The sequence below is a fragment of the Paenibacillus polysaccharolyticus genome, assembly GCF_023714295.1.
GTDB lineage: Bacteria > Bacillota > Bacilli > Paenibacillales > Paenibacillaceae > Paenibacillus > Paenibacillus polysaccharolyticus_A.
This window is the reverse complement of the sequence record NZ_JAMAUN010000008.1, coordinates 173014-230684: the sequence shown is the minus strand read 5'-3', so window position 1 is coordinate 230684 and position 57671 is coordinate 173014. Positions and strand designations below refer to the sequence as shown.

General features: G+C 45.7%; 45 protein-coding genes and 1 pseudogene (1 of these 46 running past the window's edge). 4 read left to right on the top strand and 42 right to left on the bottom strand.

Features of this window, described 5'->3' with window-relative positions; genetic code table 11:
* The 3 genes from M3629_RS19410 to M3629_RS19400 form a co-directional block, all read left to right on the top strand.
* A protein-coding gene (locus M3629_RS19410) for a fumarylacetoacetate hydrolase family protein (protein WP_251509640.1) crosses the window boundary here: on the top strand, positions 1–680 show its 3' portion. It extends 193 nt beyond the left edge of the window; the window shows 680 of its 873 coding nt (coding positions 194–873); its start codon lies off the left edge, out of view; the stop codon is at positions 678–680.
* A 309-nt stretch (positions 681–989) separates the two neighbouring features.
* Positions 990–2384, top strand: a complete 1395-nt coding sequence (locus M3629_RS19405) for an NCS1 family transporter (protein ID WP_251509639.1) — start codon at positions 990–992, stop codon at positions 2382–2384.
* A gap of 64 nt (positions 2385–2448) precedes the next feature.
* On the top strand, positions 2449–3804 hold the full coding sequence (locus M3629_RS19400; RefSeq protein ID WP_251509638.1) for an allantoinase: 1356 nt from the start codon (positions 2449–2451) through the stop codon (positions 3802–3804).
* A 180-nt stretch (positions 3805–3984) separates the two neighbouring features.
* Here M3629_RS19400 and argH read toward each other — a convergent pair whose 3' ends face one another.
* The 7 genes from argH to argC all read right to left on the bottom strand — a co-directional run bounded on the left by argH (position 3985) and on the right by argC (position 13384).
* Positions 3985–5388 carry an argininosuccinate lyase gene (argH, locus tag M3629_RS19395; protein ID WP_184184885.1) on the bottom strand — a complete coding sequence of 468 codons (1404 nt, stop codon included), beginning with the start codon at positions 5386–5388 and terminating at the stop codon, positions 3985–3987.
* A 106-nt stretch (positions 5389–5494) separates the two neighbouring features.
* Positions 5495–6730 (bottom strand): argininosuccinate synthase, encoded by a 1236-nt coding sequence (locus tag M3629_RS19390; RefSeq protein ID WP_090922968.1) that lies wholly within the window; start codon positions 6728–6730, stop codon positions 5495–5497.
* A 90-nt stretch (positions 6731–6820) separates the two neighbouring features.
* Positions 6821–7786, bottom strand: coding sequence for an ornithine carbamoyltransferase (gene argF / locus M3629_RS19385; RefSeq protein ID WP_251509637.1), 966 nt, complete (start codon positions 7784–7786; stop codon positions 6821–6823).
* 266 nt (positions 7787–8052) lie between these two features.
* Positions 8053–9306 (bottom strand): aspartate aminotransferase family protein, encoded by a 1254-nt coding sequence (locus M3629_RS19380; RefSeq protein ID WP_251509636.1) that lies wholly within the window; start codon positions 9304–9306, stop codon positions 8053–8055.
* Between the two features lie 380 nt (positions 9307–9686).
* Complete coding sequence (gene argB, locus M3629_RS19375; RefSeq protein ID WP_251509678.1) at positions 9687–10514, bottom strand: acetylglutamate kinase; 828 nt, start codon at positions 10512–10514, stop codon at positions 9687–9689.
* Between the two features lie 435 nt (positions 10515–10949).
* A complete protein-coding gene (gene argJ / locus M3629_RS19370) occupies positions 10950–12188 on the bottom strand; it encodes a bifunctional glutamate N-acetyltransferase/amino-acid acetyltransferase ArgJ (RefSeq protein WP_251509635.1) in 1239 nt (412 codons plus the stop codon).
* 146 nt (positions 12189–12334) lie between these two features.
* Positions 12335–13384, bottom strand: coding sequence for an N-acetyl-gamma-glutamyl-phosphate reductase (argC, locus tag M3629_RS19365; protein WP_251509634.1), 1050 nt, complete (start codon positions 13382–13384; stop codon positions 12335–12337).
* Between the two features lie 450 nt (positions 13385–13834).
* Here argC and cls point away from each other — a divergent pair, with 450 nt between their 5' ends.
* The gene (gene cls, locus M3629_RS19360) at positions 13835–15283 is read left to right on the top strand and encodes a cardiolipin synthase (RefSeq protein ID WP_251509633.1); all 1449 of its coding nucleotides are present in this window, start codon (positions 13835–13837) and stop codon (positions 15281–15283) included.
* A gap of 160 nt (positions 15284–15443) precedes the next feature.
* Here cls and M3629_RS19355 read toward each other — a convergent pair whose 3' ends face one another.
* The 35 genes and pseudogenes from M3629_RS19355 to M3629_RS19190 all read right to left on the bottom strand — a co-directional run bounded on the left by M3629_RS19355 (position 15444) and on the right by M3629_RS19190 (position 57424).
* Positions 15444–16352 carry a YitT family protein gene (locus M3629_RS19355; RefSeq protein ID WP_251509632.1) on the bottom strand — a complete coding sequence of 303 codons (909 nt, stop codon included), beginning with the start codon at positions 16350–16352 and terminating at the stop codon, positions 15444–15446.
* A 126-nt stretch (positions 16353–16478) separates the two neighbouring features.
* Positions 16479–17592, bottom strand: a protein-coding gene (gene prfB, locus M3629_RS19350) for a peptide chain release factor 2 (RefSeq protein WP_251509597.1) whose coding sequence is annotated in 2 segments (ribosomal slippage) — positions 16479–17519 and positions 17521–17592 — 1113 coding nt in all. Because the reading frame shifts where the segments join, the coding sequence is not laid out codon by codon here.
* Positions 17593–17874: 282 nt separating this feature from the next.
* Positions 17875–20379 carry a preprotein translocase subunit SecA gene (gene secA / locus M3629_RS19345; protein ID WP_251509549.1) on the bottom strand — a complete coding sequence of 835 codons (2505 nt, stop codon included), beginning with the start codon at positions 20377–20379 and terminating at the stop codon, positions 17875–17877.
* 747 nt (positions 20380–21126) lie between these two features.
* Positions 21127–21687: a ribosome hibernation-promoting factor, HPF/YfiA family gene (gene hpf, locus M3629_RS19340; RefSeq protein WP_251509546.1), complete on the bottom strand. Its 561-nt coding sequence runs from the start codon at positions 21685–21687 to the stop codon at positions 21127–21129.
* Between the two features lie 418 nt (positions 21688–22105).
* Positions 22106–22303: a cold shock domain-containing protein gene (locus tag M3629_RS19335; RefSeq protein WP_024631599.1), complete on the bottom strand. Its 198-nt coding sequence runs from the start codon at positions 22301–22303 to the stop codon at positions 22106–22108.
* A 292-nt stretch (positions 22304–22595) separates the two neighbouring features.
* Positions 22596–22949: a flagellar protein FliT gene (locus tag M3629_RS19330; protein ID WP_251509544.1), complete on the bottom strand. Its 354-nt coding sequence runs from the start codon at positions 22947–22949 to the stop codon at positions 22596–22598.
* 1 nt (position 22950) lies between these two features.
* Entirely contained in the window at positions 22951–23328 is a 378-nt protein-coding gene (gene fliS / locus M3629_RS19325) for a flagellar export chaperone FliS (RefSeq protein ID WP_090922951.1), read from the bottom strand.
* Positions 23329–23348: 20 nt separating this feature from the next.
* A complete protein-coding gene (fliD, locus tag M3629_RS19320; protein ID WP_251509542.1) occupies positions 23349–24854 on the bottom strand; it encodes a flagellar filament capping protein FliD in 1506 nt (501 codons plus the stop codon).
* A gap of 13 nt (positions 24855–24867) precedes the next feature.
* Positions 24868–25257: a flagellar protein FlaG gene (locus M3629_RS19315; protein ID WP_251509677.1), complete on the bottom strand. Its 390-nt coding sequence runs from the start codon at positions 25255–25257 to the stop codon at positions 24868–24870.
* An 84-nt stretch (positions 25258–25341) separates the two neighbouring features.
* Positions 25342–27252, bottom strand: coding sequence for a glycosyltransferase (locus M3629_RS19310; RefSeq protein ID WP_251509540.1), 1911 nt, complete (start codon positions 27250–27252; stop codon positions 25342–25344).
* A 342-nt stretch (positions 27253–27594) separates the two neighbouring features.
* Positions 27595–28488: a flagellin Hag gene (hag, locus tag M3629_RS19305; protein WP_251509537.1), complete on the bottom strand. Its 894-nt coding sequence runs from the start codon at positions 28486–28488 to the stop codon at positions 27595–27597.
* A 144-nt stretch (positions 28489–28632) separates the two neighbouring features.
* Positions 28633–28878 carry a carbon storage regulator CsrA gene (csrA, locus tag M3629_RS19300; RefSeq protein ID WP_251509535.1) on the bottom strand — a complete coding sequence of 82 codons (246 nt, stop codon included), beginning with the start codon at positions 28876–28878 and terminating at the stop codon, positions 28633–28635.
* A gap of 1 nt (position 28879) precedes the next feature.
* Positions 28880–29293, bottom strand: coding sequence for a flagellar assembly protein FliW (gene fliW / locus M3629_RS19295; protein WP_353056761.1), 414 nt, complete (start codon positions 29291–29293; stop codon positions 28880–28882).
* A 115-nt stretch (positions 29294–29408) separates the two neighbouring features.
* Positions 29409–29978, bottom strand: a complete 570-nt coding sequence (locus M3629_RS19290; protein ID WP_251509533.1) for a DUF6470 family protein — start codon at positions 29976–29978, stop codon at positions 29409–29411.
* Positions 29979–29991: 13 nt separating this feature from the next.
* Entirely contained in the window at positions 29992–30912 is a 921-nt protein-coding gene (gene flgL, locus M3629_RS19285) for a flagellar hook-associated protein FlgL (RefSeq protein WP_251509531.1), read from the bottom strand.
* A 24-nt stretch (positions 30913–30936) separates the two neighbouring features.
* Positions 30937–32490 carry a flagellar hook-associated protein FlgK gene (gene flgK / locus M3629_RS19280; protein ID WP_251509529.1) on the bottom strand — a complete coding sequence of 518 codons (1554 nt, stop codon included), beginning with the start codon at positions 32488–32490 and terminating at the stop codon, positions 30937–30939.
* A gap of 19 nt (positions 32491–32509) precedes the next feature.
* Positions 32510–33013, bottom strand: coding sequence for a flagellar protein FlgN (locus M3629_RS19275; RefSeq protein ID WP_251509526.1), 504 nt, complete (start codon positions 33011–33013; stop codon positions 32510–32512).
* Between the two features lie 11 nt (positions 33014–33024).
* The gene (gene flgM, locus M3629_RS19270) at positions 33025–33309 is read right to left on the bottom strand and encodes a flagellar biosynthesis anti-sigma factor FlgM (protein ID WP_090923072.1); all 285 of its coding nucleotides are present in this window, start codon (positions 33307–33309) and stop codon (positions 33025–33027) included.
* 172 nt (positions 33310–33481) lie between these two features.
* Positions 33482–33886: a TIGR03826 family flagellar region protein gene (locus tag M3629_RS19265; protein ID WP_251509524.1), complete on the bottom strand. Its 405-nt coding sequence runs from the start codon at positions 33884–33886 to the stop codon at positions 33482–33484.
* 697 nt (positions 33887–34583) lie between these two features.
* Positions 34584–35405 carry a ComF family protein gene (locus M3629_RS19260; protein WP_251509522.1) on the bottom strand — a complete coding sequence of 274 codons (822 nt, stop codon included), beginning with the start codon at positions 35403–35405 and terminating at the stop codon, positions 34584–34586.
* Positions 35406–35472: 67 nt separating this feature from the next.
* A pseudogene (locus M3629_RS19255) lies at positions 35473–36960 on the bottom strand (helicase-related protein); the annotation flags it as partial.
* Between the two features lie 343 nt (positions 36961–37303).
* Entirely contained in the window at positions 37304–37669 is a 366-nt protein-coding gene (locus M3629_RS19250; RefSeq protein ID WP_251509683.1) for a hypothetical protein, read from the bottom strand.
* Positions 37670–38126: 457 nt separating this feature from the next.
* Positions 38127–38519, bottom strand: coding sequence for a hypothetical protein (locus M3629_RS19245; protein ID WP_251509520.1), 393 nt, complete (start codon positions 38517–38519; stop codon positions 38127–38129).
* Between the two features lie 234 nt (positions 38520–38753).
* The gene (locus tag M3629_RS19240; RefSeq protein WP_063567747.1) at positions 38754–39476 is read right to left on the bottom strand and encodes a response regulator transcription factor; all 723 of its coding nucleotides are present in this window, start codon (positions 39474–39476) and stop codon (positions 38754–38756) included.
* A 4-nt stretch (positions 39477–39480) separates the two neighbouring features.
* On the bottom strand, positions 39481–40641 hold the full coding sequence (locus M3629_RS19235; protein WP_090922925.1) for a sensor histidine kinase: 1161 nt from the start codon (positions 40639–40641) through the stop codon (positions 39481–39483).
* Positions 40642–40688: 47 nt separating this feature from the next.
* On the bottom strand, positions 40689–43412 hold the full coding sequence (locus M3629_RS19230; protein WP_251509517.1) for a stalk domain-containing protein: 2724 nt from the start codon (positions 43410–43412) through the stop codon (positions 40689–40691).
* Positions 43413–43685: 273 nt separating this feature from the next.
* On the bottom strand, positions 43686–47405 hold the full coding sequence (locus M3629_RS19225; protein ID WP_251509515.1) for a SwmB domain-containing protein: 3720 nt from the start codon (positions 47403–47405) through the stop codon (positions 43686–43688).
* Positions 47406–47695: 290 nt separating this feature from the next.
* On the bottom strand, positions 47696–47902 hold the full coding sequence (locus M3629_RS19220) for a hypothetical protein (RefSeq protein ID WP_251509513.1): 207 nt from the start codon (positions 47900–47902) through the stop codon (positions 47696–47698).
* 18 nt (positions 47903–47920) lie between these two features.
* Entirely contained in the window at positions 47921–48007 is an 87-nt protein-coding gene (locus M3629_RS28710; RefSeq protein WP_353056760.1) for a hypothetical protein, read from the bottom strand.
* Positions 47992–48498 (bottom strand): hypothetical protein, encoded by a 507-nt coding sequence (locus M3629_RS19215; RefSeq protein WP_251509511.1) that lies wholly within the window; start codon positions 48496–48498, stop codon positions 47992–47994. The genes M3629_RS28710 and M3629_RS19215 overlap by 16 nt, the downstream gene beginning before the upstream one ends.
* 331 nt (positions 48499–48829) lie before the next feature.
* Positions 48830–50032 (bottom strand): methionine adenosyltransferase, encoded by a 1203-nt coding sequence (gene metK, locus M3629_RS19210; RefSeq protein WP_154959354.1) that lies wholly within the window; start codon positions 50030–50032, stop codon positions 48830–48832.
* A gap of 254 nt (positions 50033–50286) precedes the next feature.
* Positions 50287–50562, bottom strand: a complete 276-nt coding sequence (locus M3629_RS19205; protein WP_251509509.1) for an alpha/beta-type small acid-soluble spore protein — start codon at positions 50560–50562, stop codon at positions 50287–50289.
* A gap of 148 nt (positions 50563–50710) precedes the next feature.
* Complete coding sequence (locus tag M3629_RS19200) at positions 50711–51274, bottom strand: hypothetical protein (protein ID WP_251509508.1); 564 nt, start codon at positions 51272–51274, stop codon at positions 50711–50713.
* Between the two features lie 167 nt (positions 51275–51441).
* Complete coding sequence (locus M3629_RS19195) at positions 51442–54039, bottom strand: hypothetical protein (RefSeq protein WP_251509506.1); 2598 nt, start codon at positions 54037–54039, stop codon at positions 51442–51444.
* A 163-nt stretch (positions 54040–54202) separates the two neighbouring features.
* Positions 54203–57424, bottom strand: a complete 3222-nt coding sequence (locus M3629_RS19190) for an S-layer homology domain-containing protein (protein ID WP_251509504.1) — start codon at positions 57422–57424, stop codon at positions 54203–54205.
* Positions 57425–57671 lie beyond the last annotated feature (247 nt).

Sequence of the window (57671 nt, the reverse complement as noted above, 5' to 3'; positions counted from 1 at the left end):
CACTGGCTTCTCTACCCGCCAGTGACGTATCCTATCGTGCGCTATATCGCCGTCCAGGGAAAATCATTGGTGTAGGCATGAACTATTGGGACAAAGCCATCGAACTATCTGGACGCCCACCCGAAGATGAACCTGTTATTTTTCTCAAACCTGATTCATCCCTGATCGGCTCCGGGGAAATGATTCGTCTGCCTGTTGGAGCGGGACAGATCACCGCTGAGGCAGAACTCGCGATTGTCATCGGACAAACATGCAAAGGCATTGGTGAGGAGCAGGCAATGGACGTTATAGCAGGTTACACGACCTCACTTGATATGACTGCCAAGGATATTCATGCCCGCAACCCCCGGTTTATGCAGCGTGCCAAAAGTTTTGACACATTCCTAAGCCTTGGCTCTTCTCTCTCAACGCCCGATGAATACGAAAATCTGAATAAACTTGAAATTCAAACGTTACACAATAGCCATGTTGCTCGTCGTAATACCGTTGATCGTATGATCTTCTCACCTACGTACCTGATTTCTTTCCTATCGAAGGTGATGACTCTTCATCCGGGAGATGTCATTTTGACGGGCACCCCGGGATCAGTCACCATTCAACCAGGCGACATGGTTAGCTGTCAGATTGATGGACTTCGGAAACTAGATAATAGGGTAGAGAGCGAAACCCGAACATTGTAAGGTTTTCTGAACACAAAAATGCATTTTTCACACCATCCCCTCTCAAAATAACATGTCACGTCATATTTTTTCATACAAATTCAACAGAAATTACGAGAACAATCTACGTTTTTGTCAATGAATTGTACAAACAAGATGATAAAATAAGAGATACAAAGAACAAGTAAGGATACATAACATTATTAAGTTATTTTATCTTACATGTTTTATATCATCTGTGGTGTGCAGACAGGAATGGATGGAATGACTCGTTAATTCAGAGATCGACCAGTCTTGCGGCACCCCATATCAAAGAGGAGTGGGGCAGATATGTCAACGAATTTGGCAGGACAAGTACTGGAACAGACGCAACTACACGAAGAAATCAGTATCGACGACTCCTTAAAACCGAAACAGGAGAGCGAGAGAACAATGGGATCAGTACCCTACATGTTCATGTGGATCGGGGATGGCGTGAACCTCGGTAACATGACCCTCGGAGCGAGCCTCATTGTTGCCGGTGTTGCTACGCTCAATGTCTTCCAGACGTTTGTCGCTGCGATGATTGCCATTGCGATCATTTCCGTAATCTTTGCCATAAATGACCGTTTCGGATATCGAACAGGTATCCCCTATGTCGTTCAACTACGTATGTCGTTTGGCATCAAGGGATCGATCATCTCCTCATTTTTACGCGGTGTGCCTGCCATCGTATGGTATGGCTTTCAGAGTTGGGTCGGAGCAACAGCCTTGAATGAAATTGTTAAAGTATTAAGCGGTGGCAGCTTAGACAGCATTCCTGTTTGTTTTATCTTGCTACAGGCCGTTCAGATTGTCCTGTCACTTTATGGCTTTCACGCAATCAAGTGGGTTGAAACCCTCGCTTCCGTCGTTATTATGCTTGCACTCGTCTATGTATTCACCTTATTACTTAACTCCCACAGCACAGCTATTACTGAAAATTGGGTGAATGCCAAAGGGACATGGGGACTTCCATTCTTTGCTTTCATCATGGTATTCCTCGGCAACTATGCAGCCATCTTCCTAAGTGCAGGTGACTATTCTCGTGAGCTGAAGAGCGGCATGAGTGACAAAAAGCGTAGTATGCTTTACTTCTTCCCGATCGTTATTGCTTATGGATTCGTTCTGACCATCGGGGCAATGATGGCTGCAGCAACAGGCATATCTAATCCAGTCAAAGCCTTTGCTGTTATTGTGGACAATCCATACATCACCGTATTCGTCTCAGCCTTCATCGTTATTGGTGCAGTTGCCGTTAACATGGTCGCTAACATCGTACCACCCGCTTACGTCATCTCGCTTGTTACCAAGCTTAAATACAAAGCATCTGTTGTCATCACTGGCTTGCTCGCCCTCTGTTCGTTCCCATGGGTACTCGTACAGGATTCCTCGGCTCAAGGTTTGAATACATTTATTCTGATCTATTCCGCATTCCTGGGTCCCATTGTAGCGATCATGTTGGTCGAATATTACATCTTGCGAAAACAAAAGGTCGATACAGCAGAGTTATATCTGGATAACGGCGATTTTAAAGGTTACAACCCGAGTGCCTTGCTAGCCATGCTGATCGGAGCCGGAGCTGCCTTCTTGCTCGTTGACATCGGCTGGATCATCGGATTCATCACAGCAGGCCTATCCTATCTGCTACTTAGCAAATTCGCTTTTAAGGGTTCCTCATTCAAGAAAGGCACCATCTACGAGTAAACTACAGGCCTGACTTAACCATCAGCGCCATATAATGCAAACACCCAAAGAAAGAGGGATGGATATGGAACATTATGATCTGATCATACGTGGCGGAAGCGTGGTGTTGCCAGACGGCGTCGCACAAGTCGATATGGGCGTAAAGGATGGTAAGATTGCGGCAATTGCCGCCACACTTGAGGGAGAAGCTACACATGAGTGGAATGCCACCGGACAGCATATTCTTCCAGGCATGATTGATGTACACGTGCATTTCAGCGAACCAGGAAGGGAGCACTGGGAAGGATTCACTACCGGATCAGCGATGATGGCCGCAGGTGGCTGCACGACCTTTTTCGATATGCCGCTAAACGGAATCCCCTCGACAGTTACGGAAGAAGCACTGCTGGAGAAAGCACGCATCGGCAATGAAAAATCACTCGTCGATTTCAGCCTCTGGGGCGGACTCGTTCCTGGCAACGAAGATGACTTGCAGCCATTAGCCGAATCTGGTGTCATTGGGTTTAAAGCCTTCTTGTCGACCACCGGTAATAAAGAATTCGAAGCGGTAGACGACATGACACTGCTGACGGGCATGAAAAAGATTGCAGCTCTCGGCAAAATTCTGGCTCTGCACTCGGAAAGCGCGGCAATAACGAACTGGCTGAAAGCTGAAAAGGAAGCGGCAGGACTCGTCAGCGCCGATGATTATCTGGAGACAAGGCCCATCCTCGCAGAAGTCGAGGCGGTTGAACGCGCACTCTACTACTCCGAAATTACAGGCTGCGCCCTGCATTTTGTTCATATCAGTTCCGCAGCAGCCGTGGCTAAAATTGAGGCGGCAAAAGCCCGTGGTATGAATGTCACGGTAGAAACTTGCGCACATTACCTGCTCTTCAACCACGATAGCCTGCGTGAAAAAGGGACTATCGCCAAATGTGCACCTCCACTCCGGGAAGCAGATGAACAGCAGAGGCTGATTTCCCTCCTGGCAGAAGGTAAATTCGATATGCTATCTTCCGATCATTCACCATGCCCTTACGAGATGAAAGATCCGAAAGATTATAATCTCTTTCAGGCATGGGGCGGAATCAGTGGTGGACAATTCACACTACTCTCTGCTCTGGAACTTGCATTAGCCCACAACATTCCATTAGAGCACGTCGCTGCTTGGACAGCTTCGAATCCGGCAACACGTTTTGAACTTGCAGATCGTAAGGGCAGTATCGCCATCGGAATGGATGCAGACCTTGCCATCGTAAACCTGAATGAAGCATTCACCGTGACGGAAGAAAACTATTATGCCAAGCATAAACAGAGCCTCTATATCGGTCACACCTTCCCATCTAGCGTAGCAGGTACTATCGTCCGCGGACATGTCGTTGTGCAGGATGGCAAGGTGCTACCTACCGTAAAAGAAGGTAGCTGGCAGAAGCCATAACGTAAGGCAATAGGAGCACAAAACAAAAGAAGCATGTCAGAGATTCATCTCTAGAACATGCTTCTTTTTTAGTCTTTTTCTTTTTCATTCATACCACGATACTAATAGCTGCATCCCACTCCAACTAGAACGCTAGTTAGAGCTTAAATGAGTCCTAACCCTGGGGTGTAACCAAGAGCCTTAACCCCGATTTTCAATCCACTGCTCCGTTGCTCCGAGCATCTTCTCACTGCGAGCAATAGCCTCTGCCACTTGTCCCGATGCTGTGCCGCCATAAACGTTACGCGCATTGACTACCGCTTCCGGTTGCAGCACATCGTAGATGCGGTCATCAAACAGTGGTGAGAACTGCTTGAATTCATCAATCGTCAGATCAAGCAAATATTTGCCGTTCTGGATGCAGTACAATACCGTTTTACCAATCACCTCATGCGCTTGACGGAAAGGCAGACCCTCACCGACGAGGAAATCCGCAATATCCGTTGCATTGGAGAAGTCCTGGTTTACCGCTTGACGCATACGATCCTTGTTTACTTTCATCGTAGCAATCATTGGAGCAAATAACTGAAGCGCCCCTTCAAGCGTTGCTACCGTATCAAACATGCCTTCTTTGTCTTCCTGCATGTCTTTGTTGTAAGCCAGCGGAAGAGATTTCAGCACGGTCAACAACCCGATCAGATTACCGTATACACGTCCCGTTTTACCACGAACAAGCTCGGGCACGTCGGGATTTTTCTTTTGCGGCATAATGCTACTACCTGTACAGAACGCATCATCCAGCTCTACGAAACCAAACTCCGTGCTGCTCCACAGTACCAGTTCTTCGCTCAAACGGGACAAGTGTGTCATGATTAGGGAAGCAGCGGCCAGAAATTCCACAATGAAGTCACGGTCACTTACCGCATCCAGACTATTCTCATACACTCCATCAAAGCCAAGCTGTTCTGCTACAAAATGACGATCAATTGGGAACGTTGTTCCTGCAAGCGCTCCTGCACCAAGTGGCAGTACATTAATCCGTTTGTAGCTGTCCATCAGACGCTCCGCATCACGCTGGAACATGGATACATAGGCCATCAAGTGGTGTGCAAACAAAATCGGCTGAGCACGTTGTAAATGGGTATAACCCGGTACAATCGTATCCAGATTGTCTTTAGCCTGTCCGATTAGCGCTTCCTGCAAAGCATGTAACATGCCAACAAAACCTACAACACGTTCACGCAGATACAAGTGCATATCGGTTGCCACCTGGTCATTCCGGCTACGACCTGTATGCAGTTTACCGCCGACAGGGCCAATCGTTTCAATCAGATTTTTCTCAATATTCATGTGGATGTCTTCATCTGATACGGAGAATTCCACTTCACCTGCACGGATTTTATGCAAAACGGTGATCAGGCCTTCCTTGATCGTTTCCACATCTTCAGCCGGCAAAATACCGCATTTGCCCAGCATCGTCACATGGGCCAAACTGCCTTGAATATCTTCTTCCGCCAATGCTTTGTCAAAATTAATGGATGCGGTATATTCTTCAACCAGATGGTTGGTTTGCTTCGTAAAACGTCCTCCCCACAGCTTGCTCACAGTGAGTATCCCCTTTCGCTCATGGACAAAGCCGCCCCTGCCAGAATGTGCAAGAACGGCCCGCCTTGTCAGTAATTATGATGTAGCGTGACACACACGCCGTGAATTATTTTTTGTTTTGCTCCACACCGGAATGTACTTTCAAACGCAGTGCGTTCAGGCGGATAAAGCCTGTTGCATCACCTTGGTCATAAGCTTCAGATGGATCAGCTTCCATGGTAGCAATGTCCGGATTGTACAGGCTGACAGGGCTTTTCACGCCTGCGCCAATAACATTTCCTTTGTACAGTTTCACACGAACCGTACCGGTTACGTTCTTCTGGCTCTCCGTTACCAGAGCTTGCAGTGCCAGACGTTCCGGTGCAAACCAGAACCCGTTATATACGAGTGTGCTGTAACGTGTAATCAAGCTGTCACGCAGGTTCATCACTTCACGATCCATCGTGATGGATTCCATTTTGCGATGTGCCGTGAACAGGATCGTTCCACCCGGTGTTTCGTATACGCCGCGGCTCTTCATGCCGACAAAACGATTCTCTACCATGTCCACACGGCCGATACCGTGTTTGCCGCCCAGTTCATTCAGTTGCTCCATCACTTGCAGTGGGCTCAGACGCTCGCCGTTCAGGGCAACACAGTCACCTTGTTCAAACTCCAGTTCGAGGTACTCCGGTTGGTCCGGTGCATCCTCAGGTGCGCTGCTCAGCAGGAACATATCTTTGTTTTCATCCGCGCTTGGATCAAACCAAGGATCTTCAAGCACACCGCTCTCATAGCTGATATGTAGCAGATTGCGGTCTGTGGAGTAAGGTTTCGCCGCAGAAGCAGTAACCGGAATGCCATGTTTCTCAGCATAAGCAATCATTTCAGCACGTCCCGGGAACTGATTGCGGAACTCTTCCAGACGCCAAGGCGCGATCACTTGAATGTCCGGTGTCAGTGCAGCTGCGTTCAACTCAAAACGAACCTGATCATTCCCTTTACCCGTAGCGCCGTGAGCGATCGCTGTGGCACCTTCTGCACGCGCGATATCCACCATACGTTTAGCAATAAGCGGACGCGCGATACTTGTACCGAGCAGGTATTGACCTTCATAAAGGGCACCTGCCTGGAACATGGGATAGATGAAATCTTTCGCGAATTCGTCGCGCAGATCATCGATGTATACTTTGGAAGCGCCCGTAGCGAGTGCTTTTTCTTCGAGTCCGTCGAGTTCGTCCTTCTGACCGATATCCGCGGTAAACGCGATAATCTCTGCATCATACGTTTCTTTCAACCATTTCAAAATTACAGATGTGTCTAGTCCGCCGGAATAGGCGAGTACGATTTTTTCCTTAGCCATGTGATATGGTCCTCCCCAAGATCAATTACAATATTCTATCTATCATCGCCAAATTGGCGTGTAAAATCAACCCATTGCCGCAAATCGCGACTATTCGCTCATCAAAGCGGCCATCAGTGCTTTTTGTGCATGCAGACGGTTTTCTGCCTGATCAAAGATCAGCGAGTTCGGGCCATCGATGACACCTGCGCTCACTTCTTCACCGCGGTGTGCTGGCAAGCAGTGCAGGAACATGTAGTCCGGCTTCGCACCTTTCATCAATTCCTCATCGACCTGATACGCCGCAAACGCCTGCTCACGAATCTTTTGCTCCTCTTCAAAGCCCATGCTCGCCCATACATCCGTATACACAATATCAGCATCTTTCACGGCTTCCTGTGCACTGTAGGTTACGACTACTTCGGAGCCACTCTCCTGTGCAATCGCACGAGCTTGCTCGACCACGGTGCTGTCCGGCTCATATCCTTCCGGAGTGGCTACCGCAACATGCATCCCCATTTTCGCTGCACCCAGCATCAGAGAGTGTGCCATGTTGTTGCCATCGCCGACATAAGCCATTTTCAGACCCGCCAGTTTGCCTTTATGCTCCAGCACCGTTTGGAAATCCGCCAGTACCTGACATGGGTGTGCTGCATCGCTCAGGCCGTTAATCACCGGAACATCCGCGTGTTCTGCCAGTTCAATCACATTATGGTGTCCAAACGTACGGATCATAATGCCGTCAAGATAACGAGACAGTACCTTAGCCGTATCATGCGTCGTTTCGCCGCGTCCCAGCTGAATGTCGTTTTTGCTCAGGAAAAGCGCATGTCCACCCAACTGGAACATACCCACTTCAAAGGATACACGCGTACGTGTCGATGATTTTTCAAAAATAAGTCCGATCGTTTTGCCCTTCAGGGGCTGGAACGGTACACCGCTTTTTTGCTTACCTTTAATCTCAATCGCGAGATCAAGCAGGTAACGGATTTCCTCTGCCGTATGGTCCGTGAATTCGATGAAATCCCGGCCTCTCAAATCAATTTTCTGAACCTTGTCTGTGTGCTGTACTGCCATTATTGGTTCCTCCTCATTTCCGGTTCCCTGCACCCGCACGGGCAGAAGTTTTACATTCTTTGCTGACTTGGCCCGGCTGAATTAACCCTCTGCATATCAGCCCAGGTAGAGCGAATTTTTTGTTCCATCCACACTGCGGGGTGAATAATCGTCAGCCTCTACTACTTCTGCGCTTGATTACCACGCGGCTACAGGGATTCTTTCACTTTAATCTGCGCCGGGGCCGTGAGGGCCCCGGTCCAGTACTTTATTTTATCAGCATAGGTTTACGCTTTCGCCGCTACATGCTCCACAATCAATGTCGCCACCAGAGACACAGCTTCGTCGATCTCTTCTTTGCTTACATACAGGTTAGGAAGCAAACGAATCACACTCGGTCCAGCCGAAACAAACAAGATGCCACGTTTCTGTCCTGCCAATACGATATCACCGATCGGCTCTGCACACTCAATGCCGACCAGCAAGCCCATGCCGCGCACTTCTTTCACAAACGAGTTGCCCGCCAGACGATTGCGCAAGGACGTCATCAGATAGTCGCCCATCTCGGCTGCACGCTCCGGCAAACGATCCTCCAGCATCGTTTCGATCGTCGCAATAACAACAGAGGATGCAAGCGGTGTGCCACCAAACGTCGTTGCATGGCTACCCGGTGTAAATGCATCACGCAGGAAGCCTTTCCCCAACATTGCGCCAACAGGGAATCCACTACCAATGCCCTTTGCAACGGTGAATACGTCCGGTTCAACACCATAATGCTCGTGAGCAAACAACTTGCCTGTACGTCCCATACCTGTTTGCACTTCGTCCACGATCATGAGCAAGCCGTGCTCGTCACACAGTTTACGCACATGTTTCACAAATTCCGGCTCCACCGGATATACTCCACCCTCGGCCTGAACCATCTCCAGCATAATCGCTGCGGTCTTCGGTCCAATCGCCGCTTCAAGTGCAGGAATATCATGCAAAGGCACAGTTACAAATCCGGCTGGCAGTGGCAAAAATCCTTCTTTCACCTTATCCTGCCCGGTTGCCGTCAGTGTTGCCAATGTCCGTCCATGGAACGATTGAGCAAAGGTAATCACTTCGTACCGATCTTCACCCTTCACCTTCTGCTGATAACGACGTGCCACTTTGATCGCCGCTTCGTTCGCTTCAGCGCCGCTGTTGCAGAAAAAGACCGCGTCAGCGCAGGTGTTGGCTGTCAGCAAAGCTGCTGCCTTTTCCTGTCCTGGAATCTGGAACAAGTTAGATACGTGCCACAGCTCATCGATCTGAGCTTTCAACTTCGCTCCGACTTTCTCCGGTGCATGGCCCAGGCTTGTTACAGCAAGTCCACACATGAAATCGAGATAGCGGTTCCCCTGATCGTCCCATAACCAGCTGCCTTTACCTTTGACCAAGCTAATTGGATACCGTGCATACGTTTGAAAAAGTGAGCTTTCCGTCGGTGACGCTGCACCTGTTGCTGCTGCCCCTGCTACGGCTGTGCCAGAACCTGGCTGTTCGTTGCCTTTTGCCATGACCATATCACTCCTTGTCGATTCGTACACTGCGATCCATTATGAGAAAACCTTTATTTACACGGGGGTTACTCCGATGACAGAACAACCTTTCAATCGCTGTTATCCCCAGATTTTTCGGATTCCCTTTCCTAAAGGGAAAATCCGGTGATAAAGGCGACCGCTCCGCTTTTTCAGGTTTTTTCTGTCCTCTCCGTTTTTGTGTAAACAAATAGTTCAACAATGATATAAAGAAAAAATCCGACTATACACGAGCGCTTCGCTATTCAGGTTTTTTCTACCCTCTGCGTTAACGTGTAAATTCAACTTCTCATAAAAACACCGTGTACAAATTCTTTTTTATATAAATAAAAGCCTAAAGTCTGAATTTCGTATTACATCTACTGCATTCGGATAATTCGTGTACCGATCGTCTCGCCGCCAAGCACACGGCTCAGGATCTGCGGCTCGCTTCCGTCCACGATAATAACCTCGCGTACCTCGCCGTGAATGCAAGCAATCGCTGCGCGAACCTTCGGGATCATGCCGCCATAGATCTCGCCGGTTTGAATCATATCCTCGATCTCCTGAACGGATACGGATGGCAGCACTTTTTTCTCGCCGCCGATCGTCTTCATAATGCCCGGTACATCTGTCACAACGATCATTCGACTTACGCCGAGATGTGAAGCCACCGCTCCGGCAGCGGTATCTGCATTAATATTGTAGCGCTGTCCGCTCGCATCAACACCTACGGGTGCAATAACGGGCATATAGCCCATGTTTACGATCCCCTGGATAATCTCAGCTTTGACGCTTGTTACATCACCAACCCAGCCGATTTCGGCATGGTTTGCTACCGGTTTCGCTTGAATGAGACCGCCGTCGACACCAGATACTCCCAAAGCCTGACCGCCCACACGCTGGATCAAACGTACAATCTGTTTGTTAATGCTACCTGCCAGCACCATTTCCACAACGTCCAATACAGGCTCGGTGGTCTTACGCAAACCATTTACAAATTCGGTTTCGATCCCAAGCTTTGCCAAGTTATCAGAAATTGCCGGGCCGCCGCCATGAACGATGACCGGGCCGTTTCCCGAGGACTGCAAATCACGCAGATCCGCAAAGAAAGACTCTGGCAACGCAGCCAGTGTACTGCCTCCACATTTCATCACAAACATCTGTTTTTCCGTACCTGCTTCCGTTACAGTACTGCCGTTCGGCATGGTTGAATTCACGGGGCAAGACTCCTTTCTAATGGGGTTATAAAGGATTAACACCAATATAAAAGATATTGATAAACGCTGGCCGTTCCAGATTCGGATCGTTCTTTCGATCGCCGTTGTCTCCAGGTTTTTCTGATCCCCTTTTTCCAAAGGGAAAACCCGGAGACAAATGCGAACGCTACGCTTCTACAGAATCGATTCCGCCTCTTCCACTATATTCGTTTATTGTTTATATTTAAAAGTTTAATCCTTATAAACATTTTTTACATCTATGATGGTACGCAGCTTTCTAAGAGATGAAGCTGCAAGTTCAGTACCTTTAATAACGTTCGGGTACTTTAACAAATGTTCAGGTAAATATGATTTCATGATGAGACTCACATCAATGAGTTCGAGCATGAATTAAAACAATCATATCTATAACAAAACTTCTAATTACGTACGATACGCTGCATTAATTCGCACATAGTCATACGTCAGGTCGCATCCCCAGGCTACAGCGTTGCCTTCACCGTGATGCAGGTCAACTACAATACGTACTGTATCGGTCTGCAAGTATGCCAGCGCCGCTTCTTCATCAAACACAACAGGACGAGACTGTGCGAGCACAGAGATGTCACCGAGACGGATATCTACCGCATCCGGGTTTACGGGTTGGCCTGCACGGCCTACAGCAGCAATAATCCGGCCCCAGTTTGCATCAGCCCCAAACATCGCGGATTTCACCAAGCTTGAGCCGATTACCGTTTTGGCAATGGCTTGTGCAGATTCATCACTAACCGCACCCGTCACTTCCACTTCCACCAGCTTGGTTGCTCCTTCACCATCACGCGCAATCGCTTTGGCAAGCACTTGGCATACATATGTGAACCCGGCAGCAAATGCCTCCCAATCCGGGTGATCCATCGTCAGCTCTTCATTACCTGCATAACCGCTGGACATCGCTACGAGCATATCGTTCGTGCTCGTATCACCGTCTACAGTAATCATGTTGAATGTATGGTTGGTCGCCTGGCGCAGCAGGCGCTGCAATGCTTCTGCGCCGATGACCGCGTCCGAGGTCATAAATGCCAGCATCGTGGCCATATTCGGATGAATCATCCCCGAGCCTTTGGCCGCTCCCGCAATTGTTACCGTCTTGCCGCCAACTACGACGGAGACGCAAGCTTCCTTTTTCACCAAATCGGTAGTCAGAATCGCTTGTGAAAATTGTTCTGCTTCGTTCGTTTCCTTGCCCAGCTGCTCTGAAAGCGCCTTGATGCCCGAATGTACCGCATCCATCTTCAGTAGTTCACCGATGACCCCCGTGGAAGCCACAGCTACGTCCTCTTCAGCCACGCCCAGTTCACGAGCCGCTGCCGCTCGCATCGCATATGCATCTTCTTCACCCTGCTGTCCTGTGCAAGCATTGGCATTACCGCTATTTACAATCACAGCCTGTAACCGTCCGTTTCTCAGGCTTTCCCGAGTGACTTTGAGCGGAGCAGCCTGAAACACGTTTGTCGTATAAACCGCTGCAGCGGTCGCAGGAATATCACAACGAATCGCTCCGATGTCGTTGCGTGATGTTTTTTTCAAACCACAGTGCAGTCCTCCTGCCGAGAATCCGCCTGGCGTAACGATGGTTCCATTTTCAACTACGGTAAAAGCTTGATGCTCCACTTTTGTTCCCATATCATATCCCCCGTATGCGTTCAGCCATATGCTGATGAACCGCCTGCTTCAACTGAAACTCCCCCAACTGATACCCATGCCTTATGACTTTTAGATGAAACACCGCTTCTTCGCGCGCTCCCCCTGCGATGTTCAAAAGCCACATGTTATGGATATACTGGTGTCATGTTCAGCCCGAGGTTTTCCTCCCATCCCATCATCAGGTTCATATTTTGAATCGCTTGCCCGGATGCACCCTTCACCAGGTTGTCGATCACCGAAATGATCGTCAAACGCCCGGTGCGCGGGTCTACCGAAAATCCGATATCACAATAGTTAGATCCAGACACTTCTTTTGTCGAAGGCCAAATACCCGGTTCACGTACACGTACAAAAGGTCTGTTTTCATAGTATTTACGATATAAGTCCACAATCTCCTGATCACTATGCTCACCCGTCAGCTTTGCATACATCGTACTCATAATGCCGCGTGTCATCGGCACAAGCTGTGTTGTAAAAGTTACCGTCACCGGGCTTCCGGTGATATTGCCGAGCACTTGCTCGATCTCAGGGATATGCTGATGTTTATTCAATTTGTACGCTTTAAAGTTTTCGTTCATTTCTGCATAATGGTTGGTCAGACTCGTTCCGCGCCCTGCACCGGATACGCCTGATTTTGCATCAATAATGATGGTCGATGGATCAATCCAACCCGCTTCCACCGCAGGAATCAGACCCAGCAACGTAGCTGTTGGATAACAGCCAGGATTGGATATAAAATCCTTACCTTTCACTTCATCCCCATACACCTCAGCCATACCGTATACGGCCTTCTCCAGCAATTCTGCTGACGGTGCAGGGTGTTTATACCATTGCTCATACACCGATCCGTCTTTCAAACGGAAATCACCCGACAGGTCGATCACTTTCAGTCCTGCTTCCAGCAGACTAGGTACGAGCTTCGCGCTTACGCCAGACGGGGTCGCGGTGAATACGAGATCTGCACGACTTGCGATCTCTGCCGGATCGACACCGTCGAGTGGCCTGCGAATCACGTCCGTCAAATGCGGAAACCCATCGGCGATGGACTCCCCGCTGCTGGATGAAGAGATTACCGATGTAATATCAACTTGCGGATGATTCTGAAAAAAACGAATCAGTTCCACCCCGCCGTAGCCGGTGGAACCGACGATTGCCACTCTTAATTTGTTATTCACTCTCGCTCCCCCAATCCTGTTGTATGCGCTACTTGTGCCTTGCTCAAGGCTCTCTGAATGATGACGAGAAATTTGCACTAGCACTTCAATGACAGAACAACCTTTCATTCGCTTTCCAGGTTTGTTTCTGTCCTCTCCGTTTTTTGTGCAAACATCTCGTTCATACGTATCATCAAAGCTTGAGCAGACAATTCCGTCGCTTCTATGCATATTTGTGTATTATTATACGACTCTAGTTATATAAATACAACCATCTATCATGAATTTTACACGGATTCCCAACAAATCCGAACGATATCTTTTTACCTTGCGGACGAACAAGGTTTCTTCTGTTAAAATACATAGTAGAAGGAAACATTACATAAAGAGTCTTGTTCATACACACACCTTCTCTTGAAAGGTTATATTGAGCCGGACTCCGAAGGTCATTATGAGACATGGGGGACTAAAGTGCATATCGAATCCATATTACTTATTGTGCTCCTGGGACTGAATATTATCTTCGCTGCCGCAGTCGTTTTCTTTGAACGCAAGGATGCCAGTGCTTCCTGGGCTTGGCTGCTGGTATTGAACTTTATTCCGGTCTTCGGGTTCATCCTTTATCTATTGACGGGTCAGAATCTGACCCGGTATCGCCTCTTCCAATGGAAAGAGCGCAAGAAGCTTGGCTTGGAGGAACGAATCGAGGCGCAGCTTGCCCAGCTGCAGGATAATCGCACGCCTTTCTCCAACAAGGCAACGGAAAACAGTCAGGACATGATTTATATGAACCTCAAACAAAACGGTGCGCTCCTGACAGAGCACAACGCCGTTGAGATCATCACCGATGGAACAGATAAGTTCCAGCGACTTCTGGATGACATCGAGGCGGCACAGGATCATGTGCATGTGCAATATTACATCTATCGGGGAGACAGTCTGGGCAAAAGAATCCGGGATGCGTTGATCCACAAAGCACGTGAAGGCGTGAAAGTCCGCCTGCTCTATGATGCGCTTGGCTCGCGGCGGGTAAGAAATCGCTTTTTCAAAGAACTGCGCGAAGCGGGTGGACTTGTTGAAGTCTTTTTCCCATCCAAATTCAGTCTGATTAACCTGCGGATGAATTACCGCAACCACCGTAAGATCGTTATCATTGATGGTAATCTCGGTTATACTGGCGGCTTCAACGTTGGGGATGAATATCTCGGGCTCAATTCCAAATTTGGCTACTGGCGCGATACCCACCTGCGTATACGAGGGAATGCCGTGCATGCATTGCAAACCCGTTTCCTGCTCGACTGGAACGAAGCTTCCAAACAGCATGACACACCATACGTTCCCGCTCACTTCCCTCATATCGAGGCAATAGGCCATACCGCTATGCAGATCGTATCTAGTGGACCTGACGCCGAGACTGAGCATATCAAAAACAGTTATCTTAAAATGATCAATGACGCCAAACAGTCCATTATGATTCAAACCCCGTATTTTATCCCGGATGCCAGCGTATTCGAAGCCATTCGCCTCGCCTGCCTGTCAGGGATCGATGTTCGAATTATGATTCCGAATAAACCGGATCATGCCTTTGTCTATTGGGCCACGTTGTCTTATATCGGGGAGTTGTTAAAAGTAGGGGCCAAAGCGTTTATCTACGATAATGGCTTTATCCACGCCAAGACACTGATTATTGACAGTCTCGTCGCTTCTGTCGGCACGGCTAATATTGATTACCGTAGTTTCAGGTTAAACTTCGAGGTCAATGCCTTTATGTATGATGAGACGATTGCAACGGCGCTTGTACAAACGTTCGAGCACGACCTGCATGTATCAAGAGAGTTAACGCTGGAGGAGTATCAAAATCGCAGTTTAATGATTCGTTTCAAAGAAGCGATTTCTCGTCTGCTGTCTCCGATCTTGTAAACTCGGCAGGAACCTATATAAATAACAGAACATGATTTACACAGACACTACGATGACAGAATAATCTCTCTCCTTAAAAACAAAAGCAGAACCTTCCTTTCCCGTAATCCGGGTAAAAGGAGGATCTGCTTTTTTTATATCTACCTCATGCTTTTAAACCTTAAATATGTTCACCGCGCTTAAAGCCTTCACCAAGCACCTCATGCGCATTACTAATGATGACAAACGCACCCGGGTCCACAGACCGGATCAGCGCTTTCAGTCTCGGTACTTCATTTTGCCCCACGACAACCATAAGCACGGTTCGCTGGTCGTCTGTATATCCACCTTTTGCTTCCAGCTTGGTTAGTCCACGATCCAGATCAGCCAGAATGACTTTGGTAATCGGTTCTGTCTGGTTAGAGATAATATACGCTACCTTCGAGTATCCCAGTCCCATCTCCACGGCATCAATGACTTTCCCCGTAACGTATAGCCCGATTAACGCATACAGCGACTGTTCCAGCGACAGCACAAAAGCAGCCAAAATAATGACCGTTGCATCCATGATGACAACACATAGCGAATAACTGAACCCACTGTATTTTTGCACAATACGAGCCAAGATACTCATGCCCCCGGTTGATCCCCTACCCCGGTACACGATCCCAATCCCTAGCCCCACACCAATGCCCCCATACAGAGAGCCGAGCAACGGATTCGCCGTCGGAATCTCCCAATGACTCGTCAAATATACAAAGAGCGGCAACACAATGCTGCCAAGGATGGACCGCACACCATATTGTTTACCAATCAACAGGAAACCTGCAATTAATAACGGGATGTTAATCGCCCATTGGGTATATGCCGGTTCCCAGCCGAACCACTCGTCTCCGAGGATGGATAAACCCGATACACCACCTGAAGCGATTTGATTGGGCAATAAAAATAAATTAAAGGCTACGGCAATCAAAAACGAACCCACAATAATAAACAGGGTATCGATGACGTTCCGCCATGGTCCATTCAGGGGAATAAATGTGGTTAACCTTTTTTTACGATGAGGATATGAATGTTGTTGCTCTTGCATGTTGTCGCGCTCTCCTTTTATATAACAGTTCCGTAATCTTCTTTACACCTCTTATAAATGTTCAAAAAAAAGCCCCTGTACACACCAGCATACGCTTGCGCGCACGGGTCTATACAGGAACTTGTATTAATCGGATTCTACTTTAATTTGGCTACGCAAATAACCGTCGATGAATGCATCGAGGTCGCCGTCCATCACTGCTCCTGTATTACCTGTCTCTACGCTTGTACGGTGATCCTTTACCATACTATAGGGATGGAATACATAGGAGCGAATCTGGCTTCCCCACGAAATATCCGACTGATCCCCTCGGATTTCGTCCAGTTCTTTTTTCTGCTCTTCAATTTTGCGCTCATACAACTTGGAACGAAGCATCGTCATCGCACGCTCACGGTTTTTGATCTGTGAACGTTCGTTCTGACAGGTCACAACCACTCCGGTCGGTATATGTGTAATCCGTACAGCGGAATCGGTAGTGTTAATATGCTGTCCACCCGCACCGCTTGCACGATACGTATCGATCTTGAGGTCTTCGGTACGAATGTCGATCTCGATGGTATCGTCGATCTCCGGCACCACATCACAAGATACGAAGGAAGTATGTCTACGGCCTGATGAGTCAAAAGGAGAGATCCGCACCAGACGGTGAACCCCCTTCTCTGCTTTCAGATAACCGTATGCGTTATGCCCTTTGATGGACAACGTCACACTCTTGATCCCCGCTTCATCACCCGGAAGATAATCCAGCACCTCAACCTTGAAGCCCCGTTTCTCCGCCCAGCGCGTGTACATACGGAGCAGCATCTGACCCCAGTCCTGCGACTCTGTACCACCAGCACCTGGATGAAGCTCCAGAATCGCATTCATCTTGTCATACGGCTGGTTCAGGAGAAGTTGTAATTCAAACTCTTCCAGTTTGCCTACAATTGCAGCGACACTGTTGCCAATCTCCGTAGCGAGCTCTTCGTCGCCTTCTTCATCAGCCAGCTCAGCCATCATCAATGCATCATCATAATCCTGTTGCAACTTCGCGTACTGATCTACCGAACCTTTCACTGCGTTCATCTCTGCAATGACGGCTTGCGCTTTCTCATTGTCATCCCAGAAGTCCGGAGCTGACATCTTCTCTTCAAAGTTCTCAATCATCTCTTGCTTGAGATCTAAGTCAAAGAGACCCCCTAAGGTTTGTTAATTTCTTGCCTATTTCACGCAGGTCCTGCTTCACGCTTGGATCGATCATGTGCAATTCCTCTTTTCATTAAGATAAGCTCCCCGCATCCGGGAAGTTCAACGATCAAGATCAAGTCTCGGAACCATTATACCGTAAGCCTTGCACATACTGTTACCAGCACGCGCATCAGACTTCACTCAGCGTCATATGACTATTCATATGCACCGATTACCGATTATGCATCCTTCACTTTATCTTATTGAACCCCCGGCTGCAAGGAGCCGTATAAGTCAAACGATATAGATTAAACTAACCTATCTACCATTTGGCACTTCCATAAAAGAAATGAAACTACTCTTGACCATGACAATGTTTAAACTTTTTGCCACTGCCACAAGGACAAGGGTCATTACGGCCGATTTGGTCAGAAACTTTCACCGGACGTTTCTCTGCAGGTTCACCGCTTGTCGAGATCTGACTCTCATCCACAACGGCCTGACGCTCCTGGTTGCTTTCGATCTGTGCTTTCATCACATACGTCGCCACTTCTTCCTGAATCGAAGCAATCATCTGATGGAACATTTCGAAACCTTCGAATTGGTACTCACGAAGTGGGTCTGTACCGCCGTATGCACGGAGGTGGATACCTTGGCGCAATTGATCCATCGCATCAATGTGATCCATCCACTTGCTGTCTACTGCACGAAGCACAACAACCTTCTCGAATTCACGAACCATATCTTCACCGATACGTTCTTCACGGGCATTGTACTTGTTCTGTACTTTCTCGAACAGATACTCAATGATCTCTTCAGCTTCTTTGCCCCAGAGGTCATCTTTGGTAATCGAGCCTTCATCCAGCAATTTGCTATTCATGAAGTCCGCAACCTCTTGCAGCTCCCAGTTCTCCGGAATCTCGTCACTGCAGTGTGCTTCAACGATACGCTCAATGGAAGGTTTGATCATATCCATAACGATTTGTTTAATATTTTCAGACTCCAATACCTCACGACGCTGTTTGTAGATAATCTCACGTTGCTGGTTCATGACATCATCATACTGGAGTACCACTTTACGTACGTCAAAGTTATTCCCTTCAACCCGCTTCTGCGCAGATTCAACAGCACGCGTAATCATGCGGCTCTCGATCGGCTGATCTTCTTCAAAACCAAGACGCTCCATCATGTTGAGCACGTTGTCGGCACCGAAACGTTTCATCAATTCATCGCCCAGCGACAGGTAAAACTGTGTGGAACCCGGGTCACCCTGACGTCCCGCACGACCACGCAACTGGTTATCAATCCGGCGTGATTCGTGGCGCTCTGTACCGATGATATGAAGGCCGCCAACTTCAGCAACACCTTGACCCAAAATAATATCTGTACCCCGACCGGCCATGTTCGTTGCAATCGTTACTGCACCCGCTTGACCCGCACCAGAGATAATTTCAGCTTCTTCCGCATGGAACTTCGCGTTCAAGACTTGGTGTCTGATGCCGCGACGTTTCAGCATGTCCGACAAGCGCTCCGAGTTCTCGATGGATACGGTACCCACAAGAACCGGTTGATTTTTGCTGTGTCGTTCCACGATCTCTTCTACAACAGCTTTGAACTTACCATCAATGCTCTTGTAAACCACATCCGCCATATCGTTCCGTTTGTTAGGACGGTTCGTTGGAATCTGTAGCACTTCAAGTCCATAGATCTTCTTGAACTCTTCTTCTTCCGTTTTCGCTGTACCTGTCATACCCGCAAGTTTGCGGTACATCCGGAAGTAGTTCTGGAATGTGATTGTTGCCAGCGTCATGCTCTCGTTCTGAACCTCAATGCCTTCTTTGGCTTCAATCGCTTGGTGCAATCCATCACTGTACCGACGGCCAGCCATCAGACGGCCAGTGAATTCATCAACGATCATGACTTCTTCATCCGAAACAACATAATCCACATCACGGCGCATAATGACGTTAGCTTTCAGAGCCTGTACAATGTGGTGGTTCAGCGTCACGTTAGCATGATCATACAAGTTCTCAATACCAAAAGCTTTCTCCGCTTTGGCTACGCCACCCTCAGTCAGCGCTACGGACTTCACTTTGATATCCACCGTAAAATCTTCTTCTGGCACAAGACGTTTCACAAAACGGTCCGCTGCATAATACAGGTCGGTCGATTTCTGAGCTTGTCCCGAAATGATCAATGGTGTACGTGCCTCATCGACGAGGATCGAGTCTACTTCGTCAATGATACAGAAGAACAATGGGCGTTGTACCATTTGTTCTTTGTACAGCACCATATTGTCACGAAGGTAATCAAACCCGAATTCATTGTTTGTACCATACGTAATGTCACATGCATACGCATGCTGTTTCAATGCATGGTCCATGCCGCTGAGGTTAACCCCAACTGTCATGCCCAGGAATTCATAGATTTGTCCCATCTCCTGGCTATCCCGTTGCGCCAAATAGTCATTGACTGTGACTACGTGTACACCTTTGGACATCAATGCATTCAAATATACCGGCAGTGTTCCTACCAGCGTTTTACCTTCACCCGTTTTCATCTCAGAAATACGGCCTTCGTGCAGCGCAATCCCGCCCAGCATTTGTACATCATAATGACGTTTGCCCAGTACGCGGCGTGATGCCTCACGTACGGTTGCAAATGCTTCAGGAAGAAGTTCATCCGTCGTTTCTCCCTTTTCAATCCGGGCACGGAATTCCTCCGTTTTGCCTTTTAACTGCTCATCAGACAATGCCTGAAATTGTGGTTCCAGTTTATTGATCACATCGACCGTCTTCATCAGACGTTTCACATCACGCTCGTTCATGTCTCCGAAGATCTTTTTGACAAGTCCTAACATGGTATACCCCTTTCGTGCAAAACAGAATAGACCCCCTGCTGCCGCCATGCGACACCATCGGATGGATTGTTCATCCATTTCCCCCTGGGGGTAACAAACAAAAAAACATATGAGATGAATCAACTCCAGGCTTGCCACAGTTACTCATGAAGCTGATCGTATTCACCCGGCTCTGGTTGATGGAAAACATGCCAGAATTCGAGCTATTGAATCATGTTCATGGTGCTGTGTCTGTCATTGATTATGATTAGCGATCATTCGTTGACAATTCCTCATCAGGACAATGATTCTCTTTGCATAAATTGTAACAGTTTGTAAGGGTCGCCGCAACACGCCATAGAAGACTTCTTTGAACCTCAACCCCCATATAAACCGAGTTTTAGTGCAAAAAATCATAGTCGTTATCGGAAGTGACACATTGGTTGATTTATTTCCCGAGATGTTGCAAGGATCAATCTATCATTTGTGGGAAATATGGAATTAAATTTCATAATTTCATAATAGATTTTATAATTCTATCTTTGTTTTGATTTTCCTGCTAACTTCTATTCTATTAGACGCAATAATACGGCGAATAGTTTCATCATTTTATTTCCATCTTTCAGTAAAGTCGCTATGCACAAAAGAGCCCCATCCCTAGAAGGATGGAAGCTCTCGTTAAGTTTAATTCAGGAAGCATAGGCTCCTGCTTATATTCAATTATAGGGTTAGGTTAGCTATTCAATTGAAGCGATGCTGTAAGTATACTTAACCTTGCTCAATCAAGCCATACTTGCCATCGTTCCGTTTGTAAACCACGCTTACTTCCTCATTCTCAATGTTGGAAAATACGAAGAAGTTATGGCCAACCATGTTCATCTGGAGGATCGCCTCTTCCACATCCATTGGTTTTAACATAAAACGTTTCGTACGTACAACTTCCAAATCATCATCCGTATCCGTCTCCAGTTCGGCTGTAGCTACTGTGCCTGTTGGATCTTCTACGAAGAGTGTCTTCAGGCTACCTTCTTGACGGAATTTACGGTTAATTTTCGTTTTGTGTTTGCGAATTTGACGTTCCAACTTGTCCACAACGGCGTCAATGGATGCGTACATATCATCGCTCTCATCTTCAGCACGGAGCACAAAGCCCTTCAAAGGAATCGTCACCTCAACTGTATGCAAGCCTCTAGTTGTGCTAAGTGTAACGGCACCGTCAGAGGTAAGGGGTGCATCGAAATACTTCTCGAGTCTACTCAACTTTTTGTCGACATAATCTTTCAAAGCTTCGGTAACCTCGATTTGTTGACCTCGAATACTTAAATTCATAGGGCACTCCTCCTTTATCTTTGCCACTTCATTATAACACGAATGTAAGCGCCATGTAAAAACTCCCGGTGACCGAATAATGACATCTGCTCCAGTCACATCAACCAACGTAAGTTTAACGCCGTATTTCGTGATTTTTCGCCATTTTCGAGCAAAATCACGGATTAAACTAAATTGTACATCGGGCGCTTGATCATCTATTTAACCGTTTTTGAGGTTACTCAATCTGTTATGTAAAACTAGCTTATCCTGACCCTTAATCTGTCCACGTTTTGTCCTGTAATGGGGAGATGAACTTTCCTATATTTCAAAACTCTACCAACACAAAAAAAGACCCCGGATCACCGGAGTCTGATGCTAGCGATAATTCAATTTGGTAACCATCTAACCATATATGTAGGTCGGATTGTCCGGATGATTATAATTTGATTACGTTAGCTGCTTGCGGTCCACGTGCGCCTTCGACGATGTCGAATTCTACGGATTGACCTTCTTCCAACGTTTTGAAGCCTTCGGATTGAATTGCGGAGAAGTGTACGAATACGTCGCCGCCGTCTTCAGTCTCAATGAAACCGTAACCTTTTTCTGCGTTGAACCATTTTACTTTACCTTGCATGCACTAACATTCCCTTCGTCATCAAATGAAGTGAAGCTCTGGCCAAGACCCTAGCCCACAATTCAGATGATATCACCTAATCTTATCCATTGTCAATTGGTAAAGAAAATGTTTTATTGGTATTTTTTGTAGATTTATAGGGAGAAATGTTGAAAGTTCCATGTTGGACCTTTCCAGCTAAATATAAATCACCAGTGAATATACTATTTTTTTATTGCAGTTTATTTACTTTTAACAACAACAAAAAAAGAGACCAAGAGTTCATCTTAACTCTTGGTCTTATTATAAAAGATTATTTTCTTTTATCCATAAGGTAACTATCTGCTGTATACTTCGCTTCATAGAGGTTACGTTGACTTCGTGCTGCATTCCGCTGCATTAACCACTGCTGAGCCTCATCTTTTAACGCTAGCATATGGGACTCAATCAACGCATCATGAGCAAGAATATGATTCAGCTTCGTATGTTGTTCCTGATTTGCCTTATCAGGCCCGCCCAACTTTATTAGACGTTCTACGATCGACTGTCGTTCATTCACAAAAGCTTCAGTCTCATCGGATGATTTTGCGTTAATTTCTTTTACGAAAGCATCTGTTAATATCGCGAGTTCCTCTAACAGCTGGTTTATCTGATCTTTGCTCTCCATACTACATTGTTCCCGCAGTTTGTTTATTAATCACTACCCAGGTCTCTCTTAGCTCTTGTAAATACCCTAATGCTTCCTCACCCAGACTCGAATTCTTTTTAATATTCGCCTGAATAAGCAAATGATTCGTATACTCGTATAAAGCAAACAAATCTTTAGCTACCGGGTAGGACTGATTCAAGGTTGACATTAGTTCACTAACAATTGTCTGAGCTTTACCTAAGTTCACATTTGCTTTGTAGTAATCTTTCGTTTGTATGCCATCCAATCCTGCCTTAACAAAGCGAATGGCTCCGTCATATAACATGATCACCAGCTGACCTGGTGTTGAAGTTTGTACTGAATTCTGTTTATATTTCTCATAAGGAGATTTAATCATTTCAAATCCTTCCTCCTCTTTTACTTAAAGTAGCCTGCCAAACTGGAAGATTGGGATTGGAACTGACTCATTGCTTTCTCCATCGCCGTGAATTGTTTATAATATCGCGTTTCCCAATCCGTCATTTTCCGCTCCAAGTTTGAGATACGATTGTTATAATCTTTTAATTGGTCCCCCATGATACTTTGTGTTTTCAAAGCCATGGAAGCATTCGTATCATATTTGGATGTACCCACTTTTTTCGTTAACATATCCAATGTATCACTTAACTTTTCCCTTATTTCACCAAAAATAGGCTTGCTATTCAGATCCGCGGTAGAACCGCGGAAAATATTTAACACCTTCTCTGGGTTAGCCGCTAAAGCTTCTGTTAATTTTGCTTCATCAATTTTTAGCTGGCCCTTCTCATAGTACTGCCCTGTTGTTATTCCCGCTTCGCTTAGACCTTTAAGATTGTTCGAAAGAATCAATCTCATGGAAGTTATAGCATCACTGAGAATACTATCATTTTTCAGAACACCACTTTTGGCCTTCTCTTCCCACTTCTTAATATCATCTTCCTTCATAGACTCACGCTGTTCATCTGTCAAAGGTTTAAAGCTGCGATACGTTTGTTCTGATATTTTGGAATTCATCAGTCCTAGTAATTCATTATATGAGTCCACAAAAGATTTAATGGTCTCAACAGCCTTGGTTGGGTCAGACTGGGTTGTAACTTTCGAGTTATTGCTTCCGCTTAACTCCAAGAAAGTTAATTTCACTCCATTAACCGTAAGATTATCTGTAGATGGGTTATATGTTTGAGAGCCACCTAAACTACCTGTAATGGTAACTTCTCCTTTGGTATAATCCACCTTTTTACCCGTGCCAAAATCGGCAGGCACATCAAGCTTGAGCACATCTGTCAATGAACTCGCCTTGGACTGTTTATTTACGTCCGTATCTGATATCTCTTTCCCGTATTCTTTATGTGTAATCGTAAACTTACCACTAATTTCATCGAAAGCCGCATTCACTGTTGGCATCTGTGAGTTTATTCTCGCAACCACAACCGCCATGGTATCTGTGCTAGCAAAGACAATGGTTTTATCGTTAATGTTCAGATCATATGTTGGCTGGGCACTACTTCCTGCGATATCTGCAAGAGTTGTGGCACGAGTTGCTTTCACGCCTCCAGCCTGAAGTTCTGTTGAACTTTTCATGGTAGCTTTCTCAGCAAGCTTGGTCACTTTCACTTCCATAGATGTGCTGCCTGCATCCGCATTTGCCTCCGCTTTAACAGCAGTCGAATTCCCGCTCACTGTTGCTTTTTGTGTATTTAACATCTCCGATTTACTGCCCATATCAAAGAGTTTATTACTCATTTGTACAATTTTACTGTTTAGCTCTCTATAGCTGTCTCGAGTCCAGTCAAATATTTGCTTCTGTTGTTTCAATTTATCCAAAGGAGCACGTTTAACCGTCATCAACGACTTGACCATACTGTCAATATCCATACCCGAAAATCCATTAATCCTTGATACCATTTATCTCACCCTCCTATACCTTTTCATCAATCACAATCCCTGCAATTTCCATCATCTTGGCTACCAGATCAAGTGTTTTCTCAGGCGGAATCTCTCGAAGGACTTCTCCGGTTTCCTTATTAAGCACCTTAACCATAATCTGATGCGTTTTCTCATGTACGCTCATCTCTAATGTCGTTGTAGGGCCTTGTAGCGCTTTAACCGCTCTGTCAATCGCCCTGATGAGTTGTTCATCACCAGGTGGAATGTTCAAACCTTGCCGTTCCAATTTGGATAAATCTGTTCCGTTTCTAACCGATTGCAATAACATGCTGTCCTGATTACTACGAGGCTCAACTGGTTTATTATTTGTAGCCGAAGAAGTTCCAGTCACATTGGTAGAAAGTGAAAACTGTAGATTCATCATTCATCCCCCGATGGAATTATTTATTATATTTATCGGTAAGCGTAAAGTGAGAATGAAGAGAATTATAGTAAAATTAAGATTTCATCTTAGCGATCGACTCAGTTGAGCGTCAGATCCGGATTGAACCCAAGCAGCTGAAGGGAACCTCTCCCTCATAGCTTTTTCAACTTTCATCATAGATTCTTTATCACTATTACTCTCGTAAAGTCTAAAGTTGCGCTCATACGCCTCATAACTGGAATCCACGTTCAATAATTTGGTATAGAACATTTCCGCATCTTCAAGATAGTTATTTCGGAGACACAAATCCCCTAAGAGCCTTATAATCTCCGGATGATTTGGTGATTCCTTATACATTACAACCAACATATCAATCGCTAACTCGTCAAATCTATATTCACTGAGAATTTTACATATATTCAAAATGTGTTTAGAGTCATGATCTATCAGTTTTTGAGCCAGTTCCTGAAAAAGTTCAAACTCCTCGATCATGATCAGTTGTTTACATAGTGTGAATAGAACATTTTGCAACGATGTGTTAATAGAGCCTGTCATCTTCTCATCTTCAAAGAGTTGTTTGATTATTTTCATCTCTTTAATTCCCAAATTCATTGCAAATTGAATCTTATCCATTACACTCTTGTCCTTAAATACATATGCCAACAGTAGTACATCTTGTATATTTTCTCTATTCCCCAAGTTATTAATATCTTCCAAAGCTGTTCTCATGAGATTCTTGTCTTTACTATATATCTTGGCAATCGTATGAATATGAGACTCCGTGGTGATGTTGAATTTGCTCAAATAGTGGTTCAACAACGAATGACGCAAACTGTACAAAATATTCATTAAATTCTGGAGATCCTCTATGGTGTTTAGACTATAGTACTCCTCTATAATATGTTTGCATTCGTCTAAAGGTTGATTAATTTTAAGGCTGAACTGTAAGTAATCCTGTAGTACATTTGCGGCGTTCCCTTTTACCTTCATGGCGTTAATTCTCTCCGAGTAACTTTTATCCAATTGGTTCGTTTTCTCATACATATCCGCCAATTGAAGATACGCCATGTAACTTCCGCTACCGTCGGTAACCATCGTACCTTGATCCCCTAATTCAACACATTGATGAAAACATGTTTCGGCGTCTTTGAAGTAACCATGCCTCGCATATATAACGCCTTGAATGTATTTCATCTCCGTTTCTGAGGGGAAGATCTTCGTGGCATCAACCAGTATAGCAACGGCATCATCAAATTGACCGGTCTCATGAAGTGCAAATGCTAACTTTGTGAGCAGTTCAGGAATATATGCTTTATCTTTGGCGAGCGAATACGATTTTTGAAAATACGGAACAGCCTTTTTAAAATCATTCATACCAAAGTAAGTTTTCCCCATATTATAGAGGTTATATGCTGTAGGATTCTCCTGGACTTCCAGTTTCATTAGGGGCAGATTGCGCTTATGTTTCTTCTCTTCCAATATCTCTTCATCCATGTATCCCACATGCTGAATCGTAGATGCCGAGATAACCCCACTATATTTCGAGTTGTTTTCCAGTATGTTGAGATGCTCATGCAATCTGTTTTCATACTTAAGACCAATATGATTTCGGAACAATCTCACGGCCGTGTGTATAAATGATCTATTAAATTTCATGTGATTATTAATATTAAATACATAATAATCATAGTCTTTCTTTAAATCCTCTTGCAGATCTACATTTGCTTCAAAGTATTCATCTGCATCCATGATCAGAATATAATCTGATTTCGCTTGCTCAATCGCAAAGTTTCTCGCCGCAGAAAAATCATTCACCCAATCGTAGGAATAAATATTATTGGTATACTTTTTGGCGATATCGATAGTTCTATCAGATGATCCTGTGTCCACGATAATAATCTCATTAACCAAATGCTTTGCACTCTCTAAGCAACGCTCTAAGTACAGCTGTTCATTTTTAACAATCATGCAAAGGGAAACCGATTTGTTCATTATATCCACTCGTCTCTTCAATAGTATTATATGAATTAATTAGATCCCACTACATTGCAAATTATAGATCCAACGTTACTCTGACCATACCTGAACTTCAATTTATATGAATGAGCATGAGGCTTAACCCACAGAACCTGAGTATCCACTATCTCTATTTTTTTTGTTTTAATCTTTCTTAGAACACCATTTATTTAAAATAAAATACTCACATTGAAATATCTAATCCCTTATGACACATCATTCCAAGTACGTACGATATGGATTATACGAAGCATAGTAAAAAAGGTTGTCGATGTGAAAATCGACAACCTTTTCTTACCAATAGATGCTGAGTTAAAATTAACGCAACAATTGCAGAACAGCTTGTGGCTGTTGGTTTGCTTGTGCCAACATCGCTTGGGAAGCTTGAGCCAAGATGTTGTTTTTCGTTTGGTTCATCATTTCTTTCGCCATGTCTACGTCACGAATACGGGATTCAGCAGCAGACAAGTTCTCGGAAGTTGTTCCCAAGTTGTTGATTGTGTGCTCCAAACGGTTTTGGTAAGCACCCAGTTTAGCACGCTCTGTGGAAACTGTTGCGATTGCCGTATTGATAGTTGTAATCGCAGCATTCGCAGAAGCTTGGGAAGAGATACTGATACCGCCAGTTACAGCTGCATCTGCAGAACCGTTTGCAGAAGTAGATCCAGTTGCTGCACCTACTGCCAGACTAGCTGCATCCATAGCACTGATTGTAAGTGTGATGCTTTGACCTGCGTTCGCACCAATGTGGAACGTAAGGTTAGCTGCACTAGTTACACCAGAAGCACCGTCAGCAAAACCGTTAAGCAATTTCTTCGTATTGAACTCAGTTGTGTTCGAGATACGAGTGATCTCTTTAGCCAACTCGTCCACTTCGTTTTGAAGAGCTGTACGGTCTGTATCTGTGTTTGTATCATTGGAAGATTGAACTGCGAGCTCACGCATACGTTGCAGAATGGAGTGAGTTTCGTTCAAAGCACCCTCAGCTGTTTGAATCAAGGAAATGCTGTCTTGACCGTTTTTAGTAGCCATATCCAAACCGCGGATTTGACCGCGCATTTTTTCGGAGATTGCCAAACCTGCAGCATCGTCACCGGCACGGTTGATACGCAGACCGGAAGACAATTTTTCGATAGCTTTGTTCGTGTTTGTTGTGTTTGCATTCAATTGACGATGAGTGTTCATCGCAGCAATATTGTGGTTGATAATCATTTGGAATTTCCTCCCTGAAAATAAATTAGTTCCACATCCTTGTGGTAAACGCTGCAACTTTAAGGTCGGCCGCCCTGCCGAAGCAACGTCTAAATAATATATCGACAGGAAGCAATCAAGTGTTTATAGCAAATTGGAATATTTTTATTTTTTTTTGCTCTCCATTCCTTGCAATAGTTCCATAAACGCTGCAACGCTAGGAGCATCTGGTGTGACTGATTCCCGGTTTGCTTCCTGGATGGATGCATATACTTCTTTTCGAAAGATATCAATCTGTTTGGGAGCAGAGATGCCGATTCTTACCGTATCTCCTTCTACAGCAAGAACGGTTACTTCGATGTTATCCTGAATGATAATGGATTCCCCTTTTTTGCGCGACAGTACTAACATATTAGTCTCCCCCCTTCGTTGGAGTCAGTTCTTCCGTCCAAATGAGATGCCTGGTCATATAACCTGATTGCTGGAGGACAACCTGCTTCCCTACTCTTTTGACTGGATTAATGACTACTGGAGCCAACAAATTCATGGTTGATTTTGTGATTTCGGAATGAATCGTAACGATCGAAAATACAGCAACATCCTCTTTGATTTCTAACTCTTCTTTATCTTCGTTGCTGAGTTCAAAACTATAATCCTGCCTGAATTCAAACGGACTAACCACCAAAAATGAAAGTTCTCTTTCTTTTACCGATTGTAAATAGCAGAAAGGTGTATCTTCCCAAGGAATTAACGCAAATGCGGTTTCATTCTCAAAACCAGGCAGACCTTTTGGAAATTGATATATACTTTTTTCATCGACCTCAATCTTGCCCCAAGTACTTGTCTCAATAAAAATGATAAACGCCTCCCTGGCGATAGTAATTTTAGATAAAAAAAGCTATAGCGGATACTTACAACCGTCTATAGCTCTATAGTATAACTTATAATCCGATATCTATTGAAGGCGGGGTATACTGTATGGAAGCATATTGCTGCACATAGATATCCAGTTTCCCGCGTTGATACTCGATCTCAGGTTTGTTCACGGTGACGTTCATCTCCGATTCACCTGCTTCAAAACGAACGTCAGGCGCTCTTGTATTAATACGAATACTTACATTATCCATAGATGCAGGCGTACGTGTCTCTGGAAAAGGTCTCGCTTGCCAGTTCGTCCCTACAATATTAGCGATAGTATTACCTGGCTTATGGATTGCCGCAAGCTCATTCCCTTGTTGTACACGCTCAGCCATGTTTTGTAGAAAAATCTGCTGAATGCCGGAATAGATTCGGGCATTCATATCAAACATATTTCCTCCATGATAGGCTGAGAAGGCCTTGGACTGATCAATATTAAGATCAATTGGATGGCTTTGTATCGTTAATTTTCCAGGCTTCGTATGGAGCTCTACATCTGCTTTCGGTTGCCTGATGCTGTACTGCCCCATGTCCGCATCCATATGAAGTACTGTAGGCGTTGTCTGGATTTGCAGCATTGGAATACGACTCAAGAGGATCTCCCCTTTATCTCAGAAAGTCAACCAAGGATTGGGATATGATTTTCGCTCCTGTAGATAGAGAAGCATTGTAGATATTTTCCTGAATTTTAGATTTAATGGACAATTCAGCATAATCGGCATCCTCGACCTTGGACTGTAGATCGGACAAATTCACTTCAAGATCATCCAGTCTGCCTTGCATTAGTTCTATACGATTCGTTTTTGCACCAATCTCTGCTCGAATGGAAAGCATTTGGTTTGTCCGCGTATCAATATTGTTAAGTTGATTCGATAATTCCTTCTGATCGCCGCTGGCGAGAGCCTGACTAATGGTATTAAAGATGACAAACAAGTTATCTGCATCAGTAGCGTTTCCAAACACTTCATTGCCGGTCACATTAATCGGAAGCTGAACAGCTTCACCCACAATAAAATTAATCTTGCCTGTATCGGTAAGAACTGAAGCGGCAGCAGATGTGTCAAATGATCCATCCGCGCTTGTAGGGAAATCGTACGGCTTAACGTCATACGTTTCGCCATTGAAAATATATTTCCCGTTCAGTGTACTGTTCGAAATATCTATGAGCTGAGCTTTTAACTGTTTCACTTCTTGATTGATGCTATCCAAAGCAGACTGAGGATTAGTACCCGTTGAAGCCTGTACCGTTAGTTCTCTCAAACGCTGTACCACGCTTCCTGCCTGATCCATAACGGTGTCATTGAAGTCCAGCCAGGATATCGCACTGTCCACATTCTTCTGATACTGCTCATTAGACGATAATTCCGCACGGTAGCGAAGAGAATAGGTGATTCCAACCGGATCATCGGATGGCTTGTTAATTTTACGCCCCGTGGCCAATTGAGTTTGTGTAGTGTTCATCTGCTGCGCATTTCGGTTCAGGTTAAGAATCAACTGTGAACTCAACATGTTATTGGTAACTCGCATCTTCTTTAGTCCTCTCCTTTCTTATTATCTGCCTACCATACCGGTAGAGTTGATTAATTTATCAAGCAGTTGGTCATATGTGGTCATAAATCGAGCAGATGCACTATACGCATGCTGAAACTTGATCATGTTCCCCATCTCTTCATCCAAAGATACGCCGCTAACAGATTGACGACGCGTATCTACCTGTTGTACAAGAAACTCTGAGTTGGAAGTCTGACGGGCAGCTTCCTGAGATTGAACACCAAGTTGACCTATAATAGCACTAAATTGGGCTCCAATCGTTGCATTACGCAAGCCATCGGCTGATTTCATTGGTGTATCTTTTAAATTAGCAAGCAGATTAGCCAAGGTATTGTTACCTTTAATGACTGTTTCCGTTCCAGATGTAGTTGTTGTTCGCAGCGAAGTCGCAATCTTATTGGGGTCAGCTAATATCTGAGCATTCAAGGAAATATTCCCGGCAGTAATTGCGGTTCCGCCTCCAGCCGCAGTAAAGAATGGCAATCCTCCAGTGTTAGTTCCATCCATGCTGTACCCGAGCTGGTGCAATCCATTTAAACCTTTCACAGTAACCTTCAGATCACTAGTCAATGTTCGTGCAGCTCCTGTGTATGTAACACCACCTAGGATGGTATTATCCGGCAAAACGGAACCCGCAGGTATCGTTAATTCGATATCACCGTTAGCTAGCGTATTCGCTAACTCATCCATTTGCTTACGGTAGTCGCTCACTAGCGTATCTCTCGATTTAATCATGCCATGAACCTCACCGTTGGTGAGCGTACCGGCTGCATATGCATTATTCAAAAACGCAGAATCGACCACTGCTTGTACCGTTCCGCCAGTCACAAGCTCTTGTCCATTCATTTGAACCTGATAACCCTGTGGTGAATCCGTGACGGTAATATTCATGATTTTGGACAGCTTGTCTGTAATTAAATCACGTTGGTCACGTAAGTCGTTTGCGTTATCACCAAGAGATTCAACTTTGACGATTGCACTGTTCAGATTCGCAATGTTACCCAGGTAACCTTGAATTTCATTGCTTTTTACCGCAATATTACTGTCCAGATCCTGACTTAGAGAGTCTAATTGGCGACTAATCTGGTTCATCGCGTCGGTAAGAGCCAGTGTAGTCTCTTTAACAATCCGACGAGCCGTAACGTCTTCCGGATTTTTACTCAGATCAGACCATGATTTATAGAAGTTATCCATAACTGTCCGGAAGCCCGTATTCGATGGCTCGTTCACAATCGCTTCAAGTTTCTCCAGTGTATCCCGTTGAATTGACCAACTCCCGAAGTTGGTATTCTCATTGCGATACTGGTCATCCAGAAATTTCTCCCGAACACGTGTGATGGAGTCGAACTCTACCCCAGTCCCGAGTTGTCCCGGCGATGTACTGTGCAAAAACGCAAACGGCTCCATAGGAATGGAAGCCTGCATATTCACCTTCTGACGTGAGTACCCTTCCGTGTTGGCATTGGCTACGTTATGGCCTGTTGTGCTAAGAGCGGTCGTCTGTGCGAACAAACTGCGTTTAGCCGTTTCGATTGAATGAAATGTAGATGTCACCTGGTTTCCCCCTATTTAATCAGGCACGCGTGTCGAACAGACCTATTCGTCCTGGATTGCCTTGCTTATCAGCAGGATGCTGATAAGTTGCATCCTGTTCAGGTCTGGAAGCAAACATGTCCATCGATAGATCAATGAACATTAACGATTGCTCGATCAGCTTTTGGTTTAGTTGATTGATGTCTTTCAACTCTTGTAATGTTCCCGCTAGCTTCTTCTGGACTTCAAACAATCGCTGTTTGTCAGCCGGATCAAAGATCAGCTTGGAAATCTCGGTAATATTCAGGTTCAACATCGACTTGATGCCACGCTCCTGAAGAAGTTCATGAACAGCATGTAGTCGTTCTGTCTCAAGCGGCTCCTGCTGTTTCATAAACTTAGATTCCTTATTCATGATAGCGATAAGCTGGTCTACATCATTTTTGACGATAACTTCTCGTTTCACCTGACTGAGTGCCAGCATCTCACAGTGACTTTGCTCCATCTGTTCTAAAACTGCAATTAATCTGTCCAGTGCTGCCATTACATAATCACCTATTCCTTATCAAAAGACTTGAAATACGGTAGCAACTTGTCCGCAAGCTTGCTACTGTCCACCTGGTATGTCCCCGAGCTTACCTGCTCTTTCAACTCCTGAATCCGTTGTAACCGTCCTGCATCTTGCGTACGTCCTTGTTCTTCGAGCATTTTCATCGCCTCCGGAGAAATGGATACTTCATCCTTACGGCGGCTTTTCTTGTTCTCAGCCTGCTGGTTGGATTCAACATTCCTCTGATATGAATTGATGGCTCCAATTCGACTCGGTTCATTGATTTTCATTCGAAGTGCACTTCCTTTCAGATAAAATATAATGATCTACGTTTTTCTTTCTTTATCTTTATGTGTTTGAAATGAGTAGGATAATAAAAAAAACCGATAATCTTTAATAAGTTTATCGGTACGTTCTAAAACATTTGTTATAGCATTATTCGTATTTAAGACCACGTTCCTATTAGTCCCGTAGTTTGTCGACAGCATTGTAGGCTCGTCCGCCTACTTGGTTATTCTCCTTCTGACCTACTTCACGAGCAGCACTAGCCAAATCTTTCGTTAATCGCGTACGGCAAGAATCACACATATGCCCTTCACGGATCAGCATTCCGCACACTTCACAAGGATACATCATATTCGGGGCGTTTTCGATGGAAATCCGTCCCTCCCGGATAAACTTTGTGATGGTTTTGATTGAAACTTCTGTCTCATCCGATAATTCCTGTATATTGGCGCCTTTATTTTCGCGCAAATAGTCTACACAAGTCTGGTACTCCTGCTCTATTTCCTTGATACAGTTCGAGCACACATCACGAAAATTCAATGCATACAATCTGCCGCAACGAGGACAATTCCCTAAATTCATCGCTAAAACTCCCCTCTCCAACTTCCTTCTCCGAATAGCTAATACCTATACATTACCTTATTTTCTCATATGAAGTCCATAGCTTATTTACGAAACAAAAGTGAGACAGGATGCATATTTACGCAAGGCTGTCTCTGGAATTGTAATCAGTTTATATCCTTAATTCAAGGTTCTAATACTCACAACAGAAGACCATACGCTCGTATTCCGTTCATTAAATGCCCGAACACGGTATTTATGCAAGCTTGCCGGTGATAAATTCAGATGTAAAAATGTTGGATCACTTACAATAGCAACACTCTGTCCATCCGCCTCAATCTCATAGGCTGTAGCACCGGCTACATTGTCCCATGTGAGTGTGATGTTTGTTCAATCTGCTGTCCCCTTAGGAGCTGCCGCGCTCAACTGAGTCATTCCCATGAGCATTTCGCCCCAAGCTCCGGGATCTGAAGCATTTTTTGCACGAACTCGGAAGGCATGCTCTCAATTGGGCGCAAACCCGCTCTTCGTATAGGCAATGGCATTGATCGACACGATTGTACCATTAAAATTTTTCTTGTATCGCTTTGATTCAAGATATTATCAAACAACTGCAATATTAAAGCTCAAATATACAAAAGGACAGATTTACAAGTATAGAGTTATTAATATTAGAATAAGCGTTCTTATAGTACATACTTCTCCTTATCAGGAGCGACTACGATCTGGCTAACGTGAGTGTATAAATCTCCAACGTTACGCTGGCTTTACTTGCGGCGTGTAAAATGACTTGCCCACAAGCGTCTAACGTACTACCGGTCGTGTAGATGTCATCCATTAAAAGTAATTTAAACGGCTTGTTGTAACTCCTGAGCTGACTAAAATCAAATTCATCATACTTGATAGAAAATGCATGCTTCATCGTCTCGAATCGCTCGGCGCGAGACTTGAAACTTTGCTTCCCTGTGTTGATCTGGCGCTGCAACAGATCAACACAGGGCAAACCGGCGGCAATGGCAAGTCCTGTTGCCAGCTGCTCCGCCTGATTAAAGCCGCGTTCGGCCAGGCGCTCGTCACTCACGGGCACATACGTGACCGCATCCGGTCGCCATAGCGGCTTCCTGGTTTCCTTTTCACATATAAGAGCCAGTTCTTCACTCATCGCTTGAAAAGCTTGAGTTAACATTGCAGTTAGCAGCGGAGCGTAGCGCTCATCGCCTCGAAATTTGTACATACTTATCCATTCTTTCATGAGATCATTGTACTGGACGGCGCTACGATTGCAGAGGAAAGAGCGATTCTGCATATTCGGGCGCACACAGTCAGGGCATCCCACGCCACGGCCACAGCGCTGGCAACGGATCGAACGAATCCATGGAATCTGCTGCACACAACGCGAGCATATCCCCGGGTAGCGTGAGGACAACACCGCGCGGGTTCCACACGACAAACATGGTGAACCCGGCGGGCCGAGCAGCTTATGGAGCTGTCCGGTTAAATATTGAACACGTTCGAAGATACGAGAGAGATAACTAAACATGAAGTGTTCTCCTTTCTTGACGAAATATCGAGATGACGCAGCCAGCATAAGTATGTAATACACCTTATCATCTCGGCACCGGTGGCCGCAGGTAACCTTTGCGTCGGGCAATGGCGTTCATTTTGCGGATCTGGGATGCAGCTTTCACTTGGGAACGGGTTCGGCGGGATGCGGCAAATACGACACGGCCTGCCGGATCATCCAAGGAGCGCCCCGCCCGGCCTGCCATCTGTACGAGCGAAGCCTCGTCGAAAAGTCCGTTGTCTGCATCCAGAATAAACACATCGCTATGCGGGATTGTCACGCCTCGCTCCAAGATGGTGGTTGTCACGAGCAGACGGATGGAGCGTTCCCGAAATGCAATGACTTTGGCGGCCCGCTCCGCATCCTGCGATGAAGTTCCTTCAATCGAGATCGCAGGAAAAGTCCTGCGCATCAGTTGCACAAAAGCCTCAATCTGGGCGATACGCGTTACAAAAACAAACACCTGAGCATCACGATGCAAGGAAGTACTAATGCTCCTCACGATGGTAGCCGGAAGTTGCTCGCGCTTGATGCACTGCGCCACTGTAGGCATGTTGATCAGCCTCGGTACGGGTAGCGGATGTCGGTGGAAACGGACAGGCACTTTGGCATGAGCAAGTTTGCCCAAAGCGACCTCACGTTGCAAACGGGTTGGCGGCGTAGCAGACAAATAAATGAAATGCCCCTCCGGTTTGCAACACGAAGCGGCAGCGTGAGCCAGCATGGGATCGTTATGATAAGGAAATGCATCAAGTTCGTCGATGATCACCAGATCAAAACCTTGGTAAAAACGCATAAGCTGGTGTGTAGTCGCCAGGGTGAGCCGAGCATCTTTCCAGCGCTCCGAACTTCCGCCATAGAGCGTTGCGAGCGGGGTATCCGGGAATGCTTTGGCAAGGCGCGGAGCCAGCTCCAGCACAACATCCCTGCGTGGTGTAGCGACCAATGCTCGTCCGCCATGATCCAGCGTGCGCTGGATTAGCGGAAAAATCATTTCGGTCTTGCCGGCCCCGGTCACGGCCCAGAGCAAGAACCGCCCCGGCCCATCCCCTACGGGCGGCCGGGCCAAAAACGCGAGCGCCGCGGTAGCTGCCGCGCTCTGCGCTGCGCTTAGTCCCCACCGGGCGAGTCCGCCGCCGGTGGGGACCAGGGCCGTGCCACGCGATGCTTCGCCGCGTGCGGGCACGGCCCCTTGCGCTGCACTGCGTAGCAGCAGCGCACAAGCACGGCTGCGCCCTAGCGCGAGGCATGCCTCGCAGTAGGCGCACGCCGCCAGGCCGCAGGCAGCGCAGGGCACGCGCTGCCTGGCTTCGCTGCCACAGCGGTGGCAGCGGGGCGCGCTTCGCGCGCGGCCGAGCCACGCGAGCCTGCGGCGCGTGGCAGGCCCTTCGAGGGCGGCTATCATCTGCAGCCGCCCATGCAAGCGCGCGAGCTGCGCAGCCGCGCGCCAGCCCCCTGGCGGCATGGCGGGCTCCGCCGCCAGCAGCGCCTCGGCCTCGGCCGCCAGGAGTTGGCGGCCGCTCATCCGCTCAGCCAGCAGAGCTGCGCACTGCTCCAGCTGAGCCCAATGCTCGGCGGGATATGGCTTGGGCATCCCGCCAGACTGAACTGCACGCATAGCAGCAATCCCTCTCCGTGTCCTCATGCCATTTCCGGTCCCTACACATGTCCCCTCTTCTAATGTTGTACATGCTCCCGCCTCCATTCCTATCTCTGTAGCTATTCCTGGTTCTGTCCCTCCCCCACCACCTCTACCCATTCCTTTTCTCCTTCTATCGTCTCCCAATCTGTGCAATCCACTTCCATTCTTCCACTTTCCCGCCACCGATTGTTCGGTCAACGCTCTCCTTGCCTCTGTTTCGCCAGAGAGATGCTCAAACAAGTCCAGCTTCGTATTCAAGTAGCTTTGCCACGCCTCCATACGCCACATATCCATGCTGAGCTCGGATACGAATTGATCCACGAGCCACGAAGCCTGACTTAACGGAAGCTGCATGCTTAATACCAGCCATTGTTGTACATGCCGTCCACTCATCCCCTCCAGCCACCACATGACATCCACCTGAATATCGAGAGACATTGCCATCCCCCACTCTTCCCCCACACGGTACACGTAAACCCCAACCTGCATCGGTTCTCCCCCTCTGTTCATGTCCGAAAAGCAAAAAGCACATGCTGACCGACGTCTTCGTCGGAGCATGTGCTTCATGTCCATTCTTTATATCATAATTTTTTTTCATTCGTACGCTGATCATCTTCTAAAGCGTTTCGAATTTCAGTCTCACCGTATTCTGTTCCTTCAGCTACTGCGAAATAAGTACTTCTTCAAGAGTCCGGCTCTATTCAGCCTGAATATTCATATAATACAAGTATATGGTTTTACTTTCTGATCGTCAATGTAACCCCGGGCTTCATTCCTGATCCCTTAGAAATTTGGAATTTTTCCTTTGTATATGCGCAACTTTTTCCAGTTTACTCAGTCTATACTTTTAAGTTAAGACTTCTGACTTCAAAATGCTTCTTCAAGCGTCATGCGAATTGATAAATCCAGTCTTTAACCATAGATTGCAATAAAACCCATATTCAATTTAAAGGCAGACTTGGCTACAATTACAAAAAAAAGATTACAGCATCAAGCTGTAATCTCTCTCATCTCGAATCGGCATATCCACGTCTGTAACGTGTACAATGCGAGGGTTATCTGGACCCAGATTCATCGCTAGACCTGCGCAGATCAATGAGGCGATAGCCGCCATTCCTCTGCTCGGCATGTTCAAGCTCTGCTGGCACGGCTGGCAGATAAGACAGCTCCATGCCTTGTCTTTGTAGGATCTTTTCAATAATCGTGATCGTCTCTGCCTCTTGTTGCTCGGCGACCACCGTTAATGTAAAGCTCTTGCCACGATATAATAATTCCAGACAAAGTGATCGAATGATGCCTTCAATCCGGCCTGCCTGATTGGAAGGAATGAGCAGAATCTGCTCGAAGCCTTCGGACTCCGGGCGGGAAGTATGGCGCTGGTGCATAAGATGAACGGCCATTGCCGCCAGGAAGTATATGAGCAGAATCATAGTCAGATGAGCAACCATGGCAACTGCACCTCCTCGGAAGGTCATGTTCACCCATGGCGAACATCCCTGTATACCGCAGTATATGCTGCGTATTCCGAAGCGTTACAGCCAAACAATCCATCCGTGCTCGACTGAACCAATGTGCAGTACACCTTCACACTTTGTTCATGTACAGTGATAAAGTCCATCAACCCGCAGACCGATCCATACTGGAAAGGGCGCGAGTAAATACCGGTCTTACGATTATAAGAATTAGAGCGTAACCCAGCCATATTTGATGGAGTTAATAACAGCCTGTGTACGGTCGTCCACTTCCATCTTCTGCAGAATGCTGCTGACATGGTTTTTAACTGTTTTTTCACTGATGAACAAAAATTCACCAATCATCTTGTTGCTCTTACCTTCGGCCATCAAACGCAATACCTCAGCCTCACGACGTGTCAGCGGGTTATTGTCTCCGGCAACAAATTTAACGCCTGCTTCCTTCGAAGCGCCTTCGCTCATCGCACCTGTTTCGTTAAGATACGTCATACGACGAAGTTGCATGATCAGTTTGCCTGTCACTTTAGGATGAATAAATGCATGACCTTCATGAACGGAACGAATCGCATTGATCAGTGACTCTGCTTCCATATCCTTCAACAAATATCCGTTGGCTCCCTTACGGAGCGTTTCGAATACATAACTTTCATCATCATGAATGGACAAAATAATAACTTTTACATCCGGGAACAGCTCGCGCAGTTTCTCCGTAGCTTCGACGCCGTTCTCTACAGGCATGTTAATGTCCATCAGAACGATATCGGGTTTATCCTGATTACAGAATTCAAGCACTTGAATGCCATCGCCACATTCCCCGATGACCTCAATGTCGTCCTCCATATTCAAAATGCGTTTCAAGCCCTCTCGGAACAGCTGATGATCATCAGCCAAAAGAACTTTAATTGATGTTTTTCCAGTATCACGGTTTTCCATCCTGCTACTCCTTTCCCTTATCCACGTTTGTCGGGATATGAATGACTATTTTCGTTCCCTGGTTCTCTGCGGATTCAATCTCTATTCTTCCTTCTAACAGTTCAACCCGTTCTCTCATCCCGATCAGACCGAAGTGGTTGTGATCCTTGCTTTTCTTGGCAAGAAGCTCCGGTTTGAACCCAAGCCCATTGTCCTGTACGACAATTTTGACGAGCTGAGCCTGGTATGTAATTTCTACGACAACATATGTGGGATAAGCATGCTTGGCAGCATTAGACAGACCTTCCTGCACGAGACGATAGATTGCAGCCTCCATTGCAGATGAGAGACGATGTTCCTTGCCTCTTGTTTCAAAAAGCGACCGGATTTTTGTTTTTACCTCAAAATCCTGCACATACTTCCGAAGCGTTGGAATCAATCCCAGATCATCCAGTGCCATAGGACGCAGATTGAATATAACTTTTCTCATTTCTTCAAGACTCGAACGAACCTGGCCTTTCAAATCTACTATTTCGGCCTGGACCATCTTAAAATCCTGCTTCATGAGCATTCTTTCTACAATTTCCGTCCTAAGCACTAGATTGGCAAGCATCTGCGCAGGCCCGTCATGAATCTCTCGGGCAATACGTTTCCGCTCTTCCTCCTGGGCCAAAATTATTTTCAAACCAATCATTTGTCGATTCTTGGCAGACTCGATAATCCGGGTCACCTGACCCAGCTCTCCTGACAAGTATTCTAGCACAACGCCCATCTGCGAACCAATCGTCTCGGCACGCTCCACAGAAGCCTCTACATTTTTGGCACGCTTCTGCAGATCGTCCCGACGGGCCTTTAGATACATTTCCTTCTCACGATAAATCATCAGATCCAGCTGCAGCTGTGTCGCTTTTTCATACGCCTGCTTGATGTCATGCTCCGAATAACGGACAAAGTCGCGGCTTACCTCTGTAAGCCTGATCCGGGAACGGCGGTAATTCAGCTCCAATTGATCCACTTTCTCGATCGTTTCCGCCGTTTCCTTCAGCACTGACTTGAGCTCCTCGTTGAGCGTTTTTAGCTCGTCACGAGTGGAGTCCATGATTTCAAACATTTGATATTTGCTGTTTTCCATGACTTGTATGGCGTTTTTTATGACGCGGTCTATGGCATCGGCTTGTAAATCCACGTTTGTTCGACTCCATTTCTATCGTTTCCGGTATATATCATACCATATCACGATGAGATGGTAACGGTCTTCGTGTTCTGTTCCCATTTTACAGTCAGCCCAAGTTGCTCGGAAACGAGTCTTAGAGGGACTAAAGTCCTACCACCACTTACGTAAGGTGCAACCGTTGCGCTCTGTCTTTTGCCATTGAGAACAAATTCTTTCTGACCTACCACCAGATCGATCAGCTTACTGCCGCGGATTACGGTAATCCGCTGATTTTTGCTGTCCCAGCTCGCCTGTCCGCCAAAGGCATCCAGTACGTGTTTGATCGGTACATATGTTGTTCCATTTTTAAGAACCGGTGCTGCATCGATAGTCTTTGTTGTCCCGTTTACTGTCATCGACTTCTGTCCGAGTACCAGTGAGGCTGTCCCCGTAGGCAATCCAACTTCGCTGGATTTGGAAGGCATGGTGAACGCAATATTGTCGAACGCAACCGTTCCTGTCATCGCGCGCTCATCCTGTCCCTCTTCCACGTTAACGACATATACACGCTTCAGTTTTGCCGGATAAGCCATATTTAGCCCGTTCAGGTCTACACTTACCTTTTTCCAGCCATTCCAGTCGATTGCTTTGGCGAGATCGGCATATACCGTTTTGCCTTTAGCATCCGTAAATTCTGCACGTAGCCAGTTCAGACTCTTGTCGCCCATCACATCCATCGACATCGACGTTGCGGCGGCTGATACATCTTTGCCTGATGAACCGTTCAGTTGCGCATAAGCATACATTTTACCGGTTCCACCCATCATATCGTAGCTGAGTTGCAACACCTTCGAGCTAGCTTTTTCACCCGTTCCTGATACGACTGCGGCTGATCCGGTTACACCTGCTGCATTGGTGGTAAAGTTAATGGGATAGTTCACATTTTCGAAATTCTCCCAGATCGTTTCGCTTGCTGCCGCAGAGAGTACAACAACCGTGCTGTAGCCATCGTAACGGCCAATCGCATAACCAACCTGTGCTCCGTCATTCACCGAAGATACGGTTAACTGATCTCCAGCCACTTTACCTTTAAATCCAATGAATTCCCATGTCAGTGAATCGGCTGGTACCGTCACGCTTTGCCCACTCTTCGTTGTAGCCGTCACTGGAATCGAGACGGTTGTTCCCGCTTGGAGTGATCCAAGACCAGATCCGGCAGTCAAGGATGCCAGTTCGTTGCCACCAAGAACCGTTACTTTGATGGAAGAAGACGCTCCGCTACTTGTTGCCGTCAATGTTGCCGTACCTGGCTTCACACCTTTAATCGTTCCGTTGCTCACGCTGACAATACCGTTATTGCTGGATTTCCAAGTCAACGGAATATTACCTGTCGCGATCGGGTTGTAGTACGTGTCATACCCTTTCGCGGAATATTTACCTTCCTGACCAGCAAGCAACGTCTGACTGCCGCTTACCGCAAAACCTTTCAGCTTCCCTTCAGGCGCCGTTGAGAACACTCCAAGCGTATTAACCACTTGACGTTGCTCGGTGCCGTACTCGGTATTAAATGTCAGACTGGCCGACTGTTCACCTAGCGGACGTGTAACCATTGTCGTCGATCCGCCGCCATCCAGATTCATGCCTTTCCATACCCCGATACTGGTCATAAATGACTGCAATTCGGTCAGAGACAAGCCGCTGCTGTTACTGTTTTTCTCGGCTGCAATAATATACACATATCGACCATCCTGGGAGTACCCTACTGCCGTTCTGGCACGAACGCCTCCGATGCCCGAAGAAGCAATATCCCGTGAGAAGGAGGCCGGTTTCCCTCCATTGACCAGAATCGTGTGACCGCCGATCATCATCTCCAGATTACTTGGGTCAACCGACTGTCCTGTCGTTTTGGCGACCAGCTTATACTCTGCTCCTAACGTCTGTCCAACAGACAAATGACTCATGATCCATGTTGCCGCTGTACCATGTGCACGGAGAATATACCCATCCGCCGGTACGGTCATGTTTAATGCCTTTTTATCTGAAATTTGAGTGATTACATCGTTCTGTACGAGCACCTCCGTCGGCGTGGTGGAAGGATCATTCGGTCGTTTCGTTGACGTCCATGCAGGTGTATAAATATACATGGAGTTCGCATGACTGTATGAACCCGCTCCCGTTTCAACCGTATAGTCCTCCTTATTTATCCCACGCAGAGCGAATGTTGAACCATCCTGCGCCTTTACTGTACCGTCAAATGAATATTCGTCAATCATCGGCTTGCCATCTTTGGTTACCGTGAGGGCATACATTCCCTTCAATTCGGATGGCGTAGATACCAACACACCGTCAGAGACTTGACCCCCAATCGGTGACATTTCGCCGGATACGTTAAAATAATCCCCGTTCACCGCGGCCACTGCGCCGTTTTCCTTCGCCATACCACCCGTGCTTTGTTTACTGTTTAATTTATTCCCCTTGCCTGTCATTACATCCAGCTTCACGTATGGATTTTGCAAATCTACCTGAATCACATCGGCAAGCACATTTACCTTCGAACCTGAACGTGTTGTCGTATATCTGTATTTCATGAGCTTCGCGCCCGAAGTCAAAATCTCTTCGCCCAGCTTGCTCGTATTCGTCGATGCCGCCGCGGCTACGGACTGCCACGAAGTCCCTGACCACATCTGTCCACCCGCACTCATCACGGGTGCAATCCAGATTACACCGGCCAATGTTACAATTGCCCATTTCTTTGCCTTATTGTGCTTAACGTCTTCCAGCTGTTTCCCATGTTTCCCCAGCATGTTCGAAACGTCTCTCCCATCTTGTATATCAATCTTAGATATCACACAGATCCTGCCAAGTGACAGTTTCATAGCGTGATCTCTAGCATACCCTTCTATTAATAGACTGTTTTGAGTGAAAAAAGTTACGTTCATCCTGAATATTAAGGGCTTTTCTGGTAAAAAAAAGACCCAGGAATAGAGTGAGCCCTCTATCCCTGGGGAATGATTCTGCATATTGATCGTTGAACCTTCATATTCTATGAGTTTTGACTCCAGCTTAATAGGCTATGTCTACAAATATCCAATCTGATTCAACATCCGTTTTAACATCACTGCTGCTTGTTCTCTTGTTGCCTTACCCAGAGGCTTGAATGTCTGATCTAGGTTTCCTTGGATGATGCCCGTTTGCACAGCTTTGGCTACATAATCCTTGGATGCTTTAATCTTGTCTTTATCCTTAAACACCTTCAGCGTAGTCTCTGCTTTTTCCTGAAGTGCCGGCAACTGCCCTACGTAATCCATGGCGTTGACTAGCATAATGGCCATCTGTTCACGCGTAATCGGGCTGTTGGGTTGGAACTTCCCATTGCCTACACCCTGAATAATACGTGCCTTTACTGCAGCACCGATATACCCATTGGTCTCCGGTCTTCTACCAAGGTCAGTAAATTGTGCTGAAGAAGCATCCGGTTTGAGCCCTAATCCTCTCGCAACGAGTTCAGCAAACTCGGCACGGGTAATTTGCGCTTTCACGTTGTACTTGTCCAGATTATCCGAGGTAATAATCCATTTGGAAGCGAGTTCCGTTAAGGCGTCCCTGGACCAATTCGGTGCTTTTGAGAAGCTGACCAGATGAGTAATTGGTGCGATCACGCGATTACCGTCGAGCAAGCCACGTGCTACGATCCCTGTCGAAGAGGTCCGGTAAGCCGTCGGTATATACGATAACGATTGCGAGGTAGGGTCAATCGCTGTCAAGGTCGTTAACAGCGTAGATGTGTTTCCAGGCAACTTGGTTAGATATTGACTTTTAATATTCTGCTCTACACTTTTCCCCGTGTTGCCGTTAAAAATGGTAATAAAGGTCTCTGTTGCTTCTCCCAGACTCTGTGCATTGGATCTGGACAAGATGAAGTCCATGGCACCTGCTGAAAGTCTTGGCACAGACTCCATCTGAACATACATGGTTGCTGTCCCTGGAGCTGTCGTGATGCCTGCACTTTGCCCCATAGATACAAACGCCAAGTCCGCAAGAGGGACCATCCATACATTGTCTTTAAATTTGACCCCGATCGTACCTGCACGATATTTGCCTGCCAGTTGGGAGAGCTTGTGGAATGGAATACCCACATAGGCTGCTTCACTCGTCGTTGGGACTTCAAATATAATCGGTTGATTCAACTTATAGCTGCTCGATGCATAATTGAACGCCTGTTCAAGTTTATTTTCGTCCAGGGTGTACTGCTGTGTTGTCCGGTTATAACGGGATGCTGCCATCTTAGCTGTTGCTGCATCTGTACTCAGAATCAACATACTTTGAGCAAAACCGGAGTTATTGGCATTGCGTTCCGTCAGCCACGCCGGGAGTCCCACCGATGTATTTTCCGTTGGCGTCGTAGTCGCTGCCTTCTCCTGCAATGTTAACGGCCCGAACGCACCCACTTCTGTATTCAGTGCATCTCTAAGCTGTACGCCGCCAGGTGTGTAGGTCACTGTACCAGACTGTCCGGCCTGAGCAGCTTTGGAGATTTTAATGGTTACAACTGATCCGTTAACAGAGGCAGAGCTAGCCGGAATGACTTCATTGCCAATCTGTACTCTGAATTGCGAAGGTGTCAATGCCGCTTCTGATTTTAATGCGTTTCGGAAGTTAATTTGAATAGTATCCCCCTGCAGAATGCCGGACAGGATTGTACCGTTTCCGAAAGTCTGTGTAACAGGTACAAGATCCAGCAACGCGGCCTGATTGTTCCCCAGATCCGTCAATCGAGAGGCTCCCGGTACATAGGATAATGTCACCACTTGTGTACTTGTCACTGGCGTTGCCAGCGTTAGTGTCACCAGATCGTCATCAATGTCTATATTGTTCACAAAAATGGCTTTGCCATCTGCCAATACCGAGTATTGGTTATTCATCGGTTTGTTTAACCGGCTGAGCGGCTCATTGTAATAGATCCACAGCTTATTCGTGTTTACTTCAGCCTTCTGGAAGACAGGCGGCTTCGAATCATTGCTGTTCCGTACATAGAATCCGCTGAAACCTGCAAGCGGCTGCCCGCGGCTGTCTTTTACAGGCTGGTCTCCTGGCTGATACGATACTCGTACCACCTCACCATTGCTGATGGAAGAACTAAGGTTCAGCGTAACTTGTGAGCTAGTGTTGGTTGATATACTGCTTACGCCAATGTTTTTGCCATCGGCAGTAACACTGAACTGTTTATATGCATCGCTGGAGTTGATATATACCGTCTCCGGATAGTAGAGAATGATGCTGTTGGTATATGCCATACCTTCACGAGGTTTGGACATGATGGAATCCAGCCCGTTTTCCACATCGCGTGCCGAGAAGGACGCTGCTGCATTCAGGGACAAGTCCTGAATTCTGCGTGTAGTTGTCGTCGGAGCAGTATAAGCTACTCTCACAACTTGACCTACAGCGACACCTGTATCCAGCACAACGTGTACACTGTCTCCCGACACATATGCCGTACTTACACTGCGATTTTCTCCATTGACCGTCACTGCAAAGCTGGAAGGCAGCGGGTCAAAGGTAGATAACCATTCATCATACGTCAGACGAATAATCGTATTGCTGTACATTTTGGCTGTTTTGAGCACCGGTGGTGTCGTGTCAACAGACAAGGTTCTAAACGTCCAGGAGGTTGTCCCCGTTAGGCCCGTGAACAGATTGCCGGACCGATCCCGGAAAACGTTACCCGGAATATCTACCGTATATGTCGTGTTACTCGTCAGGCTGGATTGCGGAATGATACGCAGCTGACGGTTGTTCGAACTGTTAATGATCGTTGTTGCGTTCACCGTCCCCCCGTTCGAGCTTCTCAGGATGGCTTGAGCAGAATAACTCGTATCCAGCTCTTTGGTGAAGGTTACGTTCAACTCCGTGTTAAGAGCGATACCTGTGGCCCCATTCGCAGGAGACAACGAAGCTACGGTGATGGCCGATGGATCGGAGATCACACTGAAGCCCCAATCGATTCGCTGGATCGCTGCCGTGTCATTACCAAGTGTATCTCGGAAAAAACCTTCGGGTACAGCTATGTATATAGTGCTGTTATTGGCCCAATTTCGGACAGGGTCAATCGTCACTGTCGTTTGGGAGCCATTGAAGCTAATTTGTGAAGAGTTCGCGTCTACCTCTTCAAACAGTGTGTTTCCTTGGTAGATTTGCAGTTTCCCCGTACCTCTGGACATCGCCTGATCAAAGGTCAAGGTCAGATTAGCCGATGGCGATACACCCGTAGATGCCGTTTGCGGCGTACGGTTAAGTAGTCTGGCCGGACTTGCAGTAGCGACATGAAAGGTCCACTCTTTGTTCAAGCCAGTGAACGGCTGGTTGTCCGCATAAGCAAAAGATCCACTGCCAATAGAAACATAGAAGCTGCCACCTGGCAATGCCGGACTAGGCGTAATCGTAACCACTTTTCCCAGATATGGATCAACAGCCAAATCATCCGGTGTAATACTTACAGCCTGATCGCTGACATTCAATTCACGCACTACCGAGTTATCTGAAAATCGTCGAATGATGATTTTCTCGGTTGTTCCATTTACCTTTTTCACAGGGTTGGTGAATTCAATCTTAAGCGGCTGCGTTCCATCCGCCTGTGTCGCATTTAACAAAGGTATTGTGGCGCTAATTCCTTTCGAGGTGAGATCGTCCGCAGCATACGCGGTATTTCCGCCTGTCCACCCGGGTAGCAAACCTTGTGTCACCAACATAACGACCAATAGTGCAATCCATCCCTTTCGGGCCCAATTTTTCACAAACACCTATCCTTCCCCCTAATCCTTAATCCTTATGTCTGATGTACAGACCTCTATATGTATGTCGGCCATAGAAGGAATATCTGTTAGTTATTTGGGTATATATTACATTTAATTTATGGATTAGTGTGTATTGATTTTTTTACGATATGACTTGGCCACAAGCTTCTAATATTTAATAAGATTCTCAGGAATTTCATCATGGAAAAGCCCTCATTACGTTGTTAACCGAGACTTTACAAGTCAAACATTAACAAGAGATGAGGACATTTATCAAGGTTATGCAGTTCCTTAACTTATTTACGTCTTAAAAATAACAGGATATCAATAATTAAACCAATCAGAAACCAACCGATATATACCAGATATGCTCCCTCGAATGGTGAAAACCAAGAAATCAGACTGGATTTCAAAGTACCATAACGAAAAAACGTATACAAAATAATAAGTATAAGTGGCAACATCCATAAAGAGATGGATCGTATAGAAAAGAATTGTTTCATTTTAATCACATATCTCCTTTATACTCCAGCACATGCAAAGGCAAATGCCCCTCCACATAGAATATCACATCCTACTCCTACTGCAGGATTTACAACATGCCAAATGCCACAATACGAGATACATGCGAACCCCCCGTTAGACTACAAGCAAAGCTTTTTCCATTAAAATTAAAGTCATTCGCGGAGTAATCCATGCCATTACCAACCAAATAATTCTTGTAATCAAAGATTAGACTGAAATTTTGATCTTCATCGATATGAACTACACTTAAATCAATCATATCTTTACTTTTGAGATCTACCCACGCTGACTGTGTTATAAGTTCTCCAGTAGACTTATTTTCCAAAACTACGTACTTAACAGCAATTTGTTCATATGTTACACTATTTATCTGGACGTTTTTAAATCCTTTATACATTTCAGCATTAAGGAGTAACGAATATTCATCATATTTAAATTTCTCTAATTCATTATTATACTGTTTAAGCTTCTGATCCAATAAAGAGTCCACATAAAGTCTATCCCTGCTAGAAAGGGAATCTATGATCTCAACCCCTTCAGCTTTCAACTTCTCTCTAATCTCTTGAATACTCAAATTAGCACTTTTTAGAACATTGACAGTCGCCCGACTCTGCTTTAACAGTGAATTCTCCTCCAACAAATAAAAAAACCAAACTAAAAATAACAGATAGATTAATCAATTTCTTAAACAATGAAAACAACCTCCTTCGTAATTTGGATTACAAATCATGATGTTTACATATGTAAGCATTAAATAACTACCCTAAAATTCCATAATATACATTATTTATGTCATTTTAAAGAAATGAGTTTGTAAAGCTTTTCTTTGTATCTCAATATCCGTTAGCACAAAAAAGCCCTTGATTCCTAAACGGAACCAAGAGCTTTATGTTTACACGAACGTATTACAGACCTGCTTGCGTCCTCAACAGATCTGCTTTGTCCACTTGTTCCCAAGGTACATCGAGATCTGTACGGCCAAAGTGACCGTAAGCAGCCGTTTGTCTGTAGATCGGACGACGCAGATCCAGCATACGAATGATGCCCGCTGGACGAAGGTCGAAGTTATTACGTACGAGCTCCACCAGCTTCTCTTCGCTAACTTTGCCTGTTCCGTATGTGTCCACGTTAATGGATACCGGATTAGCTACACCAATCGCGTAAGCGAGTTGAATCTCCACTTTGTCGGCCAGACCCGCAGCAACCAGGTTCTTCGCTACATAACGAGCGGCATAAGCTGCAGAGCGGTCTACTTTTGTCGGATCTTTACCCGAGAACGCACCACCGCCATGACGTGCATAACCACCATATGTATCAACAATGATTTTACGTCCAGTCAGGCCTGCATCCCCTTGAGGTCCGCCAATAACGAAACGCCCTGTAGGGTTAATGAAATATTTCGTCTGCTCATCCAGCAACTCTGCTGGAACAACAGGCAGGATGACCTGCTCTTTGATGTCTTTCTGGATTTGTTCCAGTGTTGTCTCTTCCGCATGCTGTGTAGATACAACGATCGTGTCCACACGTACCGGTTTGTCACCGTCGTATTCGATCGTCACTTGTGTCTTACCATCCGGACGAAGGTAATCCAGCGTACCGTTCTTGCGCACTTCCGCCAGACGGCGTGCAATACGGTGAGACAATGCGATGGGTAGCGGCATTAGCTCCGGTGTTTCGTTCGTTGCAAAACCAAACATCAAACCTTGGTCACCTGCGCCAATGTTCTCTGTTTCACGTGCCATTTGCTCTGGATCACGATGCTCCAGCGCGGCATTAACACCTTGTGCAATATCAGCGGACTGTTCATTGAGTGATGTCAGTACCGCACATGTATTATAATCAAATCCGTACTTGGCACGAGTGTACCCAATTTCTTTTACTGTATTCCGTACGATTGCCGGAATGTCCACATATTCAGACGCGGAGCTGATCTCGCCAATAACGAGCACAAGACCTGTTGCTACCGAAACTTCGCACGCTACACGAGCGTTTGGATCGTTCGCAAGAAACGCATCCAATACGGCGTCCGAGATCTGATCGCAGATTTTATCCGGATGTCCTTCGGTTACAGACTCTGATGTAAATAGATGTCGGCCTTTAATAGACATGAAGTGTTCAACCTCCCATAACGATAGTATGGCGATTGCCCGAACAAAACATAACGGCGATTCGTTCACTATACCCTCGAAGAAGCTTACAGTATAATAAGGACACTGATCCGCAATAACGAAGACAAGGATTTTTCAGGTAATTGCCTTAACAAAAAATCAACCTTTCCCTAGTGGAAAAGGTTGCATACCTCAACTGCCATCTTATCGTATTTGTCAAGTGGTGTCAATTCAGGGTACGTTACGTATGAGTTCTAGAGGTGCTGTTCTGCCTGACGAATCAAGCGTTTCGTAATCTCTCCACCGACTGATCCATTCTCCCGGGATGTGAGATGTCCCCATCCTTTATATTGCCCATATGAATGATCGCTGATCGCGCCAAGTTCTCCACCGAACTCCGTATCTGCGCCAGCCAGACTTCCACGCCCACCATATCCAACATTCAAACCGAATTCGGCAGCAATTTCGTACTTCATCTGATCGAGCATTTGACGACTTTCCGGTACGACCTTCTTATTACTTCTAGCCATTGTCCCTGCACCTCCGTTAGTTGGTTGTCTACAGGTATAGAGTGAGCAGGAACTTGCCCGGCTAGCCGTATTAATGATTGTTAGAACTGGTTAATCTGAGCAATAACAAATAAGTGATAAAGAATAATTTCACATCAAACTGCAAAACCTATTTCAACGTATATCCACCGCGTACCATGACGGTCAGGCTGTATTTATTACCATCCAGAACCGTAATGCCACGTCCGTCCCTTGGAAAAGAAAGCAGGTGATTGGTCGGCGCTGCCTGCCCATTCGTCAGGTCCACCCCGTCCGTCAGATCGGCTACACCATTCGTACCCTCACTGACGATCACGGCTTTACCGCTACGTACAATGAACTCCGCGCCGGATTTGCCGAGCAGCTGTTGACCCGGTTTCACGGTTACAATCTCTACGGCATCGGTTGCACCTGATACCAGCGGCGGCAACCCCGGATCAGTGCTTGATCCGCCTGTGTTGCCTGTTCCCGTCGATCCATTGTTGCCAGTGGACGCGCCTGGACTTGTAGTAGCTCCGCCACCCAGCGCTTTTGCAATCTGCTGATCCACATAACTCTTCGTTACCACCGGATCATCTGCGGTTCCCGGTTGACTCGTACCCGCACCAATGGCCGTATCGTTATATACCGCCCCGATCCACACGCCAACACCAATCGCCAGTGCAGCCAAAGAGACTTTCATATAAGGTTTCATCTGTAATTTGTTCCTCCTCTGGTAATCTATTAACTTTAACTATAGAGAAAAAGATCAGATGGGACAAGTAAAACCTCGCTCCCTTGCATAGGGGAGCGAGGTTTTCTGCGTTCCTTTTGGTAATTATAGTATGGTCCTAGTAGGCCATTGTAAGAGATTAGTATGAACTATCTTACGTCTGTTGGCTCTTCCTTCGGAAGCTTTGTCAGATCATATCCATAGGTCTGTTCTGCCAAACGCAGACGCTGTCCTTGGAATTGATCATCCAGGCTCAGACGATACGAACCGCCACGCAACTTCTCGAAGAAGCTATCTTCAATGCTCCACGTCAGCGTTTGGTTTTTACCTACCTTAATGTCGGTACCCAATGCTAACTCTTTCTCATACGTTTTGCCCGCTTGATCCGTCAGTGTAAGAATCAACTTATGTTCATTCTCCGCCATCTCAGTCTCTTCATTACGAGTAAGCGTATAGTTCATCTCGATCTGTACAGACGTGCTGCCTGCCAGATAAGCACGAACACTATTCGCTGTCAGATTATAAGGATAGAGATCAATGTTGCTGAGAGAACCTTGTACACTGATGGAGACTGGTGGAACCTCATATGCCATAGCGTTAACATAAGCTGTTGCTTCGCCTTCACCTGTTACAAACTTGCCATCGGCAACCCCTTCACCTACAACGAGTTTCAAGTCAGAGAATGTAATCGACTTCGGCAGTTTAGCCCAGAACGTCACAATGGACTTCTGACCAGGTCCTGGCAGATGCTCCGATTGTTTCGCTGTCGCTCTATAGTACTGACCATCTGCTGATTTATAGTAAGCTACCAGCTTACCAAGGCCACTCTGACGGAGCGATTTATTGGTCATCTCAAATTCGGTATACACAATATCCGAGGATGCCCCTGGATAACGGATCGTTCTGCGAGCACCCATTTCCGTTTCTTTATCCCCTGTCCCCGATGTGTACGTTTTGCCCTTAGACACATAAGATACCGATTGAATGAATCCAGAAGTATTCAGGGTAATCCATTCATTCGTTTCCTCTTCACTCACCTTTTCATTCAAGCTGAGTTCGAGACGAGACATGCGCAGATCGGATGGGATTTTCGTTAACAGATAAGCTTCCGTTGTCATACCTGCACCCAGCAATTTACCGGATTGCGTGTAGATTAACTTCTTATCTCCATCGATTTGAGCAGAATCAATCGTATACATCGCTTCGAGTTCCGGAAGTTGTACCGTTTTGGTGGATGCGTTACGAATGGTTACCTTCGCGGCAATAATATCGCTGTCCAACCAAGGTAGACGTTGTAACGAACCAATGGATACGCCAAATGTGCCTTTATTGTTTTTGATGACGGTTTCCGTAGTCAGCGCATCTCCGCCAGATGGTGATTCAGGCAAAGTATAGACCCCAACAGGATAAGAGAAGACCAATCCGTTGGCTGGAGTTGTTGTTGTCGTATCCGTGCCCTCGGTCTTATCCTTAGGGCTCATCACATACAACTTCATCTGGCTCGTGTCTCCATCCCCTTGGAATGTTCCACTCAGCTTAATCGTTTTGATATCGCCCGGGTTCAATTTCAGATTATCCAACGCTTTCGTCTCAATCGGATTAATTGTCCCATCGGCTGTACGTACTTCGAAAGAATACGTCGGTACTTTGATGGCCTTTTTGCCTTCGTTTTTGAGCACCATCTGCATGTTTAACGTATATTCCTCATCTTCAATCCGAACTCTCGATGAGCTTAACAGCGTCGACAGAGGCTGTCCATCAATCGAGATAATATTAGGCTGGTTTGCTGCCACACTGACATTGCTTTTACTCGCTTCAGGCAATTGCAGAGCCGCTACAGGAAGAACACTTTTCTCTTCGCCCTGCTCTTCGACAAGCAGCAACTCAGACTTTTGCAGTTTCACGGATGTAGGAAGAGAGGCCATCAGACCAAGTGACTTGTTCGCCTGTGCTTGAATACTCACCGTTGCACTGTCTTTATCCGGCGTTAACGGGTAATTCGCTCCGCCTGGTGTACGCAAAATCCACTTGATATTTGGATTCTCCAACAATTTATAGCTAATGTTGTTTAAATTCACACCAATTTTCACATACTGATTCTTATCTTCACCTGGATAGACTTTGATGCCAGCAACTTTAACCTTCACTGCAGAGTCACTCAGACGAACCGTCTTCGGTTTGCCTACAGGTGTAGTGATGCTATAAGAAGCGGGCACATTAAACTTGCCCAGCGTGCGTTCATAGTTGGCTTGACTGAAATCCCATTTTACGATTAAGAAGTTCAGATCACTGATCTTCACTTCACGGCCTGCTTTCATCACATAAGTCAGATCTACCGTCGAACCAGGCGAGATGGATTTCTTTTCCTGATCCTTTGCAATCAGTTTAGGGGAGAACAACGTTCCTCCATTGGTCTTCACCTTACTCCAATAATCAATCATCATCAGAGGTTTACTGTCATTATTCTGATACGACAGTGTATACGTCACGACGTTACCATCATCCTGGGCAAGGATGTTCACATCAGTTAGTCTCACGGTGCTGCGAGCAGTGACTTTAATTGGGGCCAGGTTCCCCAGGGTATGTACCACCTGTTTTTTCGGTGTTGTTGTTTTCTTCGTTGCTTTACTATTGCTACTGGTGGCAGATGATTTCGCTGTTGTGTTTGCAGCCATCACCACACCAGCCGTTGAACTAATCAACAGGGCACTCGCGAGCAAGCTCACAACCATTTTCTTTTGATCCACTTCCAAACCTCCCATAAGTTGCTTGTTGCTATATAGTATAAACGTTTGAGAAGGGGAGAAAGTTACGATTTATTCTTAGTTTGTAGAAGTAAAACAAAAATGCCCTGATCATCAATGATCAGGGCATTTTTGTTTTTTTATATTGTTGCAGTTAATCTCTGAATTATGGAGCAACTGTAACAGTTGTAGCAGGTGATTCCAATTTGCCTGTGCTTGTTACAGTTACATACAGAGTGTCACCATTAGTGATAGAAGGATCAGTTACTGAAGCAGTAGAAGCGCCTGTAGCTACAGTTTGGCTACCTACTTCAGTAGTAAGAGCAGCATCACTATATACTGTAACTTTATCTCCTGCAGTCAAGCCAGTAACAGAAACAGTGTGAGTAGCATCAGATGCATTAATGTTTCCAGCTAATGGAGCTGTAGATGCAGTGCTGCTAACCAGTGCACTTGTACCATTGAATGCTGCTACAGAGTTTGGAGTTGCAGCGTTATCAGTTACCAATTTGTTGTCAAGAACAGATACTCTGTAAGCTGTATCAGCTGTACGAGTAGCAGCATCTTTCAAAGTGATAACATAAGAAGTAGTATTAGTTCCACGAGCTACAGTGAAATCAGTTCCTGGTACCAGGTCTTTACCATCACTAACTCGTTGTACAGTGAACGCACCAGCTGCAAGTTCGTTAGAAGCAGATTTAACTACTTCAGAGAAGTCAACAGTGATTTTGTTAGCTGATACAGCCAGTACATTGTTGCTTGGTACAACTACAACTGGTTTTACAGAGTCTTTCAAGTTAGTAGTGTTTACTGTTCCAGCAGGGCCAACGCCAGCATTACCAGCATTAGTTACAAATTTAGTGTAGTCAACTGTCAAGTTAACATTGCTACCATCAGTATTCAGATCAGAAGCAAACTTAACAGTTACAGTAGAAGTACCATTTACTTCAATACTTGATACAGCTGGGTTACCGTTAGCATTTGCAATTGCATTGCTAGCAGTGTAGTTGTTGATACCAGCATCGAATTTAACTTTCACAGTTCTTCTATCAGTCAACTCAGCGTCACCGCTCAATTGAAGAGCTGTAGAATTGCTAGTCAAGCTAATTTCGTTAGTTGCACCGTTTGTTGCAGAGTTTGTGAAGTCACTCAAAACAGTACCGTTAGCGCTCTTAAGAGCAAGCAATGTCAATTTAGTAGCTACTGTTTGGTTAACACCATTAGAAGCTCCAAACATAACTGTTTTTCCATTCAAACTTTCTGCAAATTTAATGGAAACTGCAGTAGCATCTTGAATTGGAGTGATTTCTGCCATTGCTGGAGTCAAAGCTTGATTAGTTCCATCAATAGTTACCAGGTAGTTGGAGTAGTTAGTCAAACTTGCAACATCCATTGCTTTGTCAAACTTAACTACAACACGTTTTTGGTCAACGTTAACTGTTGATGATTCTTTAGCAGGTGCAGCTTTGTCAACAAGGTTCACTTTGCTTGTGTAGTCAACCATTGTGTTTTGCAACTTAGTATCATCTTTAACGTTTTGAATTGTCAGTGTGTTATCTCCAACAGAAAGTGCTGTATACAATTTCACACGAACAACTTTTTTGTCTGTAGTATCAAGAGTCGCACTTTGAACAGCAATAGTTTTACCATCTTTGTCTTTTACAGTGTAGTTAGCAGGATTTGTTGCACTGGATTCCAACACTGTTTTAGAGAAAGTGATTTTAATTGTTTGAGAATCGTCAGTAGTTACAGAAGAAACTTCTGGACGAACTTGATCGATTACAGGAGTTACAACAACAGATGTGTTAGCAGCGATTTGGTTGCCAGAGTAATCTTTCACACCTTCAACGAAGATCGATACGGAACCTGTTGGAAGGGATTTATTAACCCCGAAAGTGAATTGCCATTTGTTATCAGCCAATTGTTTTTTACTTTCAGCAGTGATTTTGTTGTCACCGGATTTCCAGTAAACTTTAGCTGCATCGATTGTGTCTACATCTACATCTTCAGAGAAAGTAACTGTTACACTTTCCAGAGTCGCAGTTGCTTCAGTGATTGTAGGAGCTGTAGTATCTTCTACAACTTTGATATCGTGAGTGGAAGCCAAAGATACGAAGTCAGCGTAGTCTTTAACACCGCTTACTGTAAGTTTGTGATCACCAACAGCCAATGCTGTTGTGCTGTATGGAGTCAATACAACTGTTTTGAAGTTGTTGCTTACAGTTACTTTACCGAAGTATTCTTTGCCATCCAAAGTGAAGTTAGTTTGGCTAACACCTTTAACTGGCTCGCTGAATACTACTTTCACAGATTTAGTTCCCAGAGATTGTACAGAAGTAACTTCTGGAAGAACGTTGTCTACTGCTGTGAATTCAACGTTAGTTGCGCTAACTGTAGCTGTTCCAGCTTTAACGTTGGAAACAGATACTGCATCAGTACGGTTGTTAGTCAATACGCTGTCTTTCAAAAGCAATGTTGCAGAAGTTTGATCATCGGAAAGTGTCACGCTGTCGATTACTTTACCGGATTTCAGAGTGTAGTTAACTACGTTCTCTGCGGAATCTTTATCAACTTTACCATCAAATTTAACGATTACTTCTTTGAGGTTAGTTGCAGTTGCGCTTTGTACTTTAGTAGCTGTAGTTACTACATAAGTAACTTTCTCAGTGAATTCTTTTTCTTTGTAAGTGAATTTCACTTCAGTTTCTTTGTTAGCTTCAAGAGCTTTATCCAAAGTTACTTTAACGGATTCACCGTCGCTGATTTTGAAAGTAACAACTTTACCAGCTTCGCTTACTTCGTAAGAAGCAACTTTCAAGCTTTGAGCTTGATCCACTGCGTAAGCTGCACCTACCAACAATTGGCGGGAAGCGTTAGCTGTGAAGTTAGCGTTAGCATCTACCAGACCAGCGTTGATTGCTGCTTGAACGTCTTTTTTAGCCCATTCTGGAGCGTTGTTGTTCGTTTCAGCTGGAACTTCCAGGTCAAGCGCACGAGTAAGGATTGTCGCCATTTCAGCGATTGTCACTTTACCGTTGAAGTCAAAGATTTTTTTAGTTGTGTCTTTACCTTGCATGATACCCGCAGCAGTTACTGCTTCGATGTAAGGTACAGCCCAGTTTTTAGCGTTATAGTTTTTGTCTGTGTAAGACAATTGACCAGTAACTTCTTTCAAACCGAGCAATTTAGTGATAACTTTTGCGAATTGACCGCGAGTCATCTCTTGATCCAATCCAGCTGTACCGTTAGGGAAGCCTTCGAAGATACCTTTTGCTTTCAATGCGTCAAACTGTTGTTGCGGGGAAACTGCTGTATCACCGAATGCTACAGAAGCAAACATTGAGAATGCCATTGCTGTAGACAATGCTACGGATAAAATTTTCTTCATAACCTTTTTTTCTCCTCCTTGGGTGTTCATAACATTGGAATTTTCTTTAATAGGGTCGCTCGTGTTCCTCATTCTATTGTCGCACCCCCTTTCCAGAGTCATGAGCAAGTTAATATAAATGATGTCTGTGAGCATATCACAGAAACTTGTTACCTAGAATAATGATAGAATCGCACGTAAATAGAGTAGTTTCCTAATCCTACCTTACGTATTATACAATGGGTCTCTCGTGCCGTAAAGCAATTTT

Excerpts from the sequence above, each read along its gene's own strand:
- M3629_RS19405 (WP_251509639.1), top strand. The coding sequence starts at position 990 with ATGTCAACGAATTTGGCAGGACAAGTACTGGAACAGACGCAACTACAC.
- M3629_RS19400 (WP_251509638.1), top strand. The coding sequence starts at position 2,449 with ATGGAACATTATGATCTGATCATACGTGGCGGAAGCGTGGTGTTGCCA.
- M3629_RS19390 (WP_090922968.1), bottom strand. The coding sequence starts at position 6,730 with ATGGCTAAGGAAAAAATCGTACTCGCCTATTCCGGCGGACTAGACACA.
- argF (WP_251509637.1), bottom strand. The coding sequence starts at position 7,786 with ATGGCAGTACAGCACACAGACAAGGTTCAGAAAATTGATTTGAGAGGC.
- M3629_RS19380 (WP_251509636.1), bottom strand. The coding sequence starts at position 9,306 with ATGGCAAAAGGCAACGAACAGCCAGGTTCTGGCACAGCCGTAGCAGGG.
- argB (WP_251509678.1), bottom strand. The coding sequence starts at position 10,514 with ATGCCGAACGGCAGTACTGTAACGGAAGCAGGTACGGAAAAACAGATG.
- argJ (WP_251509635.1), bottom strand. The coding sequence starts at position 12,188 with ATGGGAACAAAAGTGGAGCATCAAGCTTTTACCGTAGTTGAAAATGGA.
- M3629_RS19355 (WP_251509632.1), bottom strand. The coding sequence starts at position 16,352 with ATGCAAGAGCAACAACATTCATATCCTCATCGTAAAAAAAGGTTAACC.
- secA (WP_251509549.1), bottom strand. The coding sequence starts at position 20,379 with ATGTTAGGACTTGTCAAAAAGATCTTCGGAGACATGAACGAGCGTGAT.
- hpf (WP_251509546.1), bottom strand. The coding sequence starts at position 21,687 with ATGAATTTAAGTATTCGAGGTCAACAAATCGAGGTTACCGAAGCTTTG.
- M3629_RS19335 (WP_024631599.1), bottom strand. The coding sequence starts at position 22,303 with ATGCAAGGTAAAGTAAAATGGTTCAACGCAGAAAAAGGTTACGGTTTC.
- M3629_RS19330 (WP_251509544.1), bottom strand. The coding sequence starts at position 22,949 with ATGGAGAGCAAAGATCAGATAAACCAGCTGTTAGAGGAACTCGCGATA.
- fliS (WP_090922951.1), bottom strand. The coding sequence starts at position 23,328 with ATGATTAAATCTCCTTATGAGAAATATAAACAGAATTCAGTACAAACT.
- fliD (WP_251509542.1), bottom strand. The coding sequence starts at position 24,854 with ATGGTATCAAGGATTAATGGATTTTCGGGTATGGATATTGACAGTATG.
- M3629_RS19315 (WP_251509677.1), bottom strand. The coding sequence starts at position 25,257 with ATGAATCTACAGTTTTCACTTTCTACCAATGTGACTGGAACTTCTTCG.
- M3629_RS19310 (WP_251509540.1), bottom strand. The coding sequence starts at position 27,252 with ATGAACAAATCGGTTTCCCTTTGCATGATTGTTAAAAATGAACAGCTG.
- hag (WP_251509537.1), bottom strand. The coding sequence starts at position 28,488 with ATGATTATCAACCACAATATTGCTGCGATGAACACTCATCGTCAATTG.
- csrA (WP_251509535.1), bottom strand. The coding sequence starts at position 28,878 with ATGTTAGTACTGTCGCGCAAAAAAGGGGAATCCATTATCATTCAGGAT.
- flgL (WP_251509531.1), bottom strand. The coding sequence starts at position 30,912 with ATGCGAGTTACCAATAACATGTTGAGTTCACAGTTGATTCTTAACCTG.
- M3629_RS19275 (WP_251509526.1), bottom strand. The coding sequence starts at position 33,013 with ATGGCAGCACTGGACAGATTAATTGCAGTTTTAGAACAGATGGAGCAA.
- flgM (WP_090923072.1), bottom strand. The coding sequence starts at position 33,309 with ATGAAAATCAATGAACCGAGTCGAATTGGAGCCATCAATTCATATCAG.
- M3629_RS19265 (WP_251509524.1), bottom strand. The coding sequence starts at position 33,886 with ATGAATTTAGGGAATTGTCCTCGTTGCGGCAGATTGTATGCATTGAAT.
- M3629_RS19260 (WP_251509522.1), bottom strand. The coding sequence starts at position 35,405 with ATGTTTAGTTATCTCTCTCGTATCTTCGAACGTGTTCAATATTTAACC.
- M3629_RS19250 (WP_251509683.1), bottom strand. The coding sequence starts at position 37,669 with ATGAAAAAAAATTATGATATAAAGAATGGACATGAAGCACATGCTCCG.
- M3629_RS19245 (WP_251509520.1), bottom strand. The coding sequence starts at position 38,519 with ATGGTTGCTCATCTGACTATGATTCTGCTCATATACTTCCTGGCGGCA.
- M3629_RS19240 (WP_063567747.1), bottom strand. The coding sequence starts at position 39,476 with ATGGAAAACCGTGATACTGGAAAAACATCAATTAAAGTTCTTTTGGCT.
- M3629_RS19230 (WP_251509517.1), bottom strand. The coding sequence starts at position 43,412 with ATGCTGGGGAAACATGGGAAACAGCTGGAAGACGTTAAGCACAATAAG.
- M3629_RS19220 (WP_251509513.1), bottom strand. The coding sequence starts at position 47,902 with ATGAAACAATTCTTTTCTATACGATCCATCTCTTTATGGATGTTGCCA.
- metK (WP_154959354.1), bottom strand. The coding sequence starts at position 50,032 with ATGTCTATTAAAGGCCGACATCTATTTACATCAGAGTCTGTAACCGAA.
- M3629_RS19205 (WP_251509509.1), bottom strand. The coding sequence starts at position 50,562 with ATGGCTAGAAGTAATAAGAAGGTCGTACCGGAAAGTCGTCAAATGCTC.
- M3629_RS19200 (WP_251509508.1), bottom strand. The coding sequence starts at position 51,274 with ATGAAACCTTATATGAAAGTCTCTTTGGCTGCACTGGCGATTGGTGTT.
- M3629_RS19190 (WP_251509504.1), bottom strand. The coding sequence starts at position 57,424 with ATGAAGAAAATTTTATCCGTAGCATTGTCTACAGCAATGGCATTCTCA.